Here is a 52,858-nt window from a genome sequence, read left to right on the forward strand (position 1 = left end):
ATGTGGCGCGCGTCATCACCGGCGAGGACGCGCGCCACATCGCGCTCTCCCTGCGCATGAGGCCGGGCGAGCCGCTCACCGTCTGCGACAGCGCCGGGCACGACTACCAGTGCGTCATCGAGGCGGTCGCCCCCGGGCGGGTGGACCTGCGGGTAGAGGCGGTCGCCCCCTCGGCCGGGGAGCCGGGAGTGGAGATCACCCTCTACCAGGCGCTGCCCAAGGGGGACAAGCTCGAATTGATCGTGCAGAAGGCGGTCGAGCTCGGTGTCGGGCGGATTGTGCCCGTGCTGACCCGCCGGTGCGTCTCCCGCCCCGACGAAAAATCGATGGGAAAGAAGCTCGAACGCCTCAACCGCATCGCGCTCGAGGCAGCCAAGCAGTGCGGACGCGGCAGGGTGCCGCCCGTCGAACCGCTCATCGGCTTTGAGGAGGCGGTCGCGCGCATGAAGGAAGCGCCGCTGGGCATCTTTTTTTATGAGAACGCCGACAAGAGCCTGAAAAGCGCGCTCTCCCGCCGGCTCGGCAGAGAGGCCGCCGTCATGGTCGGCAGCGAGGGCGGCTTCGAGCCGTCCGAGGCGGCGTATGCCGCCGAAAACGGCCTGCTCACCCTTTCGCTCGGCAGCCGCATCCTGCGCTGCGAAACCGCGCCGCTCGCCGCCATCACCGCGATTCTCTATGAGGCTGGGGATATTTGAGACGGACGCGGCAGATACTACCAGGGGAAACTTTTGAAAAAGTTTCCCCTGGGCCCCTTCAAAACTTTAAGTTCAGGCGGGCCGCGGATGTCCGATGCAGGCGCGCCCCGTGCGGTGCGGCGGGATATGGGCGGGGGGAGCTTTTGAAAAAGTTTCCCCCGGACCCCTTCAAAACTTTGGGTTCAGGCGGGCCGCGGATGCCTGTCACAGGCGCGCCCCGTGCGGTGCGGCGGGATACGGGCGGGAGGAGCTTTTGAAAAAGTTCCCCCCGGACCCCTTCAAAGCCTTAGGGTCAGGCGGGGCGCGGACGCGCCGTGAGGCGGCGCCGGAACATACGAACAGGCATGGGAGGCATAGAATGAAACGATTATGGAAAGCCGGGACGGCGCTTTTGCTGGCGGCGCTGCTGATTCTGGGCGGCTGCACCGCGCGCGGTCCCGCGCCTGAAGAGAGCGTTTCATCCGCTCCGGAAGAGGAGGGCGCTATGCCGGAACCCGCGATGATCCCCCGCGAAGAGGTGGGCGAACTGGAAAACCTGCTGCTTGTGAACGCGGAAAATCCCGTCCCGGACGGCTACACGCCCGAGCTCTACCCGGTGAGCGGCGCTTACCAGATGGACGCGGACGCGGCGGGCTCGATGCTGTGGATGCTCTACGACGCGGCCGCGCAGGGGGTCGACCTGATGGTCGTCTCCGCCTACCGCGGGACCGAGCGCCAGCGGCAGAATTTCAACAACAAGGTGCAGGAGTACATCTCACTGGGCCTGAGCGAAGAGGAGGCGGTCGAGGTGACCTCCCAATGGATCGCGCCTCCCGGCACAAGCGAGCATGAGACGGGTCTGGCGGCTGACATCGTGACCCCCGGCTACCAGATGCTCAACCACGGCTTTGCCGAAACGCAGGCCGCAGGGTGGCTCGCTGGGCACGCGCCCGAGTACGGGTTCATCCTGCGCTATCCGGAGGACAAGACGGAGATCACCGGGATCACCTATGAGCCTTGGCATTTCCGGTATGTGGGAAGGCGCGCGGCCCGGGAGATCACCGAACGCGGCGTCTCGCTGGAGGAATATCTCGGAGTGGCGGGGGAGACGTATGCTGAGTAAAGAGAAGGTCGTGCACAGGCTTTCCCGCGTGCTGGGCGGCGGGCGGAGCCGTGCCGCGGCGGCGGTGGTGGCTGTCGCTGCGCTGGCGGCCGTCGTGGCCGCCGGGATGCTGCTCGCCTCCCGCGCGGCGGATGTGCGCGGGGAGCTCATGCGCAGCAGCCTGGTCGCGGCAATCGCAGCGCCAGGCGAGGAGGGGCGGCTTTCGCAGATTTTGGGCGACCCGGAGAAATCCGAGCTGCTCATGAAGTATATCAACTCGATGGCGGGGGTCGTGACCAACATGGAGGTCTCCCCGCGCTGGCACCTCTCCCAGTTTTCCGCGCTGCTCGACGCGGCGGAGGGCGCGGGCGTGGCGATCGTGGATTTCGACTGCGACGCGGGCGGGCGGGTGCTGACCGTCTCCTGCACGGCCCCGGACGAGAAATCCGCCGGGGCGTTCGCGCAGGCGCTGCGGGAAAACGGATCCTTTTCGCGGGTGGAGCTCAAGGGGCTGTCGGGGGAGAAGGAAAAAAACTTCCTAACGGATTGCTATTATGCGTAGCGAAATTGTGCAAAACGACAGAAATGTTGAAAGTTTACAAAATTTTCACACCTTCAACAGACAGTTTTGGCGCGATATGATAAAATTTTGATTGCAATGGAAGTAAACTGATGAATGGAAAAAGACTGGACGCTTCCTTTTCTCCCTCACGCGGGCAGATTCGCTGGTTTTTGACCGTGCTGGTGGTGTTCGCGGCGCTGGCGCGGCTGATGATCGCCTATATCACCGTGCACTATTTTGACCTGAGCTTCTATGTGGACTGGTCGACCGGAGTGGCAAACGACTTCTTCGGCGCTTATAACAATATAGGGAACCTAGACTATCCGCCCCTCTTCCTCTTCCCCCTCTTCCTGACGGGGAAGCTGCTCGGGATCGGCGCGGTGCGCGCCTTCGACCCCTATATGATGCTCGCCCTCAAGGGCTGGCAGGTGCTGTTCGACCTCGCGGGCATCCCGCTCATCTACCGCGTGCTGCGGCGGGAGGGACCGCTCGCGGGCCTGGCCGGCGCGGCGATCTGGGCGGTCAACCCCGCCGGGATCCTCAACTCCTCCTACTGGGGACAGACCGACAGCATCATGATTTTTTTGGTGGTGCTCGCCTTTCTGCTGCTCGAGGAGGGTAGGCCCGTCTGGTCGGGCGTCGTCATGGCGCTTGCCTGCCTGATGAAGTTCCAGTCCCTCTACTTCGCGCCCGTCTACGCGGTCGCGCTGCTCACCTCCTATCCGCCCAGGCGGATTTTGCAGACCGTTTCGGCGGGAGCGGGCGCCGTGTTCGCAGTGTTTTTGCCCTTCATGGCGCGTTCGGGCTGGGCGCTGCCGCTGGAAATCTATTTCGGCGGCTTCGGCCAGTACCAGGGAGCCAGCCTCAACGCCTTCAACTTTTACGCGTCGGCGGGGCTCAACTACAAGCATTTCAGCGCGAAAATCCTCGGCCTTATCCAGGCGGACCACTTTTCGACCCTGCTTTTGCTCGCGGCCCTGGCGCTGCTCGCGGCCGTGTGGTTCACGGCCACCGAAAAGAGCGTCTGGCTGATGGGGTTCCTCTTCATGCAGACCGTCTTCATGTTCACGACCCGCATGCACGAGCGCTACCAGATCCCCGTGCTCGCGATGGCGCTCATTGCGGCGGCGCGGCACCGCAGCCGCGGGATGTTCGCCGCGTTCGGCGCGCTGGCGGTCATGGTGTTCCTCAACCAGTTCCTGGTATTGCAGCAGATCTTCGCGGCTGACAAGCAGGCCGGGTGGATCGCCCGCTACGACACGGTTGTCGCCGCGCTCTCCTATGTGAACCTGCTGCTCTACTTCGCGACGGCCTGGATTGCGCTGCGCATCTGTTACAGACGCGGCCATTACGGCTTCGCGCGCTCCTTCCGGGCGATGCTGCCCGAGCGGTGGCGCGGGTCGCCGCCAGGACCAAACCCGCAGCGCGGCGCGCCTTGACGCCCGGCAGAGAAAGGGCCCCCGGGCCCAATAACCAGAAAGCGGTGTTTCCAATGAACCTATTTTCGCACATCACGATGGGCAGGTACCTCTACACCTACTTCACCGAAAACCTCGGGGTTGAGCTCGACAAGGGGAGCTTTGTGAGGTGGAACGTCCTGCCCGATCTTGCGCCGAGCCTGCTGAAGCTCTCGCATTTTAAAAAGGACATCTACGATCTTGTGATGGCGCGCGCGGAACACCTGGCAAAGGAAGGCGACGACATGTCGGTGGAGGAATACAGCAAGCAGCTGGGCATCCTCTGCCACTTCATGTCCGACTTCTTCTGCTATGCCCATTCCGAACAGTTCGACGGCAGCAAGGCCGGCCACTTCAAATATGAGGTCCTCATGCAGTTCTACGGCTACCGACGCCGCGGCATGCTGCACGCGGTCGACCTCATCTCCAACGCGGCGGAAATCGACCACAGCACCGCGCTTTACGAGCAGATCAACGAGCTGCACGAGCAGTACTCCCGGCTCGCCCCCTCCTACGGCGTGGATTTTGTCTTTTCGCTGACCGCCTGCGTGGACCTGCTGATGGGGATGCTCGGCGCGAAAATGCCGGCGATTGCCGCGGCGTGAGCCCGGCGCAGCAATAACGTGATGAAAGGGCCCCGGTGCGCAAGCACCGGGGCCCTTTTTGCAGCTTTTTTCCGGGAGGTCCTCAGCCGGCGACGTGGACGCCGCCCTTGAAGACATGCGCGCGGGGCTTGCCCATGACGGAGATGTCCTCGTCCGGGTTGCCATCGACGACCACGAGGTCGGCATATTTGCCCGCCTTGACCGAACCGGTCATGTCGGCGGCGCCGATGATCTCGGCGCTGTTGATCGTGGCCTGGCGCAGCAGGTCGATGTTGGAGATGCCGATCAGGTCGCGGCGGACCAGGAATTCCTGCGCGGGGTTTTCCACGTAGGAGCCCATGTCCAGGTCGGTGCCCCAGCCGAACTTGAGCCCCGCCTTGTAGGCGGCCCGCAGGCTCTGCTGAAGCAGGGGGAGGTAGGTTTTGGCCTTGACGGCGCGCCAGTCGTTCGAGTCGGCTTTGCTCAGGTCGATGAGGAACTGGAAGATGCCGATCGTCGGGACGAGGAAGGTGTCCTTCGATCCGGCGAGCATTCCCACGCCCTCCTCGTCGATGAGGGTGGCGTGCTCGATCGTGTGCACGCCCGCGCGGACGCTCATTTTGATGCCCTCGGTGCCGTGGCAGTGGACGGCCACGTATTTGTCGCGGGCCGCCGCGGTGTCGACCACCGCGCGCAGCTCCTCCTCCGTCGTGATCAGGTTGCCCGGCACGCTGCCCTCGTTGAGGAAGGCGCCCGACACCATGTATTTGACGAAGTCGCACCCGTGCGCGATCTCCTCGCGCACCGCGCCGATGACCGCCTCACGCCCGTCCGCCTCGTTGTACATGAGGCTGAAGGCGTCGTTGCCCGCGTCCTTGGGGGAGATCATCAGCCCCGCGCTGTAGATGCGCGGACCGGTGATCTGGCCCTTCTGCACCGCGTTGCGCACTGCGATGGCGCAGCGGCTGTTGCTGCCCATGTCGCGCACGGTGGTATAGCCGAGCTTGAGATAGGTGTTGGCGTATTCGCAGGTGTCGAAGCAGGAGGTGCCGAAGTCCTTGAGCTGGTTCTCCATCAGGTTGCCCGAGAGGGAGTGCAGATGGGTGTGCAGGTCAAAAAGGCCGGGCAGGACGGTTTTGCCCGCCATGTCGAGGACGGGGACGTCCTCGTAGCTCCCGCCCGCCGGGCGGATGTCCGCGATGAGTTCCCCGTCTAGGACGAGATCGGCGGAGGGCAGGTCGAAGCCTTCGGTGAGCGCCGGGATCAGACGGCAGTTTTTCAGTACCAGCATGAATATCCTTCTTTCTGTTTTGTCGCGCACCGGCGGGGAAAAGAAAAAAGCCCAAACGGAATACGCATCGGCCGTGCGGCCCATGCGGAGGATTCCTGTCCGGCTTTGTTGTTCGGCTGCCCCAAGGGGGCTTATTGATGTCCATTATAGGAATCCCGGGCGCAAAAGTCAAGGTGGGGCGCGAATTTTGCGGAAAAACACGGCGGGCTCTTGACAAATCGCTTTAAATTCGCTATGATTTAACTCGTTAAAGCAAAACAAACTATAGTCTGTACTAGTAGCGGGGAATGGTTTGGTTTTGCTGTTCGGCAATCAAAAGGAGGCGGTGAACCGGCGGCCGGTCACGGTAAAAACGGCTGCCAGAGGTGTTTTTGCGGATCAAAAGAATTGAGGAGCGGTAAAAATGAGCGATTATCTGTCGATAGCAAACAGCCCGATCATGTGGTTTTCCTGCTTCCCGCTGGTGCTGCTGGTGCTCTGCCAGGCGGTCCTGTATACCCGCCGCGCGTTTGCCACCGCCATCAAGATGGGAATTCCCAAAAGCGACTGCATCAAAGCCTTCCGCAGCGGAATGATCTCGGCCATCGGGCCGTCCGTCGCGGTCTTCATCATGATGGTGGGACTCATGTCCGCCGTCGGGTCGCCCGTCTCGTGGATGCGGCTGTCCGTGATGGGCGCCGCCGCGGGCGAAATGATCAATGCCGGCCTCGGCGCGCAGGCCGTCGGCAGCGCGCTGGGCGCCGCCGACTTCGGCGTCCGCGCCTATGCCGCCGCCCTGTGGGGGATGAGCCTCTTCTCGGTGGCGTGGATCGTCGTGCTGGTCTTCATCCCGCAGATGAACAAGGTGCAGGTCAAGGTTGAAAAATACGACAAAAACCTCATGACCCTCATCAGCACGGCCAGCATGCTGGGCATCATGTCCTACATGACGATGGAAAACTGCCTGACCGGGCTGCCGATGATCGTCGCCTGCGTGAGCGCGTCGCTCTGTATGGTGGGGCTCTCCAGGACGGTGAAAAAGCTGCCCTGGCTGCGGGAGTACCACATGGGCATCGCCATGATCGTGGGAATTGTCTGCGCGCCGGTATGCGCCTGGCTGATTGGAGGTTGAGGAGATGAAAAGTGCAGTGACTGAATCGAATTTCAAGGGCATGTCGGACGACCAGTTCACGAGGGAGTTCGGAAAGCCCTCCATCCGCATCGGGAGCGTCACGCTGATCATCGGCTTCGTGCTGGCGTTCGTGCCCGCGTTCACCCTCTGGCTGGTGTACGGCGTCGTGCCTACCCCCGCCGAGATCGCGATTATCTTTACGCTCGTCGTCTCCTCCGGGTTCGCCTGGATGGTGGTCGAGCCGATCTCCTACTACGGCGTGCTCGGCGCGGCGGGCAGCTACATGGCCTTTTTGAGCGGAAACATCAGCAACATGCGCCTGCCCTGCGCGATGGTCGCGCAGGAGGTCACCGGCGTGAAGCCGGGCACCAAGGAGGGCGAACTCATGGCGACGATCGGCATTGCGGGTTCGATCGTCACCAACCTGATCTTCGTCACCCTCGGCGCGATCGGCGGCACCCTGCTGCTCGGCGCGCTGCCCGCGCCGGTCAAGGACGCGTTCAAGTATGTGCCCGCCTCGATCTTCGCGATCATGTTCACCAACTTCATGCTCAAGCGCCCCGACCTGGGCGCCTTCGGCGTCATCTCCGCGCTGCTCATCCTGACGGTGGGGTCGATGTTCATCCCGCTGCCGCTGCAGATGCTGCTGAACGTCGTGCTGGTGGTCGCCGTCGGCATCCTGATCTACAGGAAGAAGAAAAAGATCTGAACCTCCCGCGCGTACCAGAACTTCCGGAGAGAGGGAGGCTGACAACATCAATATCACGGTAAAATCCATGTCCAAGCTGCTTGTGGGACTGCTGCTCTACGCGGTGGGCATCGTCGTGTTCGCGCAGTCGGGCATCGGCATGGCCCCGTGGGACGTCCTGAGCGACGGCATCTCCCACACGCTGGGCGTCTCGCTGGGGGCCGCGGTGCTGGGCGTCTCGGTCGTGCTGCTGGCGGTCAACTGGCGGATGGGCATCCGCATTGGGCTGGGAAACATCCTCGACCTGGTCATCACCGGCCCGATCGTCGACGTCATTCAGGCGTACCATCTGATCCCCGCGGCCCGGAACCTCCCGCAGAAGCTGCTGATGGTGGCCTGCGGGCTGATGGTGCTCAACGTCGCCACCTACTTCTATGTGGGGGCGGGGCTGGGGGCGGGCCCGCGCGAGGGACTCATGATCGGCATCGTCCGCCGGACGGGCTGGTCGGTGCGGTTTACCAAGAGCGGACTCGAGCTCGCCGCCATTTTGGCGGGAACCCTGCTCGGCGGGCGGTTCGGAGCCGCCACCGTCATCGTGGCGCTCGTCACCGGGCCGCTCATGAACCTCACCTTCGACCTCGTCCACTTCGACATCAAGTCGGTGCCGCAGGTCTATCTCGACGACCAGCTGCGCATCCTGCGGGAACGCAGGGCCTGCCGCAGAAAATAGCGATCCGCCGCGCGCCCCCCGCGAAGGGGGCGCGCGTCTTTTCAGCCGCGGGGTTTCCCCCCTTGCGCGCGGGGAGCGGTTGGTATAAAATAAAACCAGACGGGGAGGGAAGGCCGATGGCAAAGACGGGAGTCCGGGAACGCATCGCGGAGGCAGCGTGGCGGCTCTTCGACGAGAAGGGCTATGAAAACGTGTCGGTCGACGAGATCATCGCCGCGACCGGCACCTCCAAGGGCGCGTTCTACCACTATTTTTCCGCGAAGGATGAGCTGCTTTCGGCGCTGCCCGACAAGTTCGACAACGACTATGACGCGTGGGCGGCCCAGTGCCCGCCCGACATGCCGCGCGCCGACCGGATCGTGGCGCTCTGCCGGTTCGTCTGCAAGAACATGGAGCTCAAGCTCAGCCGTCAGATCATCACCGAGATCTATTCGACCCAGCTCGTGACGCGGGGACCGAAGTTCCTGACGAGCGAAAGCCGCCGGTATGTCAAGCTGCTCAACCAGTATGTCCACGAGGGGCAGGAGCGGAGGGAGATCACCGGCGCGATCGCCTGCACCGAGCTTTCCCAGATGCTCGACATCCAGCTGCGCGGGCTCATCTACGACTGGTGCCTGCGGGACGGCGCCTACAGCATGGAGGCGATGTGCGACAAGCTCATCGGCGCATTCATGAGGGCGATGCGCCCCGGGGAATAGCGGGAAAAACAAGAAGGGCCGGTACCCGTTGGGTACCGGTCCCGTTCTTTTTTCTTGGGAAAAGAACCAAACAAAGCACTTCTCAGGATAGAGACGCCGCCTTTGAAAAGGCGGGCAAAACTTTTGGAGAGGGGCGAGAACTACAATACCTTATTGAGGAAATCGATCGTGCGCTGCTCGCGCGGATGGCCGAAAATCTCCTCGGGGGTGCCCTGCTCGACGATCACGCCGCCGTCCATGAAGATCACCCGGTCGGCGACCTCGCGGGCAAAGCCCATCTCGTGGGTGACGACCACCATCGTCATGCCCGCGTCGGCCAGCTGGCGCATGACCGCCAGCACCTCGCCGACCATCTCGGGGTCGAGCGCGGAGGTCGGCTCGTCGAAGAGCATGATGTCCGGGTCCATCGCCAACGCGCGGGCGATCGCCACCCGCTGCTGCTGCCCGCCCGAAAGCTGCGCCGGGTAGACGTCCGCCTTGTCCGCGAGGCCCACCCGCTCGAGCAGCTCGCGCGCCTTCTTTTCCGCGGCGGGCCTGTCGAGCTTTTTGCGGTCGAGCGGGGCCATCGTGATGTTCCCGGTCACCGTCAGGTGGGGGAAGAGGTTGAACTGCTGGAACACCATGCCGATGTTCTCGCGGATTTTGTTGAGGTCTGCCTTGCCGTCGGTGAGAAGGAAGCCGTCCACCTCGACCTCGCCGCCCGTGGGCACCTCTAGGAAGTTGAGGCAGCGCAGGAAGGTCGATTTGCCCGAGCCGGACGGCCCGATCATGCAGACGACCTCGCCCTCGCGCACTTCGAGGTCGATGCCCCGGAGCACCTCCAGCGGCCCGAAATTCTTGCGGAGGCCCTTAACCCTTACCTTTGCCATTGCGGAGCCTCCTTTCAATCTGCTTGGAAATCTTGGACAGGATGAAGATGATGATGAAATAGACCACCGCCACGGTCGCCCACACCTCGAAGGAGCGGAAGGTCCGCGCCACGATCAGGCTGCCGCTCTGCATCAGCTCGGGCAGGCCGATCGCATAGAGGATCGAGGTGTCCTTGAGGGTGATGATGAACTGGTTGACCATCGAGGGGATGACGATCCGCACCGCCTGGGGCAGGATGACCTTGCGCATCGCGCGCCCGTAGGGGAGCCCGAGGCTTCGCGCGGCCTCCATCTGGCCGACGTTCACCGCCTGGATGCCGCCGCGGAAGATTTCCGACAGGTAGGCGCCCGCGTTGAGGGAGAGGGTGATGACGCCCGCCTGCACGGCGGTGAGCCGTATGCCAAAGCCGTTTGGCACGCCGAAGTAGATGAAGAAGGAGAGCACCATGACCGGCACGCCCCGCATGACGTCGATATAAATCTGGGAAATCCACTGGAGCGGCTTTTTGCCGGAGATCTGCAGGAGGCAGCAGACAAGGCCGAGCAGGGTGGCGATCAGCAGGGAGATGACCGTCACCTGTACGGTGCCGCCCAGCCCCTTGACCAGCATGGGGAACGACTCTTCCAACAGTTTCAGATAGCGCACGGCGATCGTCCTTTCATGGCAAGTGTGGACACGGCGTTTCGGCTCATCCTCCGCGCCGCGGGAGATCAGCCGGACCGCCGGGAAAACGCGGCTGTGCGGCGGGGCAAGCCCTGCCCCGCCGCACGGATGCGCGCCAAAAGGTTACTTTTTGATATAGGTGTCGAGGATCTCCTGGTATTTGCCGCTGTCGCGCAGGTTCTGGAGGCCCGCGTTGAACATCTCGACCAGCTCGGGGTTCTGGCCCTTGTTGACCGCGAAGCCGTAGGAATTGCCGCGCTCCATCTCCGTGACGATTTTGAGCCCGATCTCCTGCGAAATCGCGTAGCCGAGGACCGGGTAGTCCTCAAAGCAGGCGGCCGAGTTGCCCGCCTTGACGTCCTCGTACATGTTGGAGGAGTCGGCGAAGTAGGTCACGGTGAAGCCGTATTCATCCATGATGCTCTCGGCGAAGGCCGCGCCCTCGGTGCCCTTTTTGATGGCGACGTTTTTGCCCGCCAGGTCGGCGTAGTCCTTGATCTCCTCGTTGTCCGCCTTGATGCCCATCACGACGCCCGAATCAAAATAGGGGTCGGAGAAGTCGAAGACCTCCCTGCGGGCGTCGGTGATGCTCATGCCGGCGATCATGCCGTCCGACTGGCCCGACTGCACCGACTGGAGCGACGCGTCGAAGCCGAGCACCTGGATTTCATACTGGAAGCCCTGGTCCTCCGCAATGGCCTTCAGCAGGTCCATATCGATGCCGACGAAGTTGCCCTGCGCGTCCTGAAACTCGAACGGCGCGAAGGTCGTGTCGGTGGCGATGAGGTAGGTCTTGCCCGGGGCGGCCGGCGCCTCGGCGGCGCTTCCGGCGGGGGCCGCGCTGTCCGAGGGGGCCTCGGCGGGAGCCGGGCTGCCGCCGCAGGCGGCGAGGGCGGCCGTCATCGCGAGGGCGAGGACGAGGGCGAGCAGTTTCTTTATCGATTTCATTTCTTGCTTCCTCCCAATTCAGATGTGTATCGGACAAAGCGGCGCGGATTGCAGGAAAATTTGATGGCTCCTGCATCCGGCGGCGGGCGCCGGGCGGCGCGCGGCATTTTCCGCTTCGTTCAATATCCTCTATTTTATCAGCCCGCATGGGGGGATGTCAATCCCCGGAAGGGTTTGCTATAGGAAAAATGACACAAAGGAGCCAAAATTATTTTGTCGAATCTGTGCAGGACCGGAAAAACAGATGTGCAATTTCCAGCTAATCCAGTTTCACGGGAAGGACGCCGCGCGGTTCAAACCCGCCCGCGAGCAGGGAGACGGCGCTTTCGGTGGAGAGCGCGGTGTATTCGTAGCCGCAGACGGCGGAGACCTCCGGCGGGAGCAGGCCGGCCAGGTAGGGGCTTCCGAGCAGCAGCACGACGGTTTCGGGGTTGGCGTCCGCGACCGCCTGCACGAGCCCGGCCTGTTCCGCGCGGGTCATCGCGATCACGACTCTGTCCGCTTTTGCCGCCGCGTCGGCGCAGGCCGCGGCCTGCGCTTCGTCGGGGACGGAATCGATGAGCAGCGGCTGGCCGGAAAACCGGGCCGCCGCGAGGGAGGCGAAGGAGGCGGCCTCTGGGTCGGTCCCGGCGGGGGCCGCAGAGAGGGGGAGGGGCGGGGAGACGGCGAGGAGGCCTTCTCCCTCCCGGGGCTCGAGCGGGAGCAGGCCGCGCGGGTCGCGCAGCAGCGTCATGCTCTTATCGCTGACCTCCCGCGCGAAGCGGGCGTGCTCCTCCTCGTGGGTGTGGAAGGCGTCCAGCGGCAGCCCGCCGTCGAAGAGCCCGTACAATTCCTTATAGAACAGGACGCGTCCCGCCCGGTCGTCGAGCGTCTCGCGGGTGATCGTGCCGTTTTTGACGGCGGCAAGCACCTCGTTATAGGCGGCGCGCTGGATTTGCAGCCCCGCCGCGTCGTCCCCGCCCGTCCCGGTCGTGAGGACGTCGGCGCCCGCATTGACCGCCAGCACGCACGCGTTTCCGACGCCGTACTGCGAGGTGATCGCGCCCATGCGCACCGAGTCGGTGAAGATAAGCCCGTCGAAGCCGTTCGGAAGCCCCTCCCCATTGCGCAGCATATCGGTGAGCACTGCCCGGGAGAGGGTCGCGGGCCGCCCGTCCGGGTCGATCCGCGGATAGAGGATGTGCGCGGCCATCACGCCCGCCACGCCCGCCCTGCCCGCGGTCAAAAAGGGCGTCAGCTCGGCCATGGCAAGCTCGTCCCGCGTCCTGTCCGAGACGGGCAGGCCGTAGTGGGAGTCGACCGACGTGTCTCCGTGGCCGGGGTAGTGCTTGGCGACCGACAGCACCCCGCGGCTCTGAAGCCCGAGCGCGTAGGCCGCGGCGGCGCCCGCCACGCGGCCGGGGTCGTCGCCGTAGGAGCGCACGCCGATGACGGGGTTCAGCGGATTGGTATTCACATCCGCGACGGGCGCGAGATTGCAGTTGATCCCGAGCGCCCGCAGCTCCTCCCCGACGAACTCGCCCTCGATCCGCAGGGCGTTCGCCTCGGGCACGGGGTCGAGGGCGGTGGGCTCCCCGCCTGACGCGGAGAAGGCCATCGCGCCGGGGTAGACGGTCGCGCCGTCGGTAATGCGGGTGACCGCCCCGCCCTCCTGGTCAACCGCGATGAGGGCGGGCGCGCCGGTCGCTTCGGTTACGGCGCGCTGGATGGATTCCGTCAGGGCGGAGATCTGCGCTCCGCTTTCGCAGTTATTGCCGAAGAGGATGATGTTCCCGATCTTCGCCTCGGTGAGGAAGGAAAGGGAGGCCGCGTCGAGGGCGGTCCCGGGGAGCGAGACGAGGAAGAGCTGGCCGACCTTTTCCTCGTCGGTCATCTCCGCGAGCAGCGCCCGCGCCCGCTCGCCCGCCTGCGGGGAGGCGGGCGCGGCGGACGGCGCGGGGGCTGCGTCCTCCCGCGCGGAGGAAACGGGCGATGGTGCCTCAGGCTCCTCGAGCGGTGCGGGGGCGGCGGGCGCGCAGCCGGCGAGCGTCAGCGCGCAGAAAAGCGCGCACAGGGTCGGTTTATGAAGCATATTGAAATTTCCTCCGATGGATTTCTATGGTTGACAGCAGGTCTTTCTTATTCTATCATATTTAGATGGGGCCGCCAACCGGGGGAATGAACGCCGCAGGAATACGGATGTGTTTTGCGGGCGGAATTTCTTCAAAAACGCGCCCGAATCCTTGTGAAATTTTCCGACGCCCCTGATCGATTTGTCAAAAATCGAGGCATGTTTTTTGGGATTTAAAACAAATACCAAAAATTCAACGAAAATTTTATGAATAATCCTAAAAGAAATCGTGTTTGTCTTTTGAGGATTGGCGAAAAAGACTATGGATTTTACAGGGTATTTGCAATATACTTGAAAAAAGTAATCTGTTACTTTAAAGCGGTAGCGGCCGACACCGGCCGCGGCCCCTTTACCAATTGAATTGGGAGGAAAGAAAATGAAAAAGTTACTGGCATTGACCTTAGCGGTCATGATGGTGCTCTCGCTGGCCGCCTGCGGCGGCAGCGACACCCCGGCGGCCCCGTCCGCCCCCGCCGACGGAAACGCCGAGGCCCCCGCGGACGATGCGGCGCCCTCCGCTTCCGGCGACACGATCAAGGTCGGCCTGCTGGCCAACACGACCGGCGACAACGCCATGTACGGCAACGCGGTCAAGAACGGCGCGATGCTCTACTTTGACGAGGTCAACGCGGCCGGCGGCGTGAACGGCAAACAGATCGAGGTCATCGCCCTCGACGAAAAGGGCGACGCCACCGAGGCGGTCACCGCTTTCAACCGCCTGCTCGACCAGGGCATCACCGCGCTGGTCGGCTCGGTCCTCACCGGCCCGACGATCGCCGTCGCCGACGAGACCTACCCGGTCAACATGCCGCAGGTCACCGCTTCCGCGACCGCCGCGGGTGTCACGATGATCGATCCCGAGGATCCCGCGAGCGAGATCCGCACCAACGTCTTCCGCTCCTGCTTCATCGACCCGTTCCAGGGCGAGAAGATGGCGCAGTACGCCTCCGAAAAGCTCGGAGCCAAGACTGCGGCCGTCATCTTTGAGACGGGCAGCGACTACTCGGTCGGCCTCAAGGACGCGTTCGTCGAGAAGTGCGGCGAGCTGGGCGTCGAGGTCGTCGCGGCCGAGGGCTACAGCAAGGGCGACGTGGACTTCAAGGCGCAGATGACCAACATTGCGTCCAAAAATCCCAACGTCGTCTTCTCCCCCAACTACTACCAGGATGACGGCATGATCGTCACCCAGGCCCGCGCGGCCGGCGTCACCAGCACCTTCCTCGGCGGAGACGGCTGGGGCAGCGTCAAGGACTACGCCTCCGCGGAGGACCTTGAGGGCTCCGTCTACTGCTCCGGCTACGCGCCCGGTTCCAACGACGCCGTCAAGAAGTTCGAGGCCGACTACGAGGCCAAGTACAGCGAAGCGATCCCCAACATGTTCGCCCCGCTCGGCTACGACGCGGCGCTGCTGCTGGTCGAGGGCCTGAAGGCCGCCGAGGCCGCCGGGCTGGAAGCCGGCTCCGACGACTACAAGCAGGCCGTGATCGACGGCATCAAGGGCATCGACGGGGTCGAGGGCGTCACCGGCTCCTATGCGTTTGACGAGTTCAACAACCCCATCAAGTCCGCCGCGATGATCAAGCTGTCGGGCGGCGAAGAGGTCTTCACCGAACTCTTCTGATCCGCGAACGGAACAACTGCAAGGAACAACTGTGCCGGGGGGAAGAGCATCTCTTCCCCCCAGCATGGTTTCTTCTGCTTCATGGAGGGCGGACGCCCAATGGGCATTCCTACGCGGGCAAGGGCGCTTTGCGTGGAAACGGCCATTGGCTGTTCGCAATTTTTGCTACTATCGGGCCGGCGCACGCCGGGCCCCATCCGCCGAAGAAAGGACGTGGCAAAGCCTATGTCTCTGTTCTCTACCATCGTCAGCCAGCTGGTCAACGGGCTCCAGTCCGGCTCCATCTACGCCCTGGTGGCCCTGGGCTACAGCATGGTGTACGGCATCATCCTGCTCTTAAACTTCGCGCACGGCGACATCATCATGGTGGGCGCCTACGCGGCGTGGATGTGCATGGTGAACTTTCACCTGCACCCGGTCGTCTCCATCCTCATCGCCATCCTGACGAGCACCCTGCTCGGCGTCGTCATTGAGAAGGTGGCCTATACGCCGCTGCGCTCCGCGCCCCGCCTCTCGCTGCTCATCACCGCCATCGGAGTGTCTTTCCTGCTTGAAAACGGCTTCCAGCTCATTTTCGGTGCGGGCGCGAAGGACATGTCCAGCGCCATGACCACAGTCACCGGCGGCCCGAGCATCTCCTTCGGCGGCGCGACCCTCAGCTTCCCCGCCATGCTCACGATCGTCGTCTCGGTCCTTTCGATGGCGGTGCTCACCTTCCTTGTCCAGAAGACCAAGCTCGGCAAGGCGATGCGCGCCGTCAGCGAGGATATGGGGGCGGCCCAGCTCATGGGCATCAGCGTCAACGCGACCGTCTCCTTCACCTTCGCGGTCGGCTCCGCGCTGGCCGGCATCGGCGCGATCCTCTACCTCTGCGCCTACCCGCAGGCCAACCCCACCATGGGATCGATGCTCGGGCTCAAGGCGTTCGTCGCTGCCGTGCTCGGCGGCATCGGCTCGATTCCCGGCGCGATGATCGGCGGCTTCGTCATCGGCATGGCCGAGGCGCTCGTTTCGGCGGTCGGGCTTTCGGTGTGGAAGGACGGCGTCGTCTTTGCCATTCTGATCGTCGTGCTGCTCGTCAAGCCCACCGGCATCCTCGGGCGCAACATCACCGAAAAGGTTTAAGGGGGCGTTGAGATGAATCAGAATCAAAAGCGCATCCCCATGTCCGCGCGCTACGCGATCAACGCCGCGCTGGTTGTTTTGGCGTTCGTGGCGCTCAACCTGCTCACCGGCGCGCTCTCGAGCTACTACACCAAAATCCTCATGCTCGTCGGCATCAATATCATTCTGGCGGTCTCGCTCAATGTGGCGACCGGCTACCTTGGGCAGCTTCCGCTCGGGCACGCCGGCTTTATGGCGGTCGGCGGCTATGCGGCGGGCATCTTCCTTAAGGCGATGCCCATGCCCAACCTCGACAAGCTCCCCGAAGGGGCAAGCGCCGCCGCCGCGCATCTCCAATACAATTTCTACATCCTGCTGGCGCTCCTGCTGGCGGGGCTTGTGGCCGCGGTATTCGGCATTATCATCGGCGTGCCCGCCCTGCGCCTCAAGGGGGACTACCTCGCGATCATCACCCTCGGCTTCGGCGAGATCATCCGCGTCGTGCTCCTCAACATCGACAGCGTGCTCGGCTTCGACTTCACCTACGGCGCCTCCGGCCTCAAGCGCATCCCAAAGGTCGCGACCGTCTCAAACGTCTTTGTCTGCGTGGTGATCACCTGCCTGGTGATCCACATGGTCATGAAGTCCCGCCATGGGCGCGCGATCCTCTCGATCCGAGAAAACGAGATCGCCGCCGAAAGCTGCGGCATCCACACCACCTACTACAAGGTCATGGCGTTCACCCTCTCCGCCTTCTTCGCGGGGGTGGCGGGCGCGCTCTACGCGGCCTACGTCGGCATCCTCCAGCCGAACACCTTCGGCTTCATGAAATCGATCGAAATCCTCGTCATGGTCGTGCTCGGCGGCATGGGATCGATGCTCGGCTCGATCCTCTCCGCCACCGTGCTCACCGCGCTGCCGCAGGTGCTGCTCGCCTTCGACAAGTGGCGGATGGTGCTCTATTCGATCGTGCTCATCCTGGTGATGATCTTCAAGCCCTCCGGCCTGATGGGCACCTACGACTTCTCAATGAGCAGGCTGCTTGAAAAGTTCATGAACCGCTCCGGCGGAAAAAAGAAGGGGGAGGCGGTCCAGCAATGAGCGATTACGAGCTGACCTATAACGACTACGACAGCCGGGAAAAGATCCTCCCCGAACGCGACAAAGCCTACACCCCCGTCATGGAGGCGGTCGGGCTGAGCATCGAATTCGGCGGGCTTCCCGCCGTCGACGATTTCAACCTCACCGTCGGCCGCACCGAGATCTGCGGGCTCATCGGCCCGAACGGGGCGGGCAAGACGACCGTCTTCAACCTGCTCACCAAGGTCTACCAGCCCACCCGCGGCAAAATCCTCATCGACGGGAAGGACACCAGGGGGATGAGCACCATCCAGGTCAACCGGGCGGGCGTGGCGCGCACCTTCCAGAACATCCGGCTCTTTAAGAACCTGTCGGTGATCGACAACGTCCTGATCGGGATGCACAACCACACCCACTACAACATGCTGACCTCGACGCTCCGCCTGCCGGGCTACTGGAAAGCGGAGAAGCAGGCGCGGGAACGCGCGCTCGATCTGCTGTCGATCTTCGGGATGCAGGACCAGGCGGACGCGGAGGCGGGCAGCCTCCCCTACGGCGCGCAGCGGCGGCTGGAGATCGTGCGCGCGCTGGCGACCGGACCCAAGCTGCTGCTCCTCGACGAGCCCGCGGCGGGCATGAACCCCTCGGAGACGTCCGAATTGATGGAGAACATCCACAAAATCCGCGATACCTTCCAGATCGCGATCATGCTGATCGAGCACGACATGAGCCTCGTCATGGGAATCTGCGAGGGGATCGCCGTGCTCAACTACGGCAAAATCATCGCCAAGGGCACGCCGGAGGAAATCCGGCGCAACCCGGTGGTTATCGAGGCGTATCTCGGCAAGAAGAGGGGGGAGAAGCAGGATGCTGAAGGTCAGTGATATCAACGTCTACTACGGCAACATCCATGCGATCAAGGATATCTCCTTCGAGGTCGCCAAAGGGGAGATCGTCTCGCTGATCGGCGCCAACGGCGCGGGAAAAAGCACCATCCTCAAGACGGTCTCCGGACTCCTGCGCACCAAGACCGGCAGCATTACCTTCCTCGACGGCGACATCCGCACGGCGGCCCCCAACCACATCGTCAAGCTGGGGCTTGCCCATGTGCCCGAGGGGCGGCGCATCTTTTTGCAGATGACGGTGCAGGAAAACCTCGAGATGGGCGCCTATACCCAGAAGCCCGCCGCGCTTTCGGCGGACCTCGACAATGTGTACGAGCGGTTCCCCCGCCTCAAGGAGCGCCGCCGGCAGGTGGCGGGCACCCTCTCGGGCGGCGAACAGCAGATGCTGGCGATGGGCCGCGCGCTCATGAGCCATCCGACCCTGCTGATGCTCGATGAGCCGTCGATGGGACTCGCACCCATCCTGGTGGAGCAGATCTTCGACATCATCCAGGAGCTGCACCGCGCCGGGACGACGATCCTGCTGGTCGAGCAGAACGCGCAGATGGCGCTTTCGATCGCGGACCGGGCGTACGTGCTCGAGACGGGACGGATCGTGATGAGCGGCACCGCCAAGGAGATGCGGGAGGACGAGCGGATCCAGAAGGCGTATCTCGGCATGTAAAAAAATTGAGGGGCGCGCCGGAGGGCGCGCCCCTTTTGCGGAGGCGAACAGGATGGCAGAGGCCAAGACGAACGCGATGCGTATGCTCGACCGGGCGAAGATCGCCTACCGGGTGCACGTTTACGAGCACGCGGACGGGAAGATCGACGGGGTGAGCGTGGCGGAAAAGCTCGGACAGGACGCCGGCGCGGTCTACAAGACGCTCGTGACCAGGGGCGCGTCGGGCGGAAACTTTGTGTTTGTGATCCCCGTAGCGAAGGAGCTCGACCTCAAAAAGGCGGCGAAAGCGGTGGGGGAGAAGTCGGTCGCGATGATCCCGGTGGCGGAGATCAATCGGACGACCGGCTACATCCGGGGCGGCTGCTCGCCGGTGGGGATGAAGAAGCTCTTCCCCACGGTGTTCGACGCGGCGGTGGAATCGCTCCCGGCGGTCTGCGTGAGCGGCGGGCGGATCGGCTGCCAGATCGAGGTATCGCCGGCCGACCTGCTGCCGCTTGTCCGGGCGGGGACCGCGCCGATCACGGCGGATTAAAGGTTTTCGCCCGCCTTTTTTGAAAAGGCGGCGGGGCCGCGGGGCAGGGCCCCGCGCCGCGCTTCGCAAAGCGCGGAACGCCCGCTCCTTCAGGCGTATTTTTCGGTTCCTTTTTACAAGAGAAAAAGGAACATCACAAACGATCCGTTTCCCATCCGGGAAACGGACCGTTGTATCTTCTTCGTTCCTTTTGGGCGAAAACTTTGGGATTACTCGCCCAGATAGGTGAAACGCGGGAGGACGCGGCCGTCCTGCTCGACGTCCTCGAGGAACATGTCGAGCGGACGCACCCAGAGCCCGCCCTCCCCGTAGAGGGCGCGGTAGACGACCAGTTCCTCGAGCGTCTCGCTGTGGCGGGCCTTGCCGATCACCTCGTATTCGCCGCCCTTGAAGTGGCGCCAGCGGCCGGTCCTGAGCTCGCGCGGCGCGGGCGGGGCGGACTGTGCCGCCGGCGCGTCCGCGGGCGCGGTTCCGCCGTCCGAAGCGGCGGAGAAGCGTTCCCACTCCTCCTGCGGCACGAGGATGCGGGCCCCGCAGGCGGGCGCCTCCAGCTTGAGGTTGCCGTCGTTCGTCTCAAAGACGGTCCCCGTGAAGAGGTCGACGAGCGGGGAGGCGTCCACGCGGAATTCAAGGTATTCGGGATGCTCGGCGAGGTTGAGCGCCACGTAGACGCTCCGGCCGTTCAGCTCGCGGCGGAAGGCGTACTGCTCGTTTTTGATGAGCGCGTGGTCGTAGCTGCCGTACTGGAGCGCGGGCAGCGCGCGGCGGATGGCGCCGAGCCGCTTGATGTGCTCGCAGAGCTGGTAGTTCGCGTCCCCGACCTTCCCGAGCTCGAGGCAGGGGCGAAGCCCGGCGTCCGAGCCGTTCTGCTTGATTCCCCGGACGCCCCATTCGCTGCCGTAGTAGACCGACGGCGCGCCCGGCATCGTGTAGAGCAGGGTGTAGACGTTTTCGAGATGGCGCTCGTTGCGCAACACCGACGCGAGCCGGTTGACGTCGTGGTTATCGACAAAGTTGTAGAGGCAGAGGTTCTTATAGATGCCGCCCGGGCCGAACTGCCGCGCGAGCGAATGGGCGATCTCGAAGTAGTTGCGGTCGTTGTGGGAGGAGTAGAGCCCCTTGGCGCACTCGTAGTTGGTGACCGAGTCGAGCATGTCGGGGTTGGCCCAGCGGTTGTAGTCGCCGTGGATGATCTCGCCCATCAGCCAGAAGTCGGGCCGCTTGCCCCGGCAGAAGGCCTTGAGGCGGCGGAAGAAGTCGAAGTCCACGCAGTCGGCCGCGTCGAGGCGCAGGCCGTCGATGCCGAATTCGTCCATCCACATGCCCACCGCGCCGAGCAGGTGGTCGACCACCTCGGGATTGCGCAGGTTGAGCTTGACGAGGTTGAAGTGCCCCTGCCAGCCCTCGTACCAGAAGGCGTCGCCCATCGGGCTGCCGCCGCCGAAATTGAGATTGTGGAACCAGCTGCAATAGCGGGAGGACTGCCCGTTTTTCTGCACGTCCTGGAACGCCCAGAAGCCGCGGCCGACGTGGTTGAACACCCCGTCGAGCACGATGCGGATGCCGTTTTCATGCAGTGCGGCGCACACCTTTTTGAAGTCCTCGTTGACGCCCAGCCGCCGGTCGAGGGTGTAGTAGTCGCTCGTGTCGTAGCCGTGCTCGGACGACTCGAACACAGGCCCGAGGTAGAGGGCGTTGACCTGCATGTCCCGCAGGTGCGGAATCCAGCCGAGCAGCTTTTCAATCCGGGGGACGGGTTCGCCGCCCTCGTTCTGCGGCGGCGCGCCGCAGAAGCCCAGCGGATAGATATGATAAAATACCGATTCATTGACCCAGCTCAAAAAAACCATCCTTCCGTGCGGGGGAGTCTCGATTCGCGATGCCCGCACCCGAACAGTATACACGACTTTACAGAAAATAGCAAATGTCCGGGTATGGAAAAAAGCGGACATGACCCGCCGCGCGGGCATGTCCGCTTTTCAGGGCGCCGGGAGGCTATTCGTCGGTCAGGCTGCGCAGGCCCACCACCCGGTTGACCGGCAGGGAAAAGGCCGCGGCGACCCGGTCCTGCCGGGAACCGGCCTTTTCCATGATGGCGCGGATGATGTTTTTTTCGTTCTCCTGCTTTGAGACGATGTAGATCACTTCCTGCTCCGAAGCGATGGACATCCCGAAAAAGGGCATGGCGCTTTTTTCGCCGACCCCCTTGGCGTGGATGATGGTGCCGCCCCCCGCGCCCGCTCCGCGCGCGGCGTCCATGACCAGCTCCGTGTTGCCCTTATGCGCGATGACCACCACGAGGGAAAAACGGTTTTCTTCCATTACAAGCACCCCATTTTGTTCTGTTTTCTGTCCCTGGGTCAGATATTGCAGGCTCGCCGAATTCGCAACGCTTTGCAGCGGGATCGTAAAGGAGATGCCGTTGCCCGGCACGTCGATCTGCATGGCGCGCATCTGCCCCTTCAGCAGGTCCGCCGCCAGCGGGCCGGACACCACGGAGGAGAGCATGATCTTCTCCGTCTTCTCGATCCCCAGCCGGTCGAGGGTCTTCTGCTGCGCGGTGCCCTCGCACAGGGCGGCGGTCAGGGAATGGACGCCGTTTTCGTAGAAGTATTGCAGGTAGGCCTCGCCGTATTCCCGCTTGGTAATGGTAACCAGATAATACAACATACTGCTCCCCTTTTTTAAAACGTGATAATATCGTCGTCGTTCAGGACCACAGGATCCTCCGCGGGTCGTTCGTCCTCCCCGGCGCCCCTGGATTTGTACTTATAATAAACGCCCAGCAGCTGGATGGTGATCAGCGGGGTCATCGCCACCATGGCCACGACGCCGAAGGCGTCCACCACCACGTTGCCGCCCACGCCGCTGCAGGTCCCCATCGCAAGGGGCAGCAGGAAGGTGGCGGTCATGGGGCCGGAGGCCACGCCGCCCGAGTCGAAGGCGATGGCGGTAAAGAGCGGGGGGGAGAAAAAGGTGAGGACTCCGGCGATCAGGTAGCCGGGGACCAGCAGGTACATGATGGGAAGGCCTGTCACGATGCGCAGCATGGCGAGCCCCACCGAAATCGCGACGCCGATCGAAAGGCTGGTGGAGAGGGCCTTCTGCGGGATGGCGCCGGCGGTGATCGTAAGGACCTGCTTGTTCAGCACGTGAACGGCCGGCTCGGCCGCCACGATGAAGTAGCCGATGACGACGCCGATCGGCACGATGATCCAGTTGTGCGCCATGCCGCCGATGATCTGGCCGATGTAGTTGCCGACGGGCATGAAGCCGACGTTGACGCCGGTCAAAAAGAGCACCAGCCCGATATAGGTGTAGCCGAGCCCCACCCCGATCTTGATCAGCTCCCCCTTTTTGAGGCGGAGGGCCGCGATCTGGAAGAGGACGAAAAAGACGAGGATCGGGCAGAGGGCGAGGGCGACCTCCTCGATGTATTTGGGCAGGGAGGACAAAAACAGCCGGGAGAGCTCCCGGGAGTCGGTCAGCTCGGGGATCACCACCGGGACATATTCGCCCGTCCCGGCCCCGTAGACGATGCCGAGGAGCAGCACCGCCAGGATGGGGCCGACGGAGCAGAGGGCGACCAGGCCGAAGCTGTCGTTTTCGGCGTTGCTGTCGCTGCGGATGGCTGTGACGCCCAGGCCGAGGGCCATGATAAACGGCACCGTCATCGGGCCGGTGGTGACGCCGCCGGAATCGAAGGCCACCGAAAGAAATTCCCGGGGCACGAACCGCGCGAGCAGAAAGACGAAGACGTAAATCCCGATCAGCAGGTAGGAGAGCTTGACGCGCAGCAGCATACGCAGCATGGCGACGACCAGGAAAACGCCCACGCCGATCGCCACGGCGACGATCAGGACCATATTGGGGATGCCCGGGACCTGCTCGGCCAGCACCTGGAGATCGGGCTCGGACATGGTGATAAAGATGCCCACGAGCAGGCTCACCAGGATGATCAGCCACACCCTGCGCGATTTGGTGACAGCGGAGCCCACATGGCTGCCGATGGGGGTCATGGCCATGTCGGTGCCCAGGGTGAACAGCCCCATCCCCAAAATCAGCAGGAACGCCCCCAGCACAAAGCCCATCAGCAGGCTGTTGGGGACGGGGGAGATGGAAAAGCAGAGCAGGAAGACGATCCCCGTCACCGGCAGGACGGAGGAGAGGGATTCTTTCAGCTTCTCGGAAAGTATCGTTCGATTTTGTTTCAACAGAGGGAGCTTCGTTTTACCCACATAATCCCCTTTCTGTCGCGGATCGCAACATGGCCGGCGGCATCCGGGCCGGATGGCGGCGCCCACAAATTTTTGATTGATTTATTATAACACATCTCCTCGGCGGATGAAAATGCTTCCTGCCAACAAAACGCAAAACATTTTCCGCAGCTCTGAGATAAAAAAGCCGCCCGGTCGAAGACCGGGCGGAAAATATGGAAGGCGTATTCAAAATTTGGGAGGAATCGGAATCAGTAGTTTTTGCACTGGAGCTGGAAGTACGCCTGCGAATGGTCGCAGACCGGGCAGACCAGCGGGGCCTTCTCGCCCACGTGGATGTGGCCGCAGTTGGAGCACTGCCAGATGACGATGCCGGTTTTCTCAAAGACCTGCTTGGTGTCGACGTTCTTGAGCAGGGCGAGGTAACGCTCCTCATGCTCCTTCTCGATCTTGGCGACCGACTCAAAGAGGAATGCAATCTTGTCGAAGCCCTCTTCCTTGGCTTCCTTGGCAAAGGTGGCGTACATGTCGGTCCACTCGTAGTTCTCGCCCGCGGCGGCGTCCTTCAGGCAGGCGGCCGTGTCGGGGATGCCGTCATGGAGCAGCTTGAACCAGATCTCGGCGTGCTCCTTCTCGTTGGCGGCGGTCTCCAAGAACAGGTTGGAAATCTGGACAAAGCCCTCTTTCTTCGCTTTGGAGGCGTAGTAGGTATACTTGTTGCGCGCCTGGCTTTCGCCCGCAAACGCCGCGGCGAGGTTGGCTTCGGTTTTGGTGCCCTTCAGATCTTTCATGTCACATACCTCTTTCTTGAATTTATTTGTCAGTGCTTTTCGGCACAGTCTTGGCAGATTCCCGTGATATAGACCTGGTAGCCGGTCACGGTAAAGTCGGTGACGCTCCGGATGCGGGATTCGAGGCCGCCCAGGTCGCCGAGCTCGATGTCGTAGAGCCGGCCGCAGCGGTCGCAGAGCAGATGGTGGTGCGTCTCGGTGCGCGCGTCGAAGCGGTCGGACGCGCCGGGCAGGCTGATTTTGAGGAGCTCGCCCTGCTGGGAGAGCTGGTTGAGGTTGCGGTAGACGGTGCCGAGGCTGATGTTCGGTTCCCGCTCGCGCACCATCGCGTAGACGGCATCCGCCGTCGGGTGCACCGGGTGTTCCATCACAGCCTGGCGGATAAGCTCCCGCTGTCTGGAATACTTCATAGGCTCCAATCCTTAACGGTTATTTTTAATAATAATAATGATTACTGAATATTATTATAGCCGCGCCGCGCCGCTTTGTCAACCCCATATCACAAAATTCGGGGCAAAAATGTCGGCGTCCCGCACAGACAAAAAGCCCCCTCCCGCATGGCGGGAGGGGGCTTTCGCGTCCTATTCGGAAATCGGGTTGAGCACGAACTTGTGCGGGGCGGCGACCTTCTCGTCGTAGCAGGAGAAGGTGACGTCAAGGTGCGGCTGCGACAGCTTGGGGGTGACGAGGCTGACGAGTGGCGTGACGACGAGGGAGGCGACGATCGCGATCGCGCCCGCCGAGGTCGGCGCGGTGAAGGGGAAGAAGAAATTCCACACACAGATACCGATGCCGACCGCGAAGCTGACCCACACGCTCGCGGTGGTCGCGCCCCGCCAGAAGAGCCCGAGGATGAAGGGCCCGAGGAAGGCGCCCGCCAGCGCGCCCCACGAGAGGGACATGAGGGAGGTGATGAGGTTGTTGGGGTTGAGGGCGAGCACAACCGACAGCGCGACGAAGAAGACGCAGAGCAGCCGGATCCAGCGCAGCTGGACCTTGTGGGTCATGTCCTTCATGAAGACGCCCTTGAGGAAATCGAGGGTGAAGGTGGAGGAGGAGGTGATGACGAGGGAGGAGAGGGTCGACATCGACGCGGAGAGGACGAGGATCATGACGACGCCGATCAGCAGGTCGGGCAGGGAGGAGGCGAGCATCTGGGGGACGATGTTGTCGAAGACCGGCTTGCCGCCCTCGGGGACGGTGTAGTAGAGCCGCCCAAACGCGCCCATGAAGTAGCTGCCCCCCGCGATGATGAGCGCGAAGAGGGTGGAGATGATCGTCCCGGCGTGGATCGATTTCTCATTTTTGATCGTGTAGAACTTGTGGACCATCTGGGGCAGGCCCATCGTGCCGAGACTCGTCAGGATGACGACCCCGAGCAGGGCGAGCGGGTCGGGCCCGAAGAAGGAGACGAACGCGCCGTTTAAGGAGGGCGCCGTCTCGCTCGGGATGGCGGAGAGCTGGGCGAAGGCGGAGGAGAAGCCGCCCCTGCCGTTCAGGATGAAGACGACGACGAGGCCGATGCCGCCGAGCATGATGACCCCCTGCACGAGATCGTTGAGCGCGGCGGCCATGTACCCGCCGACCACGACATAGATGCCGGTGAGCAGGGCGATGCCGAGCACGCACCAGGTGAAGTCGATGCCGAACGCCATCGAGAAGAGGCCGGAAAGGCCCTTGTAGACAGAGGCGGAGTAGGGCACGAGAAAGACGAAGATGATGACCGACGCGACGGTGCGCAGGGCGGGGCAGCAGTACCGCTTGGCAAAGAAGTCGGGCATGGTGGCCGATTCAAAGTGCTTGGTCATGACGCGGGTGCGCCTCCCGAGCACCACCCAGGCGAGCAGGCTGCCGATGAGGGCGTTGCCGATGCCGATCCAGGTGGAGGCGACGCCGAAGTTCCAGCCGAACTGCCCCGCGTAGCCGACGAACACCACCGACGAAAAATAGGAGGTGCCATAGGCGAACGCCGTGACCCACGGCCCCACGTTGCGCCCGCCGAGCACAAAGTCGCCGACGTTGCCCGCGTGGCGGCGGCAGTAGATGCCGATGCCGACCGTAACGGCAAAAAACAGCGCGATCATCAGGATTTTCTCAAACATAACGATGTCCTCCTCATTGCCGTCCCGGCTTCCAGAGGCCCCAGGGAACAAAAAATCCCGTCCTCCGGAGCTTCCGGAGGACGGGACGTGTTCCCGTGTTACCACCTCGGTTTGCGCCGTCCTCACGGAGGGCGCCTCTGCGGGTGCCCGGCTTCCCGGCCACCCCGCGCGTTAACGGGCGCCCCCGGCGCAGCCTACTGGGTTTCCCGTTCGGTGCGCGGCTCGCGGAGGGTATTCGGCGCGCTCCCTCCCCGCGCCTCTCATCATCCGGCCGCTTTCTGTGGGGGATCGGAAGGACCTACTTGTCTCCGGTCGCTGCCTTTCGCGCATCAACGCATTGGCGCGTTGATGTAAAATGCTGAGTTTTATTTTAGCAGGTAAAATCGCTAAAGTCAAGTGCTTTTGTCGGAAAATTTTTCACGGGCGCAGGCCTCGTAATTCTCCCCGGCGAACTGCCAGTCGACGAGCTTCCACCAGGCGTCGAGGTATTCGGCCCGCAGGTTGAGGTATTTGAGGTAGTAGGCGTGCTCCCACACGTCGACGCAGAGGACCGGCCGCAGCCCGAGAGGGAGGGGGGTATCCTGGTTTCCGGTGGAGAGGACGCGCAGCCGCCCGTCCCCGTCGCAGGCGAGCCACGCCCAGCCCGAGCCGAACCGGGAGAGCGCCGTCTGGGTCATCACGTCGCGCAGCCGCTCGCAGGAGCCGAAGGCGGCGTCCGCCGCCCTGGCGAGCGCGCCGCAGGGACAGGAGGAGGCGGGCTTTCCGGTCATGCAGTCGAAGTAAAATTCGTGCGACCAGACGCCGCCCGCGTTGCGCAGCACGTCGGCGCGGATCCGTTCGGGGAGCCGGTCGCAGCCGAGGATGAGCTGTTCTAGGGACCAGCCGTGGAATTCGGGAAAATCCCGGAGGGTTTCGTTGAGTTTTTTGACATAGCCCGCCTGGTGGCGGTCGTGATGGACCGTCACGGTGCGGCTGTCGATGTACGGTTCGAGCGCGTCGTAGGCGTAGGGGAGGGGGGCGAGTTCAAACGGGTAGTGTTCGTTCATCCTTCTCCTCCGTCAGCGCGGGATGCGGATGTAGCGGGAGTCGGCGTAACCGACGGTGCCCCGGAAGTTGACGACGTACCAGTTGTTCCACTGCCCGTTGACGATGATGGGATCGCCGTTCCAGGCGCGTGCGATCGACTGCGATTCGGTGGAGGGGAACTGGCGGATGTTGAGCCAGCCCGACCGGACGACGACGGTTCCCCGGCGCGGCGCCTGCGGCAGCACGAAGGGGATACCGAAGTAGTCGGTCAGCGAATAGGCGACGTTGGCGGCGATCTCGGCGATGTTGGCCTTGATCCATTCGGCGTCCTCAAGGTTGTCGTGGTAGGCGAATTCGATCAGCACGCCGGGCGCGCGCGTCTTGGAGACCTCGCCCAGCCGGGTGGTCGGGACCGTCTTGACCAGCCAGGGATAGGGGTAGATCTCCTTGAGGTTCTCCGCGATGATGTCGGCCGCCCGTTTCCCGGCGGCGCTCGTCGGGTAGTAGTAGACCTCCGAGCCCTGCCGCATCCCGGCCTCCCCCTCGGGCGCGGCGTTGGAATGCAGCGCGAGGTGCAGGTCGTAGTTGCCGTGGTTGGACTGCGCGATCGACGACGCGGCGGTCATGTCGGGGGTGTTGCGCACCCAGCGGATGCCGGAGGAGAGCAGGTAGGGCTCCATCGCGTCCGCGATGAGGTTCATATAGTATTCCTCGGTGCCGCCGTTGACAAAGTGGTTCCAGTCCTGTGTGGACGGGCTCAGGTAGATGATGGGCATAGAATTCCTCCTGTCGGTGGTTTTGGTGCCGATTTTCCTGTTTCAGACTATGCCCGGCGGGGGAAAAAGGTGCCGGCGGCGTCCGCGGGGAAAAAACATGCATACCCTGGAATTGTCAAGCGGGTTGAGACTTTAAAAAGAATGATTAAAGGTCGCGCCCTTCCCGTTCATCCTGGGGCACGAGTGCTCCGGCTGCGTTGCAGAGCTGGGCGAGGGAGTCTCCTCTCTTAAGGTCGGCGACCGCGTCGCGCTCGAGCCGGGCGTCCCCTGCGGCAAGTGCGCGCTCTGCCGCGAGGGGCTTTACAACCTCTGCCCCGGCGTGCGCTTTATGGCCGCGCCGCCCTTCGACGGCGCGCTGCAAAACTACCTCGTCCACCCGGCCGACCTGTGCTTCCGGCTCCCCGACTCGATGACGATGCAGGAGGGCGCGATGCTCGAGCCGCTCGCCGTCGGGATGCACGCCGCCAAGCGGGGCGGCGTCACGATGGGACAGAGCGTCTGCATCCTCGGCTCGGGCACCATCGGGATCATGACCCTGCTCGCCTGCAAGGCGCTGGGCGCGACGCGGATTATCGTCTCCGACCTCATCGGGAGCCGCCTGGAGAGCGCGAAGGCGTTCGGTGCGGACGCCGTCGTCAATCCCAGGGAGCAGGACCTGGAGGCGGCCGTGATGGAGCTGACGGGCGGCGCGGGCTGCGACGTTGTGTTCGAGACGGCGGGTAGCCCCCACACGATGGTCGACACATGGAAATACGTCAGGCGCGGCGGGGTCATCACGCTGGTGGGCAACATCACGGCGGACGTGCCCTACAGCTTTCTGGAGATCTCCCGCCGCGAGGTGGACATCCGCCCCGTCTTCCGCTACCGCAACCTCTACCCGACGCTGATCGAGGCGGTCGTGGGCGGAAAGATCGACCTCTCGGGCATCCGGCCGCGCGAGTTCCCCTTCGAGGAGAGCGATGCCGCGTTCCAGTACACCGCGAACAACGCGCAGGAGGTCATCAAGACGCTGATCAAGGTGTCGGGATGATTGCGTGAAGAGAGAAGAACCCTCACGAAAGGCCGCGAAGGCGGGGCGGGCGCCCCGCCTTCGCGGCCTTTTTTCGTGCTGTCTTTTCACCCGCTTTGTGCTATAATAGGCGCGGACCCTGCGCGGCCGCTTGAAGGCCGCGGGAATACATAGAATACAAGAGAAAGTTATGAACGAGAAAGAAGTTGCAGAAATCCGCCGCCGGTTCCGTCCCGACAAGTCCAACATCACCCGCGTCCGGGGATGCTACGTCAACGACAAGCGGGAGATCGTCACCGGCATCGACCAGTCGCTCGCGGTGATGCCGCAGGAGGAGTCGGAAAAGCTGCTGACGATCCTCCGCCGCGCCCTCTCGGGGACGGTCGGAAAAAATCTGGTCGACATCCCCTTTACGACCCAGCAGGTCGTCGACAGCGAGGAACACCGGTTGCTGATGGCGCTGCGGGATTCCGCGCTGAAGGACGAGGAGGCCGTGCAGGCCTTCTTCCAGAGGGTGATCCAGTCGCTCACGCTGGAGGGCGGCTACCTGATCCTGCTGGCGGTGGACAAATACGACGTGCCCTGCCGTTCGAAGGATGGGGAACGGCAGGACGACGCCTCCTCGGAGGTGTACTCCTATATCCTGTGCGCCGTCTGTCCGATCAGGGAGACGAAACCCGCGCTGGGCTATTACGTCAACGAGAACGCCTTCCGCAGCTGCCGGACCGACTGGATCGTCGGCGCGCCCGAGCTCGGGTTTCTCTTTCCGGCGTTCGACGACCGCAGCGCCAACATCTACAGCGCGCTCTACTACTCGCGCGACATCGCGGAAAGCCACGGGGAGTTCGTGGACGCGGTCTTCCGCCGCGAGGCGCCGATGCCCGCCGCCGAACAGAAGGAGGCCTTCCGGACGATTCTGGGGGAGACGCTGGCGGACGAATGCAGCTACGGCGTCGTGCAGGCGGTCCACGACCGGCTGTACGAGATGGTCGAGGAGCACAGGGCGAACAAAGCCGAGGCGCCGCTGGTGGTTTCCAGGCAGACGGTCCGGCGGGTTCTGGAATCGTGCGGCGTCGCGGAGCCGCAGGCGGCGGAATTTGAAGAGAAGTTCGACGCCGAATTCGGCGCCGACGCGGACGTCAGCCCGCAGAACCTCGTCGACGTGAAACGGATCGAGGTCCGCACCCCCGACGTGACGATCCATGTAACCCCCGGGCGCAGCGACCTGGTCGAGACGCGGGTGATCGACGGCGCGCGGTACATCCTGATCCGCGCCAACGACGGCGTCGAGGTCAACGGGGTGAATATCAGCAAGTTCTGACGGCGCGTCCCAAGGGGGCGGAACCCCGGACATTTTACCCGGCGCGCCAAAAAAAGGGAAGGCCGCAGGCATCTGCCTGCGGCCTTCCCGCGTAAATGGCGATGGGCGGTCAGCCCCCGACCAGCTCCCGCACGAAGGCGGTGGCGGGATGGCTGCGCAGTTCGGCGGGAGGGCCGTCCTGCACGATGCCGCCGCGGTCCATGACGAGCACGCGGCTTCCCAGCTTGAGCGCCTCGGAGATGTCGTGGGTGATGAAGACGATCGTGACGCCCTGCTCCCGGTGGATGCGCAGGATCTCGTCCTGCAGCGCCTTGCGGGTGATGTCGTCCACCGCGCCGAACGGCTCATCCATCAGCAGGATGTCGGGGGAGGCGGCGAGCGCCCGCGCGATGCCGACCCGCTGCTTCTGCCCGCCCGAGAGCTCGGCGGGGTAACGCCTGGCGAGCTCGGGATCGAGGCGCACGACCTCCATCCACTTTTTCACCGCGCGGCGGGTCTTCTCTCGGTTCTGCCTGTTGAGCAGGGTGGGGACATAGGCGATGTTGTGCCACACGTCCATGTGGGGGAAGAGCCCCACCCCCTGGATCGCGTAGCCGATGTTGCGGCGCAGGACGATCTGGTCGACGGTCGAAACGTCCCGCCCCTCCACGTAGACGGCGCCCGTGTCGGGGGAGAGCAGGCCGTTGATGAGCTTTAAGAGGGTGGTCTTGCCGCAGCCCGAGCTGCCGATCACGGTGACGAACTCGCCGCGCGCGATCGAGAGGCTCAGGTCGGTGAGCACGTCGTTGACGCCGTAGCTCTTGCCGACATGGTCGAAACGGATGATCGGATCACCGCTCATTTGAGCAGCCCCTTGGAGGTCAGGAATTCCTTCGCGACCTCCTTTTCGTCGCGGTTTTCCACCTCGACCTGGTAGTTCATCGCGGCCATCTCGGCGTCGGTGATGAGGCCGTTCATCTTTTCGAGCGCCGGCTCGAGCCCGGGGTGCTTTTCAAGGGTGTCCATCCGCACGACGGTGCCGCAGTAGTAGTTGGTGAAGAGGTGCTTGTCGTCGGTGGGCAGCGTGATGTCCGCGACGCTGAGCTGCGCGTCGGTGGTGAAGGCGTTAGTCACGTCGATGTCGCCGTTTTCAAGCGCCCTGTATTTGAGCCCGATGTCGATGTCGGAGGTGGATTTGAAGTTCATACCGTAGGCCTCGGCGAGGTGGGGGAAGCCGTCCGCCTTCTCGTAGAAGTCGGGGTTCGCGCCGAAGACGAGGTTGGGAGAGGCCGCCGCGATGTCGGAGTAGGTCTCGATGCCGTACTGCTCCGCCGCGTCGCGCCGCACCGCGAGCGCGAAGGTGTTGTTGAAGCCGTAGAGTCCCGTCCATTTGAGGCCGAGCTCCCCGTACGCCTCCTGCAGGCCCGCGTAGAGGGCGTCGTCGTCGGGCACGTCCTCCCGCTTCACGACGAACGCCCACGCGGTCCCGGTGTACTCGGGATAGAGGTCGAAGTCGCCCTTGAGGAGCGCGGGATGGATGTTGGTGGTGCCGCCGCCGATCCCCTTGGTGATCTCGACGGTGAGATCGGTGTCCTGCTCGATGAGCTGCGCGAGCATCTCCGAGAGGATGAACTGCTCGGTCATCGGCTTGGTGGCGATTCTGATGACGCCCGCTTCCTTTTTGCCGCAGCCGGAAAAGACGCCCGCGAAGAGCAGCACGGCCAGTAGGACGCTGAGGGCCTTGCGGATTTGATGTTTCATGGTTCCAGTCTCCATTTCTTTTTGAGATAGTGCTCCAGCCTGCCGAGCAGAAAATCGCACAGCAGCGCCACGGCGGCGATCAGCAGGCTGCCCGCCACGGTGAGGCTGATGTTGTTGGTGGTGATGCCGCGGTAGACCGCGACGCCCAGCCCTCCCGCGCCGATGAAGGCGGCGATGCCCGAGAGGGAGACGGTCATGACGACCATGTTGCGCAGCCCGGCGACGATGACGGTCATCGCCAGCGGCAGCTTGACCCGCGTCATGATCTGGAGGTCGGTGCTGCCCATGCCGCGCGCCGCCTCGATGATCTCGGGGTCGATCGAGGTGATGCCGGTGTAGGTGTTGCGCACCATCGGCAGCAGGGCGTAGACGGTGAGCGCGATGATCGCCGTCGTGTCCCCGATGCCGGAAAACGGGATCAGAAAGCCCAGCAGGGAGATCGACGGGATCGTGTATACGACGTTGGTGACCCCGATGACGAAGGGCGCGGCCCGCCGGTGACCGCTGATATAGACGCCCAGCAGCAGCCCGGCCGCCGCCGCGATGACGATCGCGGTCGCGGAGATGCGCAGGTGCTGCAAAAGCAGCTCGGCGAAGAATTCCCGCCGTTCGCCATAGAGGCGCAGAATCTGTGACATGTGTGTTCCCCTTTATCTGAGTCCTACCGGTGCAGACGGCGAACCGCGCCGACCGGGCAGGTCTCGGAGCAGAGCCCGCACTGCAGGCAGTGCTCCCATGCTATTTTATACGGCGCGCCCTCCGAAATGCATTTCTGCGGGCAGGCTTCGGCGCAGGCGCCGCAGCCGATGCAGCCGCCGGTGATTTCAAAGCCGTTGTGCTCCTCCGGCGCGCCGCCGAAGGAGAAGGTCTCGCGGCGGATGGGGTAGTGGAGCAGGTCGAACCACTCCCCGCTGCCCTCGTAGATGAGGAAGGCGTCAAGCGCGTAGCGGCTCTCGCCCGGATAGACCTCGTTCATGCCGGGGTTCTGTTCGAACACCCGGTCGACCCACTTCTGATCGACCTTCCGCACGCGGCCGCTCAGCTTGAGCGACTGGCAGTCGGGCGCCATCGCCGAGAGGGCGATCTTCCCGGTATCGGCAAGCTGCCGGTAAAACGGCTTCCCCCGCGAGGTCACGATGTAGAGCCCCTCGGGTTCGCAGAGCATCACGTTGATGATGCGGGACTGCGGGTTCCCGTCGGCGTCCACCGTCGCGGCGGAGGCGATCTTCACCGTCCGGAACATGTTCAGATAGGATTGCGCGTCCATATGTCGGCCTGCCTTTCATTCTATTCCCGCGCCGGGAGGCGCGTTCTTTCGACGCTTTCATCATAATACACCGCGCGCGCAAAGTAAAGTAAGCACTTTCCGGTAACGTAGGTACCGGAAAGATACCGTTGCGGCGGAACATGAAAAAGACCGGCCCCCCGCGCAGGGCGGGAGACCGGCTTGACGAGAGTAGGAGAAAGAAATGAACGGGAATTTCGCTTTATTCGTAGACGAGCTCGGAGATCGACGGATCCTGGAGCGCCTCGGCGTTGTACCACTTGGCGCCGGTGTCGACGATCGGGCTCGCGGCGGGTTTGCCGTTGATGGCGTCAACCGCGAGGGCGACGGCCTTGTAGCCGATCTGGTAGGGGTCCTGGGTCACGGCGCCGAGGAACCAGCCGTTCTCGACGGCGACGCGCTGGGTCTTGCCCGCGTCAAAGCCGATGGCGATGATGTCCTTAAACTTGCCGGTATCCTTGTTGAAGTCGTTGCCGTCGTTGGAGGCGGCGAGGATGCCGCCGGCGGCGTTTTCATTGGAACCGTAGATCGCGGCGAGGTTGTCGAGGCCGAGCAGCGCCTCAGCGCCGGTCTTCTGGTCGGCGGCGGAGGTGGTGGCCGGGACGTTGACGTTGACGATCACTTTTGCGGAGGCGGCGTCCTTGGCATACTTGTCGTGGCCGACAACCTTGACGGAATCGGCGCCGACGAGCTCAACGAGCTTGTCGATGAAGCCGGAGGTGCGGGAGATGATCGAGTCGGAGGTCGCGTCCTGGGAGAGGACGGCCACGTTGATCGGCGCCTCGGGAGTGGCGGCGGCGAGCTTCTCCTGGAAGCCGGCGTCGGCGAACAGCTGCTCGGCGGCGATCGCGGCGGCGGCGGAGTTGTCGGTGGAAGCGGTCGCGTAGATGGAGCCCTCGGGAGCGTTCGGAACGCCCGAGTCAAAGCCGACGACGGGGATGCCGTTGTCCTTGCAGGCCTGGAGCTGCTCCTTCACCGACTCGGTGTCGAGCGCGGCGAGGCAGACGGCGGCGGGCTTTTTGTCCATCGCGGATTTGAGCATGTCGACCTGGATGGCGATATCGGACTCGGTCGGCGGCCCGTCAAAGGTGATCTCGACGCCGAGATCGGCGGCGGCCTGGTCGGCGCCCTTCTTGACGACCTGCCAGAACTGGTGCTGGAAGCCCTTGGAGACGACCGCGATGTAGGGCTTTTCGCCGTTGTCGGCGGGAGCGGGCTCGGCCGCGTCAGGGGCGGGCTCCGCGGTGTCGGCGGGGGCTGCCGGGGCCGGGGCGGGTTCCGCGGCCGGCTTGGAGCCGCAGGCGGAAATGGAGATCAGCATCAGGCCCGCGAGCACGATTGCCAGGAATTTTTTCATTTTGTTTTCCTCCTTAACAAATGGTGGCTATTTTGACGCGGGAGTCCTCCCGCGGGAGCGACGGGTTATTTCGCGGCGGAGGCCTTCTTGTTGCGGTAGATGTCGAGCAGCACCGCGAGGATGACCACGAGGCCGGTGAAGAAGGTCTGGAAGTGGCCCTGCAGGCCCATCGACATGAGGCCGGTTTTGAGCACGCTCATGAGCAGCGCGCCGATCAGGGTGCCGGACATGGTGCCGACGCCGCCCGCCATCGAGGTGCCGCCGATGATGACCGCCGCGATGGCGTTCATCTCGAGGCCGTTGCCGGTGCCGGGGATGATGGTGGTGTAGGTGGCCGCGTAGACGATCGCGGAAAGGCCGCAGAAGAAGCCGCAGACGGTGTAGACGAGGGTTTTCCACTTGATGACGTTGACGCCCGACAGCCGGACGGATTCCTCGTTGGAGCCGATCGCGTAGGTGTAGCGGCCGAATCGGGTCTTGTTGAGCAGGAGCATCGCGACGAGGAAGAAGACCAGCATGTAGACGATGCCGGAGGGGAAGCCGCCGGGGGTCTTGTAGAAGACCGCCTTGTAGCCGCCGTCCGCGTCAAAGCCGGAGGGGAAGCGCTGGGTCTGCACCTTGGTGATGATCGAGCCGAAGCCCTGGGTCATCATCATCATGCCGAGGGTGGCGATGAAGGGCGGGAGCTTGAGGCGGGAGATGAGGGTGCCGTTGATGAAGCCCACGAAGGTGGCGATGATCACGATGACCACGAGGCAGAGCCAGATGTTCACGCCCTTGGTGTAGAGGTAGCCTGCGATGAGGGCGGACATCATCATGTTGGTGCCGATCGACAGGTCGATGCCGCCGGTGATGATGACGAAGGTGATGCCGAACGCCATCATCCCGACATAGTAGGTGCTGTCGAGGATGCTGACGAGGGTGCCGGTGGAAAAGAAGTTCTTGCCGAAGAAGCAGAAGAAGATGTACAGGATGACCAGTGCCGCGGGGGCGAGGAGTTTCTGAATGTTGAGCTTTTTAGCTGTGTTCCCCATAACCAACGACCTCCGTTAATTTCTCATAGTGGCGTATTTCATGATGACCTCCTGCGAGGCGTCCTGAATATCCAGGATTTTGGTAAGCCTGCCCTCGCACATGCACACGACCCGGTCGCTCATGCGCAGGACCTCCTGCAGCTCGGAGGAAATCATGATGATCGATTTGCCCTCGCGCGCCAGCTCGTTCATCAGCTTGTAGATTTCGCTCTTGGCGCCGACATCGATGCCGCGCGTGGGTTCGTCGAAGATGAGGATGTCGCAGTTTCGGACCAGCCACTTGGCGATAATGACCTTCTGCTGGTTCCCGCCCGAGAGGTTGCGGATGAGCTGGGAAACGGACGGCGTCTTGATGTTGATCTTCCCGACGTACTCCTGCGTGGCCTCGCGGACCCTGCGGTCGTCGACGAAGCCGGCGCGGGAGAATTCCTCGAGGTCTGCGAGCACGGTGTTGTCCGCTACCGACAGCCCCACCGCGAGCCCGAACCGCTTGCGGTCCTCCGAGAGGTAGCCGATGCCGGCCTTTACCGCGTCCTCGGGGGTTTTGATGTGGAGCTCCCTGCCGTTCTTGCGGATGACGCCCCCGCCGCGGGGGTCGGCCCCGAAGATGAGGCGCGCCGTCTCGGTGCGCCCGGCGCCCATCAGCCCGGCAAAGCCGAGGATTTCGCCCTTATGCAACTGGAAGGAGACGCCCTTGACGTCTTTGGAGACGAGGTTTTCCACATCGAGCACGACCGGCGCGTCGGGAGGAACGTTGCTCACCGTCTTGGGTTCCTCGTAGATGGTGCGCCCGACCATCGCGTTGATGATCTCATCGAGGTTCGTGTCCTTCGTGTTGAGGGTGGTGATGTATTCGCCGTCGCGCATGACGGTGATGCGGTCGGTGATCTCCATGATCTCGTCCATGCGGTGGGAGATGTAGACCATCGTGACCCCGCGGTCCCGCAGGTCGTTCATCGTCTTGAAGAGCTCGGTGATCTCCGCCTCGGTGAGCGCCGCCGACGGCTCATCCAGGATGAGCACCGACGAATCGAAGGAGATCGCCTTGGTGATCTCGACCATCTGCTGTTTGCCGACGGTGAGGGAGCCGACCTTGTCGGTGGGCTTGATCGTCAGCTTGAGGTGGTCGAAGAGCTTCTGGGTGGCGGCGTTGATCTGGTCGTCGTGGAGGAAGAAGCCCTTGCACTCCCGCCCGATGAAGATGTTCTGGGCGGCGGTCAGGTGGTTCATCAGGTTGAGCTCCTGGTGAACGATCGAGATGCCCGCCTCCTGGGCCTCCTTCGGGTTTTTGAACTGGACCTCCCTGCCGTTGTAGAGGATCTTGCCCTCGTCCGCCTTGTAGATGCCGGTGAGCACCTTCATCAGCGTCGACTTACCGGCGCCGTTTTCCCCGACGAGCGCGTGGATCTCCCCGCGCCGCAGCTCCAGGTGGCATTGTTTCAGCGCGTGGACGCCCTGGAAACGCTTGTCGATTCCGACCATCTGAAGGATGACCGGGCTTTCCGGGCTGGTATGTTCACTCACAGCAGAATCACCCCTATTGGTTGTATTTGTCAACATAATACAAAAAATAATAATATTAAAAAAATAAATTATATAATTTGACATATGCTGTCCGCTGATTTTCATTATAGAGGCTTCCCCGGGGGAATCCCATAGAGAATTTTCCATAAATTGTTCAAATTCTTACTTTTCAGGGGAAATTCTCTTGTAAGGCGGTGCGTTTTCCGATAACATGAAAATGAACAGAAATAGACATTTCCAGAAAGGCACAGGCGTCAACATGTACAAAATCATGCTTGCGGAGGATGAACTCGAAGTTTTGGGCGCGATGCTCCGGACGATCCGCTGGGAGGAGCACGGCTTCGACCCGCCGGTCGGCTGCCGCGACGGGCGGGAGGCGATCGAAAAGCTCGAGGGGGGCTTTGTGCCCGACGTGCTGATCACCGACATCTGCATGCCCTTCGTCGACGGGCTCGAGCTCACCCGTTATATCAACGAGCACCTGCCCAACACCGTCGTGGTGATTCTCACCGGCTACGACGATTTCCAGTACGCCCACCGGGCGATCAAGATGCAGGTGTACGACTATGTGCTCAAGCCGGTCACCCCGGCGAGCATCAACGAGCTGACCGACCGGCTGCGGGGGGAGCTCGACGAACGCCGGCTGCGCAATGTCGACGACTCGATGCAGATCGTCGCCAGCTACTTCTTAAACCAGCTCATGACCCGCCGCCTCGACGCGAAGCGGATCGAGGAGAGCTGCCGTGCGCACAAGCTGGACTTCTCGGGGCGCTGCCACATCGCGGCGGTGCTCGACGTGGACCTGCGTGCGCCCGCGACCGAGGACGACGGCGGCAGCCTTGAGCTGATGCGCTACGGGCTGGCGAACATCGCGCAGGAGCTCGCGGAAAACAGCCGCGGGACCCTGGCCTTCCAGGGCAACGACGGCCTGACCAAGCTGATCGTCAGCTCGCAGGAGCCCGACGGCCTCCGCACGGCCACCGTCGGACTCTGCCGGACGATCTCCAAGACGGCGGGAGCCGCGCTGCAGGTGCCCGTTTCGGGCGGCGTCGGAGACCCGGTCGCCTGCCTCGGCGAGCTGCACCTCTCCCACGCGCAGGCGAAGACCGCGCTGGGCTATCGGTTTTTCTATGGCGAGTCGAGCGTCACCTGCGTGGCGGACGTCGACATCCGGGAGACGCGGGAGATCGACTATTTCAGCTGCGAGCGGCAGCTGGAGGCCGCCGTCAAGACCCTCGACCGGGGGCGCCCGCGCCGCCCCGTGCACGGGCTGGTCGGGCAGCTCCGCGCCAGCCACGTCCCCTTCGAGCGGTGCGTGCTTTACAGCCAGAAGCTGATGATGGCCCTTATCGGGCTGACCGACGAGCTGATCGGCGGCGCCGAGGTGGAGTCGCTCGAAAGGACGTGGGAGCAGTTCAACTTCTATTCCGCCCCGACGCTCGGGAGGCTTGAGCGGATGATCGACGAGGTATGCGACAAGGCGTTCAAGATTCTCGCCCTCACCAAGAGCGACACCGCCGCCGCCCAGGTGAGCAAGGCGGAAAAATACATCCGCGAGCACTACAGCGACCCCAGGCTCTCCCTCAATATGATCACCGAGCACCTCGCGATCAGCACGAGCTATTTCAGCGCGATCTTCAAGTCGCGCACCGGCGCGACCTTTGTGGAATACCTGACCCGGGTGCGCATGGAGAGGGCCCAGCAGATCCTGGCCTTCACCGACCGGCGCACCTACGAGGCGGCGGAGGACGTGGGCTTCTCCGACCCGCACTATTTCAGCGTGACCTTCAAGCGGGTGACCGGCATGACGCCCAAGGAATACAGGGAGTTCAGCCGGCGCGGCGACGCCGCGCCGCAGCTCTGAATGGGGAGGGAAGACGTGCGGAAGGTCTGGAAGAAACTGCGGAAGGCGCTCAACCCCTACAGCGTGCGCGGCACGATGATCCTCTCCTTCATGCTGCTCATCTCGATCATCGTGCTGCTCGTTTCGCTCGTCTCCTACTACTACACGATGAACGACATCGAGAGCATCTCGATCAACTACACCGTGCGCCTGCTCGGGGAGATCAACGCGAGCATCGACTCCTACATAGACAACATGAAGAGCATGGCGAAGGTGGTCGTCGAGAACAAGGACGTGCGGGACGTGATGGCCTTCTATAACCGGCACCACGACAAGCGCCTCTCCTACATCGAGGAGAAGGAGCTGGAACGGCTGCGCGCAAACGCGGCCGCGCACATGGACATTGTGGCGAACACCCGCAGCGACATCACCAACATCGCGGTGATCTCCAAGTATAAGGATGTGGTGCTCAGCGACGTCGAAAAGGAGGTCAACGAAAACTCCGAGTTCAACGTCACCGACTGGTATTTGAAGCCGATGTCCTACAAGGACGAGATCGTCGTCTCCCCCTCCCACGTGCAGAATCTCGTGTCGGGGGAGTACAAGTGGGTCATCTCGATCTCCAAGTCGGTGCTCGACCCCGAGACGGGGGAGGTCACGGGCGTCATGGTGATCGACCTCAACTACCGCTCGATCGAGGCGATCTGCGAAAACGCCCAGCTGGGCAAGAACGGCTACATCTATCTGATCGACCGGCATAAGAACATCATCTACCATCCGCAGCAGCAGCTCCTCTACTCGGGCGTCAAGAGCGAACTGGTCGAGGAGATCCTCAAGATGCGGGACGCCTACCTGCGGGACGAGGTGAACAACCGCATCTACACCCGCAACTACTCCGAGCTGACCGGCTGGAGCGCGGTGGGGGTGGTGAACGTGGACGAACTGATCAAGGACAAGAGCAGCATCATCGACTTCTATTTCCGCCTCGCGGGGATTTCCATCCTCTTTGCGATGACCTTCGCGGTGCTCATCTCCACGACGATCACAAACCCGATCAAGATGCTCGAGAACACGATGCACCAGGTCGAGGTGGGGAATTTCGACGTGCGCTCGGAGATCGAGCTCAACAACGAGATCGGCCACCTCAGCAAGACCTTCAACGTCATGATCTCTCGCATTAAGGACCTGATGGAGAAGACAGTGCGGGACGAGGAGGAGAAGCGCAGGAGCGAAATCCGCGCGCTCCAGGCGCAGATCAACCCGCACTTCCTCTACAACACCCTCGACACGATCATCTGGATGTCCGCCGGCGGCAAAAACGACGAGGTTGTGGAGGTCACCTCCGCGCTCGCGCGGCTCTTCCGCACGAGCATCAGCAAGGGGGAAAACCTCGTCACGCTGCTCAACGAGGTGGAGAACATCAAAAGCTACCTCACCATCCAGAAGATGCGCTATGAGGATAAGCTCTCCTGGCGGGTCGACGTGCCGCCCGGTCTGCTCGGGCTGATGACCCCCAAGCTCATCCTCCAGCCGATCGTGGAAAACGCCGTCTACCACGGCGTCAAGATGAGCCAGGCGGGCGGCGAGATCGCCATCTCGGCGCGCGCCGAGGGGGAGCGGCTGACCATCACGATCGCGGACAGCGGCGTGGGCATGACGGCCGAGCAGCTGGAACAGCTCTTCGTCCCGCGCCCCGACACCGACCGGGGAATCGGCGTGATCAACGTCAACAACCGCATCCGGCTCTGCTTCGGGGAGGAATACGGGCTGCACTACTTCTCCGCGCCCGGCGAGGGCACCCGGGTGGAGATCTGGCTGCCGGTGATCGAAGGCGGTGATGAAGATGATGTTTAAACGGCGTTATTTCCTGCTGCTGGCCGCGCTGGTCTGCTGCTTCGGGGCGCTGCTCTTCTTCTTTTTCCACGAGGGCCGCGCGCTGCTCCCCGAGGAGGAGCCGGCCGCGCGCTACAACATCCAGGTGATCTTCAAGGCGCTGGCCAACCCGCCCGACTTCTGGCGGGTGGTCGAGCAGGGGGTGCAGTCGGCCGCCGCGGAATACGGCGTCAACTGCGAGGTGACCGCGCCGCCGATGGAAAAGGACGTCGACCGCCAGATCGAGCTGGTGCGGGAGGCGATCGCCAGGCATCCCGACGCGATCATCCTCGCGGCGAGCGACTATGAGCGGATGGCCCCCGTCTGCCGGGAGGTGACCGACGCGGGCATCCTGCTCGTCACGGTCGACAGCGACGTCCATTACGACGGCAGGCGGTGCTTTGTCGGCACCGACAACGCCGCGATGGGGCGCAAGCTCGCCGAGCTGGTGGACGAGGCGGTCCCGCCCGGGGAGAAGATCGGCGTGATGGGGCATGTCGAGGGGGCGCGCACGGCGGTGGAGCGCCGGGACGGGCTTCTGGAAAACGTCGCGGGCGGGCCGGACCGGGTGGCCGCGCTCGACTACTGCGACGGCTCGGAGATCCTCTCCCGGCAGCGCACCAAGGAGATGCTCCTGGCGCATCCGGAAATCCGCTGCATGGTGGGGCTCAACGAGTCGTCGGCGCTCGGCGTGGCCAACGCGATCCGGGACCTCGGGCTGGAGGGGGAGGTCGGGCTGATCGCCTGCGACAGCTCGGAAAAGCAGATCCAGTTTATGGAGCAGGGGACGATCCAGGCGTTCGTCATCCAGAACCCCTTCAACATGGGGTACCTGAGCGTCTCCAACACGGTTTCGATCCTCCAGGGCGGGACGGTGCCCGAGGTGGTCAACACCGACAGCGTGATCATCAAGAAGGAGGACCTATACAAAAAGGAGAACCAGAAGCTGATGTTCCCGTTCACGAGCGTGGAATAAATCAAGAGGAAAAGGGTGTCATGAGATGAAAAAGAGACTGCTGGCATTTGATTTCGGGGCGTCGAGCGGCCGCGCCATGCTCGGGGAATTCGACGGTGAGCGCATCGCGCTCACCGAGGTCCACCGCTTCGACAACAACCCCGTCACGGTGCGCGGGACCTTCTACTGGGACGTGCTCGCCCTCTTCCACGAGATCAAGCAGGGCATCACCAAGGCCAAGGCGCTGGGCGGATTCGAGAGCATCGGCATCGACACCTGGGGGGTGGACTTCGGCCTGCTCGACCGGAACGGCGACCTGATGCAGAATCCCGTCCACTACCGCGACGCCCGCACCGCCGGGATGATCGAGGAGGTCTGCAAAGTCATCGGCCGCGACGAGCTCTACCGGGCGACCGGCAACCAGTTCATGGAGCTCAACACGATCTTCCAGCTCTACGCCCTCGCGAAAAAGCGCCCCGAGCTGCTTGAACGCGCCAGCCGCGCGCTGCTCATGCCCGACCTGTTCGGCTACCTGCTGACGGGCAGACAGACGGCGGAATATTCGATCGCCTCCACCACCCAGCTCATGAACCCGCGCACCCACCAGTGGGACAGGGAAATCATGCGGCGGCTGGGCATCCCGGAGGACCTCTTCCCCGACATCGTGAAGCCGGGCGCCCCGCTGGGCGTCCTGTCGCAGGAGATTCAGGAGGAGCTGGGCGTCGGACCGGTGAAGGTGGCCTCGGTGACGGGCCACGACACCGCCTGCGCGGTCGTGGCCGCGCCCGCGGCGGAGGAGGACTTCATCTATATCTCCTGCGGCACCTGGTCCCTCTTCGGCACCGAGCTCAGGGAGCCGGTCATCGGAGAGAAGAGCCTGCGTTACAACATCACCAACGAGGGCGGCTACGGGTACACGGTGCGGTTCCTCAAAAACATCATCGGCCTCTGGATGATCCAGGAGACCCGCCGTCAGTACCGCCGCGAGGGGGAGCAGTACAGCTACAACGACCTCGAAAAGCACGCGCTGGCCGCCGAGCCCTTCCGCTTCTTCATCGATCCCGACGCGCCCGAATTCGTCGCGCCGGGCGACATCCCCCGCCGCATCCGCGCCTTCTGCAAGCGCACGGGGCAGGGGGAGCCGCGGACGGTCGGCGAGATCATGCGCTGTATCTACGAGAGCCTCGCGCTCAAATACCGATGCGCCTTCGATCAGATCCGCGACTGCACCGGCAAGGACTACCACAGCATCCACATGGTCGGCGGCGGCACCAAGGACAATCTCCTCTGCCGCATGGCGGCCTCCTCCACCGGCTGCCGGGTGGTGGCCGGACCGATCGAGGCGACCGCACTGGGCAACATCGCGGTGCAGCTGATGGCGCAGGGGGACATCTCCGACGTGTGGGAGGCGCGGAGGATCATCTCCCGCTCGTTCGAGCCGGCCGAATACCTGCCGGAGGACGTTCCGGCGTGGGAGGCGGCCTACGCGCGCTTTAAACAATATCTCCTGCCCGGGGGATGAGACTAAAAAGGGGACGGCTCGCGCCGTCCCTTTTTTCATAGGATTACGACCAATTTCAGGAAAATAACGAATTAACTTTTGCGGGGCGATTGTGTAGAATTGGACACAGGTAATAAAAACATCCGGACGCTCCGTCCGAATTTTGTTCAACAGTCAAAACTGAAGGAGGTTGTTTCATGAGTTATCCGAAAATTGGCATCCGGCCGGTCATCGACGGCAGGTGGGGCGGCGTGCGCGAGAGCCTTGAAAACCAGACGATGGGCATGGCTTACGCGGCGGCGGAGCTGATCTCGAAGAACCTTACATATCCCGACGGCACCCCGGTCCAGTGCGTCCTCGGCTGCACGACGATCGGCGGCGGCGCGGAGGCGGCCAGGGTGGCCGAGCAGTTCTCCACCGAAAACGTCGTCGCGACCCTGTCGGTCACCCCCTGCTGGTGCTACGGCAGCGAGACGATGGATCTCGACCCGCTGACCATCAAGGCGGTCTGGGGCTTCAACGGCACCGAGCGCCCCGGCGCGGTCTATCTCGCGGCGGCCATGTCCGCCCACGCCCAGAGGGGCCTGCCCGTCTTTTCGATCTACGGCCACGACGTGCAGGACGCCGACGACGCCTCGATCCCCGCGGACGTCTCGGAGAAGCTCCTGCGGTTCGCGCGCTGCGCCGTCGCGGTGGGGCTCATGCGGGACAAGGCGTACGTCAACCTCGGCGGCGTCGCGATGGGCATCGCCGGCTCCAACTGCAACGCCGACTTCTTCCAGAAATACCTGGGCATCCGCGCCGAGTGGGTCGACATGACCGAGATCGTCCGCCGCATCACGCTGGAGATCTACGACCATGACGAGTACGACCGGGCGCTCAAATGGGTCAAGGCCAACTGCAGGGAGGGCTTCGACTGCAACGCCGGCAAGAGCCTGCCGGAGGTCATCACGAAATCCAAGGTCGTCCCGGCCGATAAGGACTGGGAGTTCATCGTCAAGCAGACCCTCGTCTGCCGCGACATCATGTACGGCAACCCCAAGCTCGCCGAGATGGGCTGGCACGAGGAGTCGTTCGGCCGCAACGCGATCGCGGGCGGCTTCCAGGGGCAGCGCCAGTGGACCGACTGGCTCCCCAACGGCGACTTCATGGAGGCGATCAACAACAGCACCTTCGACTGGAACGGCAAAAAGTGCCCGACCGTACTCGCTACCGAGAACGACACCTGCAACGGCGTCGCCATGCTCTTTGAGACGCTGCTGACGGGCCGCGCCCCCGTCTTCGCCGACGTGCGCACCTACTGGAGCCCCGAGGCGGTCGAGCGGGTGTGCGGCCGCCGCCCGGGCGGCGTCGCGGCCAACGGCTTCCTGCACCTGATCAACTCGGGCGCCGCGGCGCTCGACGCCACCGGCGTCTCGAAGGACGAGGACGGCAGCGGCTGCATGAAGCGGTGGTTCGACGTCACCGGCGACGACATCAAGGCGATGCTCGATGCGACCGACTGGTGCCGCGCCAACTACGAGTACTTCCGCGGCGGCGGGTTCTCCTCCCACTTCAGGACCCACGCGGAGATGCCGGTCACCCTCGTGCGCTTCAACCTCGTCGACGGGCTTGGCCCCGTGCTCCAGCTCGCCGAGGGCTGGACCGCCCTGCTGCCCGACGACATGCACGAGAAGATCGACCTGCGCACCGACCGCACCTGGCCGACGACCTGGTTCGCCCCCCGCCTGACCGGAAAGGGCGCGTTCAAGGACGTCTACAGCGTCATGGCCAACTGGGGCGCGAACCACGGCGCGTTCGTCTACGGGCACATCGGAGCGGACCTCATCACGCTGGCCTCGATGCTGCGCATCCCCGTCTCGCTCCACAACGTGGAGGACGACGCGGTCTACCGTCCGCACACCTGGGCCTCCTACGGCACCCGGGACCTCGAATCGGCGGACTACCGCGCCTGCGGGCAGTACGGGCCGCTCTACCGCTGAAAAAACAATGAGAGGGGGCGGCGGACCGCCGCCCCCTTACGACAACGGAAAAGCCGTCATATCCGGCAAGCCGAAGGAGGAATTGCGATGTTAAAGGGCATCCCCAGCGTCCTGCCGCCCGAGCTGCTCAAAATCCTGATGGAGATGGGCCACGGCGACACGATCGTGATCGGCGACGGAAATTTCCCGCATGCCGCGATGGCCAAACGCCTCGTGCGCTGCGACGGCAACGGCGTGCCGAAGATCCTCGACGCGATTTTGCGGCTCATGCCGCTCGACTCCTACAGCGACTATCAGGCGGGGCTGATGGAGGTCGTCCCCGGCGATCCCTGCAAGCCGGTCATCTGGGACGAGTACAGGGAGATCATCAGCCGCCACGAGCCGGTGAACAACAAAATCGAGATGATCGAACGCTTCGCCTTCTATGAGCGCGCGAAGGAGGCCTACGCGGTCGTTGCCTCCTCCGAAATGGCGCTCTACGCCAACATCATCCTGCGCAAGGGCGTTGTCACCGGGGAATAACGCATGAAAAAGGGCCTTCCCGCCAGGGAAGGCCCTTTGAAAAACACAAGCCGATATCCACACCGGTAAACCCCATCGGTCCAAAAGGGAGGGGGCGTGTGTGGGGGAACCGCAGGTTCCTGCCGCACGTTGAGCGAGCAGAGCGAGCGGAGAATCCCGCCGAAGCGGGTCCTCGGCTTGCCAAAAAGATTTTTTGCAAGCCGGGGGCCTTCCCGCCAGGGAAGGCCCTTTTTATCGATTCAGTTCGGCCGGTGGAGCTGGGTGTGCTGGTTGCAGAGGTCGTTGGTCTCCTTGCGCTCGGTGATCACCTCGTAGTAGTCGGAGAGGGCGGCGAGCTTGCAGAGGAAGTCGACGTTCATCTTGGAGAGGTCGCAGAGGAGGATCGCCTTTTTGCAGTTGGCGAGGTAGCGGCGCTTGACGGCGGCCTCCTCCTCGCTCGCCTCCGACACCCCCCGCTCGATGCTGAAGCCCCGGCAGGACATGAAGGCGATGTCGGCGTTGAAGCGGTCGATGTAGCCGCAGGCCGTCTCGCCGACGAGGGATTTGGAGTTCTCCCGCAGGGTGCCGCCGGTGCAGAAGACCTTGACGTTTTTGAATTCGGAGAGGAGCAGGGAGGTCTTGAGCCCGTTGGTGATTACCTTGATGTTGGTGAAGCGGTCGAGGGTCCGCGCCAGCGCGAAGACGGTGCTCGACGAATCGAGGAAGAGGGTCATGCCGTCGGAGATGTGCCGGGAGGCCATGTCCGCGATGATCTGCTTTTTCATCGCGTTCTGGTTTTCGCGGAAGGCGAGCGGGTCCTCGCTCGTGCTCCCCTCGACGAGGATCGCCCCGCCGCGCGTGCGCCGGATGAGCTTGCTCTCCTCCAGCTCGCGCAGATCGCGGCGGACGGTGGCGCCGCTGGCAAAGACGGCGGCGCACAGCTGCTCGACGGTGACCACCCGGCCCCGCTCGCGCATATAGTCGAGGATTTGCTGCTTGCGTTCGTAGGCGAGCATCTGGTTTCCTCCTTCTGTCGATCACAGATGATCAAAATGGATTACAGATCAAGTTATAGAGGTAAAATGATCAATATCGCCGCCAAATATAGCTTGTTTTGATTAATCTTGATAAGATGATAGCAGGAATGAACAGGAAATGCAACCACCTTCTGCAAAACAGTGTGAAAAAGGAGACGAAATTTATGGCATCGGCATACGAAATCAAAAAACAGCTCTGTGACATCGGCCGCCGCATCTACCAGAACGGGTTCGTCGCCGCCAACGACGGCAACTTCTCCGTGAAGATCAGCGAGAACGAGTTTTACTGCACCCCCACCGGCGTGTCCAAGGGTTACATGACCCCCGACATGATCCTCAAGGTGGACGGACAGGGCAACATGCTCGAGCCCAACGCCAAGTATAAACCCTCCTCCGAGTTCAAGATGCACCTGCGCGTCTACCAGGAGCGCCCCGACGTGACCGCCGTCGTCCACGCGCACCCGCCGGTCGCGACCGCGCACGCCGTCTGCGGCATGCCGCTCGACAGCATGATCATGCCCGAGGTCATCATCTTCCTCGGCGAGGTGCCGCTGACCAAATACGGCACCCCCTCCACGATGGAAATTCCCGAGGCGATCTCCGACGCGCTCAAGGACCACGACGCGGTGCTGCTGGAAAACCACGGCGCGCTGTCGGTGGGCGTCGATCTGACCCAGGCGTACTTCCGCATGGAGACGCTCGAATACTGGGCGAAGGTGAGCCTCTACGCCAAGCAGCTCGGCGGCGCGCAGGAGCTGACCTGCGAGCAGATCGAGCGGCTCATTGAAATCCGCAAGCAGATGAAGCTGCCCGGACGGCACCCCGGCTGCTCCCGCTGCGCCAACCGCGGCACCGACAAATGCCGCTGCATGACTCCCGAGCAAAAGGCCTCCTGCGCGGCCAAACCGGCCGCCGCCGCGAACCCCGCCTCCAACGAGGCGATGATCCGCGAGATCACACAGAAGGTGCTGGCCTCGCTCGGCAAATAAAAAATTGCGGGGCGTTACATAGCCTCCGGAGAGGGGGATCACCGATGAGTATCTACACAAGGGCGGGGGACACCGGGTTCTCCAGCACGGGAAACCGCCGGATGATCCCCAAAAACGCCCCCGTGTTTTCCCTGCTCGGGGCGCTGGAGGAACTGGACGCGTCGCTCGGGGCGGCCGCCGGGAAGCTCCCGGCGGGGCTTTCCGAGGTCGCGGGGACGCTGCGGCGGGACGTGGCGGCCCTCTCCGCCGAGCTTTCGGGCGGCGAAAGGTTCGCCGACGCCGCCCGTGTGCGGGGGATGGAGGAATCCATCGACCTCATGACGGCCTCGGCCGGGGAGGGCCCCGCCCGACAGACCGCGGGCGGCGCGGCGCTTGGGGTTTCCCGGGCAATCGCGCGGCGCGCGGAGCGGGAGATGGCCGCCGCCAGGCAGACGGGCGGAATCACGCCCGACGCGATGCGCTACCTCAACCGCCTCTCCGACCTGCTCTACGCGATGGCCCGCATGGCCGACGCGCAGGGGCCCGGCCCGGCGGTCCCGCCGGAGGAGTTCGGCGGCGGGTTCCTCGAAAGGGCGCTGGCGCTCTGCCGCCAAGTGCTTGCAGAGGCGCGGCGGGAGAACCTGCGGGTGACCGCCACGGTGTGCGACGAGGGGGGCAATCCCGCGGCGCTTCTCCGGGACGACGGCGCGCTGCTCGCGAGCGTTGAGATCGCCCGGGACAAGGCGTTCACCAGCGTCTCGATGCGGATGAAGACCTCCGAGCTCGCGGAGCTCTGTAAGCCGGGCGGCTCCCTCTACGGCCTCCAGCAGACGCACGGCGGGCGAATCGTCGTCTTCGGCGGAGGCGTCCCGCTGGTGGAGGGCGGCAGGCTGGTCGGCGGCTTCGGCGTCAGCGGGGGCACGGCAAAACAGGACACGAACCTTGCGGACTACGCGCTGGAGATTTTTGGCGCAGGCATAAGGGAGGAATACAGCAGATGAACATCAGCGAAAAGGAGATCGAGGGGATCGTCCGCCAGGTGATCGCGGGCATGGCGGTTTCCGAGGCTCCCTCCGGGATGGTGATCGACGGGAAAACCTATCTCGGCGTGTTCGAAGATATGAACGACGCGATCGACGCCGCCTGGAAGGCGCAGAAAAAGCTCTACGACATGTCGGTGGAGGAGAAGGAGGAGATCATCTCCGCCATCCGCCGGCTGATTCTCGAGGAGGCCGAGACGCTCGCCAGACTGGGCGTGGCGGAGACGGGCATGGGCCGCGTGGAGCATAAAATCCTCAAGCACCGCTATGTGGCCCAGAAGACCCCCGGCACCGAGGACCTCGTGACCGAGGCGATCACGGGGGACAAGGGGCTCACGCTGCTCGAGCTCGCGCCCTTCGGCGTGATCGGCGCGATGACCCCCTCCACCAATCCGAGCGAGACGGTGCTCTGCAACTCGATCGGCATGATCGCGGGCAGCAACACGGTGGTCTTCAACCCCCACCCCGGGGCGCTGATGACCTCGCTCTACGCGGTGGACCTCGTCAACCGGGCGGCCCGCTCGGTGGGCGCGCCGGAGAACCTCGCCGTCGCGGTGCGCAAGCCCACGATGGAGACCTCCGACATCATGATGAAATCCCCCAAGGTGCGCATGATCTGCTGCACCGGCGGCCCGGGCGTCGTGCGCGCGGTGCTCTCGTCGGGCAAAAAGGCGATCGGCGCGGGCGCGGGGAACCCGCCCGTCATCGTCGACGACACGGCCGACATCCAGAAGGCGGGCAAGGACATCATCGACGGCTGCACCTTCGACAACAACCTTCCCTGCATCGCGGAGAAGGAGGTGTTCGCCTTTGAGAACATCACCGACGAGCTGATCTACTACATGTCCCAGAACGGCGCCTGCCTCATCAGCCGCGAGCAGATGCGGCAGCTCGAAGGGGTGGTGCTGGTCGAGGACAAGAAGGGCAGGAAAACGATCAACAAAAACTGGGTCGGCCGCGACGCGAAAAAAATCCTCCACGAGATCGGGATCGAGGCCGGGGATGAAATCCGCTGCGTCATCTGCGAGGCGCAGTTCGACGACCCGTTCGTACAGATCGAGCTCATGATGCCGATTTTGCCGATCGTGCGGGTGCCGGACATCGACACGGCGATCGACCTGGCGGTCAAGGCGGAGCACGGACTCCGGCACACCGCCCACATGCACTCCAAAAACATCGACCACCTCACGAAATTCGCGCGGGCGATCGAGACGACCATCTTCGTCAAGAACGCGCCCTCCTACGCGGGCATCGGCGTGGGCGGGGAGGGGCACTGCACCTTTACCATAGCGGGTCCGACCGGGGAAGGGCTGACCTCGGCCAAGAGCTTCTGCCGGCGCAGGCGCTGCGCCATGGTGGACTCGTTCCGGATCGTCTGACGGCCCAATTGCAGATCGGGAGGTTACATCATTATGGACATCAATGCGAACCAGATTGAAACCATCGTGCGCTCGGTCCTCTCCCAGATGGGGACGTCCGCACCCTCTCCGGGCATGGCGCGGGCCGCGATGCTGACCGCCGCCAAGCATTTCGAGGTGAAGGAGTTCCCCATCCCCCAGCCGGGCGACGACGAAATCCTCGTCAGGGTCGAGGGCTGCGGCGTGTGCGGCACCGACGTGCACGAGTGGAAGGGCGACCCCTTCGGCTATATCCCGCTCGTCCTCGGGCACGAGGGCACCGGCGAGGTCATCGCACTGGGCAGGAACATCAGGCACGACTCGCAGGGCCATCCCATCAAGGTGGGCGACAAGTTGGTGACCTCGGTCATCTCCTGCGGCGAGTGCCGGGGCTGCCTGATGCACCCCGATTCCCCCCAGCTCTGTGAAAACCAGGGGGTCTACGGGCTCATCCCGGACAACGACAAAAACCACCTCTGCGGCTGGTTTTCCACCCACCTGCTGATTACGAAGGGCTCGACCTTCTTTGTGGTCAACGACCTCTCCCTTGACCAGCGGATGCTGCTCGAGCTGGCGGCGGTCACGACCCACGCGCTCGAGCAGGGCAAAAAGACGGGCCGCCTCAACTTCAACAGCAAGGTGCTCGTGCAGGGCTGCGGCCCGGTCGGCCTCATGATGATCGCCACGCTGCATGTGGCGGGCATCGACCGCATCATCGCGGTGGACGGCAACGACAACCGCCTCGCCTTCGCCAAGCGGCTGGGCGCGACCGACACGGTCAACTTCAAGGAGCTGCCCGCCTTGGACCAGCGGGTCGCGGCGGTCAGGGGGATGAGCGACGGCGCGGGAGCGGACTTCGCCTACCAGTGCACCGGAAATCCGGGCGCGGCGGCGGATGTCTACAAGTACATCCGCCGGGGCGGCGGCCTCTGCGAGATGGGCTTCTTCGTCAACAACGGCGACTGCACCATCAACCCGCATTTCGACCTCTGCAACAAGGAGATCATGCTGGTCGGCTCGTGGACCTACGGCGCGCACGAATATCCCGTCACGATGGCGTTCCTGCGCCGGGCCAAGGGGATGGGCGTGCCGCTCGAGGAGCTGATCACCCACCGCTTCCCGCTCGACAAAATGAACGAGGCGATGGAGACGAACCTCTCACAGCAGGGCATCAAGATCGCGTATGTCGCGCAGTAATTTCCGGCGCATCCGCCGGGGCGGGGAGGGAACACGATGGCGCTTGGAATGATCGAGGTCTGCGGCTTCGTCACGTCGATCGTCGTGGCGGACGCCGCGGCCAAGGCGGCGGACGTCAAAATCCTCGCGCTCGACAAGAATAAGCCCGCGGCGGGCGACGCGGCGGAGGTGCCGCTCATCATGATCGTCAAGATCGGCGGGGAGGTCTCCGCCGTCGAGCAGGCCGTCGAGGCGGGGGTGCGGGAGGCGAAGGCCCGCGGGCTCTACGTCACCCACCACGTCATCGGGCGCGAGGCGGAGGACACCAAAAAGCTCTCGAAGCTCTGCGCGGTCGGCCGCGACCGCTTCGACGAGCACAACTATTAAACGGGAGCGCAAAACTTACATAAAAATGACAGCGTAAAGGAGATTATTACGATGATGGAAGCATTGGGCATGGTCGAGACCAGGGGTCTGGTAGCAAACATTGAAGCGGCGGACGCGATGGTCAAGGCCGCGAACGTCACGCTGATCGGCACCGAAAAGATTGGGTCGGGGCTCGTGAGCGTCATGGTCCGCGGGGACGTCGGTGCGGTGAAGGCCGCCGTCGAGGCAGGCGGGGCCGCCGCCGCGAGACTGGGCGAGGTCGTCGCTACCCACGTCATCCCGAGGCCGCACGCGGATGTGGAGAAGATCCTCCCGTCGCTCAAGTAAGCCGAAACCGACAACGACGCAAAGGAGATTATTACGATGATGGAAGCATTGGGCATGGTCGAGACCAGGGGTCTGGTAGCAAACATTGAAGCGGCGGACGCGATGGTCAAGGCCGCGAACGTCACGCTGATCGGCACCGAAAAGATTGGGTCGGGGCTCGTGAGCGTCATGGTCCGCGGGGACGTCGGTGCGGTGAAGGCCGCCGTCGAGGCAGGCGGGGCCGCCGCCGCGAGACTGGGCGAGGTCGTCGCTACCCACGTCATCCCGAGGCCGCACGCGGATGTGGAGAAGATCCT

Annotated in this window: 51 protein-coding genes and 1 pseudogene; 31 read left to right on the forward strand and 21 right to left on the reverse strand. The window is 63.5% G+C overall.

Features of this window, described 5'->3' with window-relative positions; translation table 11 throughout:
• Positions 1 to 2 precede the first annotated feature (2 nt).
• From RDM88_RS00600 to RDM88_RS00620, 5 genes are all read left to right on the forward strand, one after another.
• Positions 3 to 695 (forward strand): RsmE family RNA methyltransferase, encoded by a 693-nt coding sequence (locus RDM88_RS00600; protein WP_308752160.1) that lies wholly within the window; start codon positions 3 to 5, stop codon positions 693 to 695.
• A gap of 358 nt (positions 696 to 1,053) precedes the next feature.
• Positions 1,054 to 1,797: a M15 family metallopeptidase gene (locus tag RDM88_RS00605; RefSeq protein ID WP_308752162.1), complete on the forward strand. Its 744-nt coding sequence runs from the start codon at positions 1,054 to 1,056 to the stop codon at positions 1,795 to 1,797.
• Positions 1,787 to 2,338: a hypothetical protein gene (locus tag RDM88_RS00610; protein WP_308752164.1), complete on the forward strand. Its 552-nt coding sequence runs from the start codon at positions 1,787 to 1,789 to the stop codon at positions 2,336 to 2,338. Before RDM88_RS00605 ends, RDM88_RS00610 begins: the two co-directional genes overlap by 11 nt.
• A gap of 110 nt (positions 2,339 to 2,448) precedes the next feature.
• Positions 2,449 to 3,777: a glycosyltransferase 87 family protein gene (locus tag RDM88_RS00615; RefSeq protein WP_308752166.1), complete on the forward strand. Its 1,329-nt coding sequence runs from the start codon at positions 2,449 to 2,451 to the stop codon at positions 3,775 to 3,777.
• A gap of 53 nt (positions 3,778 to 3,830) precedes the next feature.
• Entirely contained in the window at positions 3,831 to 4,400 is a 570-nt protein-coding gene (locus RDM88_RS00620) for a zinc dependent phospholipase C family protein (protein ID WP_308752169.1), read from the forward strand.
• An 82-nt stretch (positions 4,401 to 4,482) separates the two neighbouring features.
• Here RDM88_RS00620 and RDM88_RS00625 read toward each other — a convergent pair whose 3' ends face one another.
• Positions 4,483 to 5,670 (reverse strand): amidohydrolase family protein, encoded by a 1,188-nt coding sequence (locus tag RDM88_RS00625; RefSeq protein WP_308752178.1) that lies wholly within the window; start codon positions 5,668 to 5,670, stop codon positions 4,483 to 4,485.
• Between the two features lie 403 nt (positions 5,671 to 6,073).
• Here RDM88_RS00625 and RDM88_RS00630 point away from each other — a divergent pair, with 403 nt between their 5' ends.
• The 4 genes from RDM88_RS00630 to RDM88_RS00645 all read left to right on the forward strand — a co-directional run bounded on the left by RDM88_RS00630 (position 6,074) and on the right by RDM88_RS00645 (position 8,897).
• Complete coding sequence (locus RDM88_RS00630) at positions 6,074 to 6,781, forward strand: DUF5058 family protein (RefSeq protein ID WP_308752179.1); 708 nt, start codon at positions 6,074 to 6,076, stop codon at positions 6,779 to 6,781.
• Between the two features lie 4 nt (positions 6,782 to 6,785).
• Complete coding sequence (locus tag RDM88_RS00635) at positions 6,786 to 7,490, forward strand: hypothetical protein (RefSeq protein WP_308752181.1); 705 nt, start codon at positions 6,786 to 6,788, stop codon at positions 7,488 to 7,490.
• Between the two features lie 67 nt (positions 7,491 to 7,557).
• Entirely contained in the window at positions 7,558 to 8,199 is a 642-nt protein-coding gene (locus RDM88_RS00640; protein WP_308752183.1) for a hypothetical protein, read from the forward strand.
• Positions 8,200 to 8,315: 116 nt separating this feature from the next.
• On the forward strand, positions 8,316 to 8,897 hold the full coding sequence (locus RDM88_RS00645; RefSeq protein WP_308752185.1) for a TetR/AcrR family transcriptional regulator: 582 nt from the start codon (positions 8,316 to 8,318) through the stop codon (positions 8,895 to 8,897).
• Between the two features lie 140 nt (positions 8,898 to 9,037).
• Here RDM88_RS00645 and RDM88_RS00650 read toward each other — a convergent pair whose 3' ends face one another.
• The 4 genes from RDM88_RS00650 to RDM88_RS00665 form a co-directional block, all read right to left on the reverse strand.
• Positions 9,038 to 9,766, reverse strand: coding sequence for an amino acid ABC transporter ATP-binding protein (locus RDM88_RS00650; protein ID WP_308752188.1), 729 nt, complete (start codon positions 9,764 to 9,766; stop codon positions 9,038 to 9,040).
• On the reverse strand, positions 9,747 to 10,412 hold the full coding sequence (locus RDM88_RS00655) for an amino acid ABC transporter permease (protein WP_308752190.1): 666 nt from the start codon (positions 10,410 to 10,412) through the stop codon (positions 9,747 to 9,749). The genes RDM88_RS00650 and RDM88_RS00655 overlap by 20 nt, the downstream gene beginning before the upstream one ends.
• 141 nt (positions 10,413 to 10,553) lie before the next feature.
• Positions 10,554 to 11,378, reverse strand: coding sequence for a transporter substrate-binding domain-containing protein (locus tag RDM88_RS00660; protein WP_308752193.1), 825 nt, complete (start codon positions 11,376 to 11,378; stop codon positions 10,554 to 10,556).
• 259 nt (positions 11,379 to 11,637) lie between these two features.
• A complete protein-coding gene (locus RDM88_RS00665) occupies positions 11,638 to 13,449 on the reverse strand; it encodes a glycoside hydrolase family 3 N-terminal domain-containing protein (protein WP_308752195.1) in 1,812 nt (603 codons plus the stop codon).
• Between the two features lie 415 nt (positions 13,450 to 13,864).
• On the opposite strand from RDM88_RS00665, the gene RDM88_RS00670 reads away from it, so the two are divergent.
• The 6 genes from RDM88_RS00670 (at position 13,865) to ybaK (ending at position 19,394) form a co-directional block, all read left to right on the forward strand.
• On the forward strand, positions 13,865 to 15,109 hold the full coding sequence (locus tag RDM88_RS00670) for an ABC transporter substrate-binding protein (protein WP_308752197.1): 1,245 nt from the start codon (positions 13,865 to 13,867) through the stop codon (positions 15,107 to 15,109).
• A 225-nt stretch (positions 15,110 to 15,334) separates the two neighbouring features.
• On the forward strand, positions 15,335 to 16,234 hold the full coding sequence (locus tag RDM88_RS00675) for a branched-chain amino acid ABC transporter permease (protein WP_308752199.1): 900 nt from the start codon (positions 15,335 to 15,337) through the stop codon (positions 16,232 to 16,234).
• Between the two features lie 12 nt (positions 16,235 to 16,246).
• Positions 16,247 to 17,314: a branched-chain amino acid ABC transporter permease gene (locus RDM88_RS00680; RefSeq protein ID WP_308752201.1), complete on the forward strand. Its 1,068-nt coding sequence runs from the start codon at positions 16,247 to 16,249 to the stop codon at positions 17,312 to 17,314.
• Between the two features lie 80 nt (positions 17,315 to 17,394).
• Positions 17,395 to 18,177 carry an ABC transporter ATP-binding protein gene (locus tag RDM88_RS00685; protein ID WP_374045392.1) on the forward strand — a complete coding sequence of 261 codons (783 nt, stop codon included), beginning with the start codon at positions 17,395 to 17,397 and terminating at the stop codon, positions 18,175 to 18,177.
• Complete coding sequence (locus tag RDM88_RS00690; RefSeq protein WP_308752205.1) at positions 18,161 to 18,862, forward strand: ABC transporter ATP-binding protein; 702 nt, start codon at positions 18,161 to 18,163, stop codon at positions 18,860 to 18,862. The genes RDM88_RS00685 and RDM88_RS00690 overlap by 17 nt, the downstream gene beginning before the upstream one ends.
• 52 nt (positions 18,863 to 18,914) lie before the next feature.
• Positions 18,915 to 19,394: a Cys-tRNA(Pro) deacylase gene (gene ybaK, locus RDM88_RS00695; RefSeq protein WP_308752207.1), complete on the forward strand. Its 480-nt coding sequence runs from the start codon at positions 18,915 to 18,917 to the stop codon at positions 19,392 to 19,394.
• A gap of 209 nt (positions 19,395 to 19,603) precedes the next feature.
• Here the strand turns inward: ybaK and RDM88_RS00700 are convergent, their stop codons facing one another.
• The 8 genes from RDM88_RS00700 to RDM88_RS00735 form a co-directional block, all read right to left on the reverse strand.
• Complete coding sequence (locus RDM88_RS00700; protein ID WP_374045391.1) at positions 19,604 to 21,244, reverse strand: DUF1653 domain-containing protein; 1,641 nt, start codon at positions 21,242 to 21,244, stop codon at positions 19,604 to 19,606.
• Positions 21,245 to 21,389: 145 nt separating this feature from the next.
• On the reverse strand, positions 21,390 to 22,061 hold the full coding sequence (locus tag RDM88_RS00705) for a P-II family nitrogen regulator (protein WP_308752210.1): 672 nt from the start codon (positions 22,059 to 22,061) through the stop codon (positions 21,390 to 21,392).
• 17 nt (positions 22,062 to 22,078) lie between these two features.
• Complete coding sequence (locus RDM88_RS00710) at positions 22,079 to 23,608, reverse strand: DUF1538 domain-containing protein (protein WP_308752213.1); 1,530 nt, start codon at positions 23,606 to 23,608, stop codon at positions 22,079 to 22,081.
• 254 nt (positions 23,609 to 23,862) lie between these two features.
• Entirely contained in the window at positions 23,863 to 24,402 is a 540-nt protein-coding gene (rbr, locus tag RDM88_RS00715) for a rubrerythrin (protein ID WP_308752215.1), read from the reverse strand.
• Positions 24,403 to 24,431: 29 nt separating this feature from the next.
• Complete coding sequence (locus tag RDM88_RS00720; protein ID WP_308752218.1) at positions 24,432 to 24,812, reverse strand: transcriptional repressor; 381 nt, start codon at positions 24,810 to 24,812, stop codon at positions 24,432 to 24,434.
• 171 nt (positions 24,813 to 24,983) lie between these two features.
• Entirely contained in the window at positions 24,984 to 26,504 is a 1,521-nt protein-coding gene (locus RDM88_RS00725; protein WP_308752220.1) for a sodium:solute symporter, read from the reverse strand.
• 392 nt (positions 26,505 to 26,896) lie between these two features.
• Positions 26,897 to 27,550 carry a superoxide dismutase gene (locus RDM88_RS00730; protein ID WP_308752222.1) on the reverse strand — a complete coding sequence of 218 codons (654 nt, stop codon included), beginning with the start codon at positions 27,548 to 27,550 and terminating at the stop codon, positions 26,897 to 26,899.
• A 12-nt stretch (positions 27,551 to 27,562) separates the two neighbouring features.
• Positions 27,563 to 28,306, reverse strand: a complete 744-nt coding sequence (locus tag RDM88_RS00735) for an N-acetylmuramoyl-L-alanine amidase (RefSeq protein WP_308752224.1) — start codon at positions 28,304 to 28,306, stop codon at positions 27,563 to 27,565.
• A 163-nt stretch (positions 28,307 to 28,469) separates the two neighbouring features.
• On the opposite strand from RDM88_RS00735, the pseudogene RDM88_RS00740 reads away from it, so the two are divergent.
• The 3 genes and pseudogenes from RDM88_RS00740 to RDM88_RS00750 all read left to right on the forward strand — a co-directional run.
• Positions 28,470 to 28,700, forward strand: a pseudogene (locus RDM88_RS00740) (alcohol dehydrogenase catalytic domain-containing protein); the annotation flags it as partial.
• 36 nt (positions 28,701 to 28,736) lie between these two features.
• Positions 28,737 to 29,336 (forward strand): zinc-binding dehydrogenase, encoded by a 600-nt coding sequence (locus tag RDM88_RS00745; protein WP_374045393.1) that lies wholly within the window; start codon positions 28,737 to 28,739, stop codon positions 29,334 to 29,336.
• A 169-nt stretch (positions 29,337 to 29,505) separates the two neighbouring features.
• Positions 29,506 to 30,636: a DUF4317 domain-containing protein gene (locus RDM88_RS00750; protein WP_308752226.1), complete on the forward strand. Its 1,131-nt coding sequence runs from the start codon at positions 29,506 to 29,508 to the stop codon at positions 30,634 to 30,636.
• A gap of 109 nt (positions 30,637 to 30,745) precedes the next feature.
• Here the strand turns inward: RDM88_RS00750 and RDM88_RS00755 are convergent, their stop codons facing one another.
• The 7 genes from RDM88_RS00755 to RDM88_RS00785 form a co-directional block, all read right to left on the reverse strand.
• A complete protein-coding gene (locus RDM88_RS00755; RefSeq protein ID WP_308752228.1) occupies positions 30,746 to 31,477 on the reverse strand; it encodes an ABC transporter ATP-binding protein in 732 nt (243 codons plus the stop codon).
• Positions 31,474 to 32,376, reverse strand: coding sequence for a glycine betaine ABC transporter substrate-binding protein (locus RDM88_RS00760; RefSeq protein ID WP_308752230.1), 903 nt, complete (start codon positions 32,374 to 32,376; stop codon positions 31,474 to 31,476). The genes RDM88_RS00755 and RDM88_RS00760 overlap by 4 nt, the downstream gene beginning before the upstream one ends.
• The gene (locus tag RDM88_RS00765; protein ID WP_308752232.1) at positions 32,373 to 33,014 is read right to left on the reverse strand and encodes an ABC transporter permease; all 642 of its coding nucleotides are present in this window, start codon (positions 33,012 to 33,014) and stop codon (positions 32,373 to 32,375) included. The genes RDM88_RS00760 and RDM88_RS00765 overlap by 4 nt, the downstream gene beginning before the upstream one ends.
• Positions 33,015 to 33,037: 23 nt before the next feature.
• The gene (locus RDM88_RS00770) at positions 33,038 to 33,643 is read right to left on the reverse strand and encodes a 4Fe-4S binding protein (protein WP_308752234.1); all 606 of its coding nucleotides are present in this window, start codon (positions 33,641 to 33,643) and stop codon (positions 33,038 to 33,040) included.
• A 220-nt stretch (positions 33,644 to 33,863) separates the two neighbouring features.
• Positions 33,864 to 35,018: an ABC transporter substrate-binding protein gene (locus RDM88_RS00775; RefSeq protein WP_308752236.1), complete on the reverse strand. Its 1,155-nt coding sequence runs from the start codon at positions 35,016 to 35,018 to the stop codon at positions 33,864 to 33,866.
• A 65-nt stretch (positions 35,019 to 35,083) separates the two neighbouring features.
• Positions 35,084 to 36,052, reverse strand: a complete 969-nt coding sequence (locus RDM88_RS00780; protein WP_308752238.1) for an ABC transporter permease — start codon at positions 36,050 to 36,052, stop codon at positions 35,084 to 35,086.
• A gap of 15 nt (positions 36,053 to 36,067) precedes the next feature.
• Positions 36,068 to 37,534 (reverse strand): sugar ABC transporter ATP-binding protein, encoded by a 1,467-nt coding sequence (locus tag RDM88_RS00785; RefSeq protein WP_308752267.1) that lies wholly within the window; start codon positions 37,532 to 37,534, stop codon positions 36,068 to 36,070.
• 301 nt (positions 37,535 to 37,835) lie between these two features.
• Here RDM88_RS00785 and RDM88_RS00790 point away from each other — a divergent pair, with 301 nt between their 5' ends.
• The 6 genes from RDM88_RS00790 to RDM88_RS00815 all read left to right on the forward strand — a co-directional run bounded on the left by RDM88_RS00790 (position 37,836) and on the right by RDM88_RS00815 (position 46,251).
• Entirely contained in the window at positions 37,836 to 39,440 is a 1,605-nt protein-coding gene (locus tag RDM88_RS00790) for a helix-turn-helix domain-containing protein (protein WP_308752240.1), read from the forward strand.
• 15 nt (positions 39,441 to 39,455) lie between these two features.
• Entirely contained in the window at positions 39,456 to 41,273 is a 1,818-nt protein-coding gene (locus RDM88_RS00795; protein WP_308752242.1) for a sensor histidine kinase, read from the forward strand.
• Complete coding sequence (locus RDM88_RS00800) at positions 41,263 to 42,267, forward strand: substrate-binding domain-containing protein (RefSeq protein ID WP_308752244.1); 1,005 nt, start codon at positions 41,263 to 41,265, stop codon at positions 42,265 to 42,267. The genes RDM88_RS00795 and RDM88_RS00800 overlap by 11 nt, the downstream gene beginning before the upstream one ends.
• A gap of 25 nt (positions 42,268 to 42,292) precedes the next feature.
• Positions 42,293 to 43,768 (forward strand): rhamnulokinase family protein, encoded by a 1,476-nt coding sequence (locus tag RDM88_RS00805; protein WP_308752246.1) that lies wholly within the window; start codon positions 42,293 to 42,295, stop codon positions 43,766 to 43,768.
• Positions 43,769 to 43,944: 176 nt separating this feature from the next.
• Positions 43,945 to 45,729, forward strand: a complete 1,785-nt coding sequence (locus tag RDM88_RS00810) for an L-fucose isomerase (RefSeq protein WP_308752248.1) — start codon at positions 43,945 to 43,947, stop codon at positions 45,727 to 45,729.
• A gap of 87 nt (positions 45,730 to 45,816) precedes the next feature.
• A complete protein-coding gene (locus tag RDM88_RS00815) occupies positions 45,817 to 46,251 on the forward strand; it encodes an RbsD/FucU domain-containing protein (protein ID WP_308752250.1) in 435 nt (144 codons plus the stop codon).
• A 239-nt stretch (positions 46,252 to 46,490) separates the two neighbouring features.
• On the opposite strand, the gene RDM88_RS00820 is transcribed toward RDM88_RS00815, so the two are convergent.
• On the reverse strand, positions 46,491 to 47,246 hold the full coding sequence (locus tag RDM88_RS00820; protein WP_308752252.1) for a DeoR/GlpR family DNA-binding transcription regulator: 756 nt from the start codon (positions 47,244 to 47,246) through the stop codon (positions 46,491 to 46,493).
• Between the two features lie 185 nt (positions 47,247 to 47,431).
• On the opposite strand from RDM88_RS00820, the gene RDM88_RS00825 reads away from it, so the two are divergent.
• From RDM88_RS00825 to RDM88_RS00855, 7 genes are all read left to right on the forward strand, one after another.
• On the forward strand, positions 47,432 to 48,256 hold the full coding sequence (locus tag RDM88_RS00825) for a class II aldolase/adducin family protein (protein ID WP_308752254.1): 825 nt from the start codon (positions 47,432 to 47,434) through the stop codon (positions 48,254 to 48,256).
• 44 nt (positions 48,257 to 48,300) lie between these two features.
• Positions 48,301 to 49,236, forward strand: coding sequence for an ATP:cob(I)alamin adenosyltransferase (locus tag RDM88_RS00830; protein ID WP_308752256.1), 936 nt, complete (start codon positions 48,301 to 48,303; stop codon positions 49,234 to 49,236).
• Entirely contained in the window at positions 49,233 to 50,654 is a 1,422-nt protein-coding gene (locus tag RDM88_RS00835; protein WP_308752258.1) for an aldehyde dehydrogenase EutE, read from the forward strand. Before RDM88_RS00830 ends, RDM88_RS00835 begins: the two co-directional genes overlap by 4 nt.
• Positions 50,655 to 50,687: 33 nt before the next feature.
• A complete protein-coding gene (locus tag RDM88_RS00840; protein ID WP_308752260.1) occupies positions 50,688 to 51,869 on the forward strand; it encodes a zinc-binding dehydrogenase in 1,182 nt (393 codons plus the stop codon).
• A gap of 36 nt (positions 51,870 to 51,905) precedes the next feature.
• Positions 51,906 to 52,235 (forward strand): BMC domain-containing protein, encoded by a 330-nt coding sequence (locus tag RDM88_RS00845; RefSeq protein ID WP_101551613.1) that lies wholly within the window; start codon positions 51,906 to 51,908, stop codon positions 52,233 to 52,235.
• A gap of 51 nt (positions 52,236 to 52,286) precedes the next feature.
• The gene (locus RDM88_RS00850) at positions 52,287 to 52,562 is read left to right on the forward strand and encodes a BMC domain-containing protein (protein ID WP_308752263.1); all 276 of its coding nucleotides are present in this window, start codon (positions 52,287 to 52,289) and stop codon (positions 52,560 to 52,562) included.
• A 36-nt stretch (positions 52,563 to 52,598) separates the two neighbouring features.
• On the forward strand, positions 52,599 to 52,858 hold a 260-nt coding region (locus RDM88_RS00855), incomplete at its 3' end, for a BMC domain-containing protein (RefSeq protein WP_308752264.1).

This window comes from uncultured Anaerotruncus sp., from assembly GCF_902490045.1.
In the GTDB taxonomy this organism is placed as follows: Bacteria; Bacillota; Clostridia; order Oscillospirales; family Ruminococcaceae; genus Anaerotruncus.

What these genes read in the sequence shown, in the direction of transcription:
- RDM88_RS00830 (WP_308752256.1), top strand. Translation starts at nt 48,301, where the DNA reads ATGAGTATCTACACAAGGGCGGGGGACACCGGGTTCTCCAGCACGGGA.
- RDM88_RS00640 (WP_308752183.1), top strand. Translation starts at nt 7,558, where the DNA reads ATGTCCAAGCTGCTTGTGGGACTGCTGCTCTACGCGGTGGGCATCGTC.
- RDM88_RS00630 (WP_308752179.1), top strand. Translation starts at nt 6,074, where the DNA reads ATGAGCGATTATCTGTCGATAGCAAACAGCCCGATCATGTGGTTTTCC.
- RDM88_RS00805 (WP_308752246.1), top strand. Translation starts at nt 42,293, where the DNA reads ATGAAAAAGAGACTGCTGGCATTTGATTTCGGGGCGTCGAGCGGCCGC.
- RDM88_RS00750 (WP_308752226.1), top strand. Translation starts at nt 29,506, where the DNA reads ATGAACGAGAAAGAAGTTGCAGAAATCCGCCGCCGGTTCCGTCCCGAC.
- RDM88_RS00790 (WP_308752240.1), top strand. Translation starts at nt 37,836, where the DNA reads ATGTACAAAATCATGCTTGCGGAGGATGAACTCGAAGTTTTGGGCGCG.
- RDM88_RS00650 (WP_308752188.1), bottom strand. Translation starts at nt 9,766, where the DNA reads ATGGCAAAGGTAAGGGTTAAGGGCCTCCGCAAGAATTTCGGGCCGCTG.
- RDM88_RS00800 (WP_308752244.1), top strand. Translation starts at nt 41,263, where the DNA reads ATGATGTTTAAACGGCGTTATTTCCTGCTGCTGGCCGCGCTGGTCTGC.
- RDM88_RS00730 (WP_308752222.1), bottom strand. Translation starts at nt 27,550, where the DNA reads ATGAACGAACACTACCCGTTTGAACTCGCCCCCCTCCCCTACGCCTAC.
- RDM88_RS00815 (WP_308752250.1), top strand. Translation starts at nt 45,817, where the DNA reads ATGTTAAAGGGCATCCCCAGCGTCCTGCCGCCCGAGCTGCTCAAAATC.
- RDM88_RS00610 (WP_308752164.1), top strand. Translation starts at nt 1,787, where the DNA reads ATGCTGAGTAAAGAGAAGGTCGTGCACAGGCTTTCCCGCGTGCTGGGC.
- RDM88_RS00820 (WP_308752252.1), bottom strand. Translation starts at nt 47,246, where the DNA reads ATGCTCGCCTACGAACGCAAGCAGCAAATCCTCGACTATATGCGCGAG.
- RDM88_RS00725 (WP_308752220.1), bottom strand. Translation starts at nt 26,504, where the DNA reads ATGTTTGAGAAAATCCTGATGATCGCGCTGTTTTTTGCCGTTACGGTC.
- RDM88_RS00665 (WP_308752195.1), bottom strand. Translation starts at nt 13,449, where the DNA reads ATGCTTCATAAACCGACCCTGTGCGCGCTTTTCTGCGCGCTGACGCTC.
- ybaK (WP_308752207.1), top strand. Translation starts at nt 18,915, where the DNA reads ATGGCAGAGGCCAAGACGAACGCGATGCGTATGCTCGACCGGGCGAAG.
- RDM88_RS00675 (WP_308752199.1), top strand. Translation starts at nt 15,335, where the DNA reads ATGTCTCTGTTCTCTACCATCGTCAGCCAGCTGGTCAACGGGCTCCAG.
- RDM88_RS00615 (WP_308752166.1), top strand. Translation starts at nt 2,449, where the DNA reads ATGAATGGAAAAAGACTGGACGCTTCCTTTTCTCCCTCACGCGGGCAG.
- RDM88_RS00760 (WP_308752230.1), bottom strand. Translation starts at nt 32,376, where the DNA reads ATGAAACATCAAATCCGCAAGGCCCTCAGCGTCCTACTGGCCGTGCTG.
- RDM88_RS00770 (WP_308752234.1), bottom strand. Translation starts at nt 33,643, where the DNA reads ATGGACGCGCAATCCTATCTGAACATGTTCCGGACGGTGAAGATCGCC.
- RDM88_RS00835 (WP_308752258.1), top strand. Translation starts at nt 49,233, where the DNA reads ATGAACATCAGCGAAAAGGAGATCGAGGGGATCGTCCGCCAGGTGATC.
- RDM88_RS00685 (WP_374045392.1), top strand. Translation starts at nt 17,395, where the DNA reads ATGGAGGCGGTCGGGCTGAGCATCGAATTCGGCGGGCTTCCCGCCGTC.
- RDM88_RS00755 (WP_308752228.1), bottom strand. Translation starts at nt 31,477, where the DNA reads ATGAGCGGTGATCCGATCATCCGTTTCGACCATGTCGGCAAGAGCTAC.
- RDM88_RS00840 (WP_308752260.1), top strand. Translation starts at nt 50,688, where the DNA reads ATGGACATCAATGCGAACCAGATTGAAACCATCGTGCGCTCGGTCCTC.
- RDM88_RS00690 (WP_308752205.1), top strand. Translation starts at nt 18,161, where the DNA reads ATGCTGAAGGTCAGTGATATCAACGTCTACTACGGCAACATCCATGCG.
- RDM88_RS00780 (WP_308752238.1), bottom strand. Translation starts at nt 36,052, where the DNA reads ATGGGGAACACAGCTAAAAAGCTCAACATTCAGAAACTCCTCGCCCCC.
- RDM88_RS00670 (WP_308752197.1), top strand. Translation starts at nt 13,865, where the DNA reads ATGAAAAAGTTACTGGCATTGACCTTAGCGGTCATGATGGTGCTCTCG.
- RDM88_RS00660 (WP_308752193.1), bottom strand. Translation starts at nt 11,378, where the DNA reads ATGAAATCGATAAAGAAACTGCTCGCCCTCGTCCTCGCCCTCGCGATG.
- RDM88_RS00680 (WP_308752201.1), top strand. Translation starts at nt 16,247, where the DNA reads ATGAATCAGAATCAAAAGCGCATCCCCATGTCCGCGCGCTACGCGATC.
- RDM88_RS00845 (WP_101551613.1), top strand. Translation starts at nt 51,906, where the DNA reads ATGGCGCTTGGAATGATCGAGGTCTGCGGCTTCGTCACGTCGATCGTC.
- RDM88_RS00825 (WP_308752254.1), top strand. Translation starts at nt 47,432, where the DNA reads ATGGCATCGGCATACGAAATCAAAAAACAGCTCTGTGACATCGGCCGC.
- RDM88_RS00745 (WP_374045393.1), top strand. Translation starts at nt 28,737, where the DNA reads ATGCTCGAGCCGCTCGCCGTCGGGATGCACGCCGCCAAGCGGGGCGGC.
- RDM88_RS00810 (WP_308752248.1), top strand. Translation starts at nt 43,945, where the DNA reads ATGAGTTATCCGAAAATTGGCATCCGGCCGGTCATCGACGGCAGGTGG.
- RDM88_RS00720 (WP_308752218.1), bottom strand. Translation starts at nt 24,812, where the DNA reads ATGAAGTATTCCAGACAGCGGGAGCTTATCCGCCAGGCTGTGATGGAA.
- RDM88_RS00735 (WP_308752224.1), bottom strand. Translation starts at nt 28,306, where the DNA reads ATGCCCATCATCTACCTGAGCCCGTCCACACAGGACTGGAACCACTTT.
- RDM88_RS00635 (WP_308752181.1), top strand. Translation starts at nt 6,786, where the DNA reads ATGAAAAGTGCAGTGACTGAATCGAATTTCAAGGGCATGTCGGACGAC.
- RDM88_RS00620 (WP_308752169.1), top strand. Translation starts at nt 3,831, where the DNA reads ATGAACCTATTTTCGCACATCACGATGGGCAGGTACCTCTACACCTAC.
- RDM88_RS00700 (WP_374045391.1), bottom strand. Translation starts at nt 21,244, where the DNA reads ATGGTTTTTTTGAGCTGGGTCAATGAATCGGTATTTTATCATATCTAT.
- RDM88_RS00605 (WP_308752162.1), top strand. Translation starts at nt 1,054, where the DNA reads ATGAAACGATTATGGAAAGCCGGGACGGCGCTTTTGCTGGCGGCGCTG.
- RDM88_RS00785 (WP_308752267.1), bottom strand. Translation starts at nt 37,534, where the DNA reads ATGGTCGGAATCGACAAGCGTTTCCAGGGCGTCCACGCGCTGAAACAA.
- RDM88_RS00775 (WP_308752236.1), bottom strand. Translation starts at nt 35,018, where the DNA reads ATGAAAAAATTCCTGGCAATCGTGCTCGCGGGCCTGATGCTGATCTCC.
- rbr (WP_308752215.1), bottom strand. Translation starts at nt 24,402, where the DNA reads ATGAAAGATCTGAAGGGCACCAAAACCGAAGCCAACCTCGCCGCGGCG.
- RDM88_RS00645 (WP_308752185.1), top strand. Translation starts at nt 8,316, where the DNA reads ATGGCAAAGACGGGAGTCCGGGAACGCATCGCGGAGGCAGCGTGGCGG.
- RDM88_RS00625 (WP_308752178.1), bottom strand. Translation starts at nt 5,670, where the DNA reads ATGCTGGTACTGAAAAACTGCCGTCTGATCCCGGCGCTCACCGAAGGC.
- RDM88_RS00850 (WP_308752263.1), top strand. Translation starts at nt 52,287, where the DNA reads ATGATGGAAGCATTGGGCATGGTCGAGACCAGGGGTCTGGTAGCAAAC.
- RDM88_RS00765 (WP_308752232.1), bottom strand. Translation starts at nt 33,014, where the DNA reads ATGTCACAGATTCTGCGCCTCTATGGCGAACGGCGGGAATTCTTCGCC.